Below are 46,108 nucleotides of genomic sequence, written 5' to 3'. Positions count from 1 at the left end.
GTCCGACAACCGCTCACCCGCAGGCGACTTGACCTGCCCCACCCTCGCCACACCACAACCAACGAGGATCGAAGGACAAAGTCACTGGCATTGGGGCTAGACGCGGACCGGAACGCACGGCGGCGCCCCCGGCCGGGAAGGGCCGGGGGCGCCGCCGTGCTCGCCGGCCGGACTCAGTCGACCGTCCAGGTGTCGCCGCCCGCGAGCAGCGCGGCCAGCTCGCCCGGGCCGCGGTCGGCGGTGGCGGTGGCCAGCTGGTCGGCCATCAGCTCGTCGTACACCGGGCGCCGGACGTCGCGCAGCACACCGATCGGGGTGTGGTGCAGGGTGTCCGCGTCGGCGATCCGGGAGAGCGCGAACGCCGTGGCCGGACCGGCCGCGTGGGCGTCGTGGACCAACAGCGCCGACTCGTTCTCCGCCGTGACGGCGTCGACGAACAGCTCGCCGTCGGCGCCGCGGAAGACGCCCCGGGCGCCGTCCGTGCCGAAGCGGACCGGCCGCCCGTGCTCCAGCCGGATCAGCGCCTCGTCCCGGGTGCCGGCCTCCTTCAGCACCTCGAACGCGCCGTCGTTGAAGATGTTGCAGTTCTGGTAGATCTCGACCAGCGCGGTGCCCTCGTGCTCGGCCGCCGCCCGCAGCACCGACTGGAGGTGCTGACGGTCGGAGTCGATGGTCCGGGCGACGAAGGTGGCCTCCGCGCCGATGGCCAGCGAGAGCGGGTTGAACGGCGCGTCCAGTGAGCCCATCGGGGTGGACTTGGTGATCTTCCCGAGCTCACTGGTCGGCGAGTACTGGCCCTTGGTCAGGCCGTAGATACGGTTGTTGAACAGCAGGATCTTCAGATTCACATTGCGGCGCAGCGCGTGGATCAGATGGTTGCCGCCGATCGACAGCGCGTCGCCGTCACCGGTCACCACCCAGACGCTGAGGTCCCGCCGGGAGGTCGCCAGCCCGGTGGCGATCGCCGGGGCGCGACCGTGGATCGAGTGCACCCCGTAGGTGTTCATGTAGTAGGGGAACCGGGACGAGCAGCCGATGCCGGAGACGAAGACGGTGTTCTCCCGCCTGATCCCCAGCTCCGGCATGAACGCCTGCACCGCGGCCAGGATCGCGTAGTCACCGCAGCCGGGACACCAGCGCACCTCCTGGTCGGTCTTGAACTCCTTGGCGCTCTGCGGCGCCTCGGCCTTCGGGACCAGCTTCAACGAGGGGAACTTCTCGCTCATCGGTTGTCCTCCTCATCCAGGGTGCCGATCGCCGCCCACAACACGTCCGCCAACTGCGCCGCCTTGAACGGCAGTCCGCGCACCTGGTTGTAGGACTCGGCGTCCACCAGGTACTTGGCACGCAGCAGCAGCGCCAGCTGGCCGAGGTTCATCTCGGGCACGATGACCTTGTCGTAACTCCGCAGCACCGTGCCGAGATCGGCCGGGAACGGGTTGAGGTTGCGCAGGTGCGCCTGCGCGATCCGGCCACCGTCCGCCCGGACCCGGCGGACCGCCGCGGTGATCGGGCCGTACGTCGAGCCCCAGCCGAGCACCAGCACCCGGGCCTCGCCGTCGGGGTCGTCGACCGCCGTGTCGGGCACCGTGATGCCGTCCACCTTGGCCTGCCGGGTGCGGACCATGAAGTCGTGGTTGGCCGGGTCGTAGGAGATGTTGCCGGTGCCGTCCTGCTTCTCGATGCCGCCGATCCGGTGCTCCAGGCCCGGGGTGCCGGGCAGCGCCCACGGCCGGGCCAGCGTCTGGGGATCGCGCAGGTACGGCCAGAACGCGCCGTCCTCGCGGTTCGGCGCGGTCGCGAAGTCCGGGTCGATCGCGGGCAGTTCGTCGACCTCCGGGATCCGCCAGGGCTCCGAGCCGTTGGCCAGGTAGCCGTCCGAGAGCAGGAAGACCGGGGTGCGGTAGGTGACCGCGATGCGGGCCGCCTCCAGGGCCGCGTCGAAGCACTCGGCCGGGGTGGCCGGGGCCACGATCGGCACCGGGGCCTCGCCGTTGCGGCCGAACATCGCCTGCAGCAGGTCGGCCTGCTCGGTCTTGGTCGGCAGGCCGGTGGACGGGCCGCCGCGCTGGATGTCCACCACCAGCAGCGGGAGTTCGAGCGAGACGGCCAGGCCGATGGTCTCGCTCTTGAGCGCCACGCCGGGTCCGGAGGTGGTGGTCACGCCGAGCGCGCCGCCGAAGGCCGCGCCGAGCGCCGCGCCGATGCCGGCGATCTCGTCCTCGGCCTGGAAGGTGCGCACGCCGAAGTTCTTGTGCCGGCTCAGCTCGTGCAGGATGTCCGAGGCCGGGGTGATCGGGTAGGAGCCCAGGTAGAGCGGCAGCCCGGCGCGCCGGGAGGCGGCGATCAGGCCGTAGGACAGCGCCAGGTTGCCGGAGATGTTGCGGTAGCGGCCCGGCGGCAGCTTGGCCGGCGGTACCTCGTAGGACACCGCGAAGGACTCGGTGGTCTCGCCGAAGTTCCAGCCGGCCCGGAAGGCGGTGATGTTGGCCTCGGCGATCTGCGGCTTCTTGGCGAACTTGGTGCGCAGGAAGGACTCGGTGCCGCGGGTCGGGCGGTGGTACATCCAGGACAGCAGGCCCAGCGCGAACATGTTCTTGGCGCGCTCGGCGTCCTTGCGGGCGAGCCCGCTCTCCTTGAGCGCCTCCAGGGTCAGCGTGGTGAGCGGCACCTTGTGCAGGTGGTAGCCCTGCAGCGAGCCGTCCGCCAGCGGGTCCGCGCCGTACCCGACCTTGGCCAGCGCGCGCTTGGTGAACTCGTCGGTGTTGACGATGATCTCCGCGCCGCGCGGGAGGTCGGGGAGGTTGGCCTTGAGGGCGGCCGGGTTCATCGCCACCAGGACGTTGGGCGCGTCACCCGGGGTCAGGATGTCGTGGTCGGCGAAGTGGAGTTGGAAGGACGAGACACCCGGCAGCGTTCCGGCGGGAGCGCGGATCTCGGCCGGGAAGTTGGGCAGGGTGGAGAGGTCGTTGCCGAAGGACGCCGTCTCCGAGGTGAAGCGGTCGCCGGTGAGCTGCATGCCGTCGCCGGAGTCCCCGGCGAATCTGATGATCACCCGGTCCAGCCTGCGGATCGGCTTGGTGCCCCGGGGCTGTGGACCGACCGGCGCGGCAGGGCCGGAGCGGCCCCCGTCGGGCCCGGTGCGGCCCTCGTCGCCGTCCGAGCCGTCCACTGCTTCTGACTGATCGACCTGACTGGTCACTGCCGCGGACCTCCTCGTGGGCACCAGCCGCGGGCGTGAGCCGTGTGCCCCCGTCCGCCTGGTGCACCTCTCGCATCCTATGCGGGTAAGGATTGCCTTGGACGGAACTCCCCGATGCGGCGGAAAATCACCGCCGAGCTCGCGAAAAACGCCGTGGACGACCAATTTCGGACCGTGGAGCGACAATTCGGTTCGAACACGAACGCACCGCTGGAACGGCCCGTCGGCGAGCCGGTCAGGAATTCAGATAAGTCAGCACCGCAAGGACCCGACGGTGGTCCCCGGGGCTCTGCGCGAACCCCAGCTTCAGGAAGATGTTGCTGACGTGCTTCTCCACCGCGCCCTCGGAGACCACCAGCTGCTTGGCCACCGCGGTGTTGGTCCGGCCCTCCGCCATCAGCCCCAGCACCTCCCGCTCGCGCGGGGTCAGCCCGGCCAGCACATCACCCTTGCGGCTGCGGCTCAGCAGCTGCTGGACGACCTCCGGGTCCAGCGCGGTGCCGCCCTCGGCCACCCGGACCACCGCGTCCACGAACTCGCGGACCTCGGCGACCCGGTCCTTCAGCAGGTAGCCCACGCCACGGGTGGAACCGGCCAGCAGTTCGGAGGCGTAGCGCTCCTCGACGAACTGCGACAGCACCAGCACGCCGAGCTCCGGGAACAGGCCGCGCAGGGTGACGCAGGCGCGCAGGCCCTCATCGGTGTGGGTGGGGGGCATCCGCACGTCGGAGACCACCACATCGGGCAGCGCGCCGTCGGCGGCCAGATCGTGGATCGTCTTGACCAGCGCCTCGCCGTCCCCGACGCCGGCCACGACCTCCAGGCCGCGGTCGGTGAGCAGCCTGGTCAGGCCCTCCCGCAGCAGTACGGAGTCCTCGGCGATGACGACGCGAAGCATGGCGGCCTTCCGGATGGGCGGAGGTGCGGACACGGTGCTGACGGGTGTCAGTCTCCCCCATCCGCGCGCCCCTCGGGACCGTCGAGGCCAATTCGCCCGGCCCGCCCCGGCCCGGGCCGCCGCACCGTCACATGGTGCGGATGGCCACCGAGTCGCAGAGCGCCTGGAGCGCTTCCTTGGCCGGGCCGTCCGGCAGCGGGTCCAGCAGGGTGCGGGCCTCCTCGGCGTGCCGCAGGGTCTCCCGGCGGGCGTGCTCCAGCGCCGGGTGGCGGCGCAGCAGCCGCAGCGCCTCGGCGTGCAGCTCGTCGTCGGCGAGGTCCTTGCGGAGCAGCTCGCGCAGCCGGGTGTCCTCCGGATCGGCCGGGTCGGCGGGCATCTGGCGCAGCAGCAGGGTCGGCAGGGTCTCCACGCCCTCGCGCAGGTCGGTGCCGGGGGTCTTGCCGGACTCGTGGCCGTCGCTGGCGATGTCCAGTACGTCGTCGGCCAGCTGGAAGGCGATGCCGATCCGCTCCCCGAACGCGCTGAGGATGTCGATCACCCACGGCTCGGCGCCGGCCGCCAGCGCTCCTATCCGGCAGGAGACGGCGATCAGCGAGCCGGTCTTGCCGGCCAGCACGTTCAGGTAGTGGTCGAGCGGGTCGTCCTCCGGGCCGGGGCCGGCGGTCTCCAGGATCTGTCCGGTGACCAGCCGCTCGAACGCGTCGGCCTGCAGCCGGACGGCCTCCGGGCCGAGGTCGGCGAGCACCTGGGAGGCGCGGGAGAAGAGGAAGTCGCCGGTCAGGATGGCGACCGAGTTGTCCCAGCGCGAGTTGGCGCTGGGCGCGCCGCGTCTCACCGGGGCCTCGTCCATGACGTCGTCGTGGTACAGCGTGGCCAGGTGGGTGAGCTCGACGACGACGGCCGCCGGGACCACCCCGGGCGCGCCGGCGTCGCCGAACTGGGCGGCGAGCAGTACCAGCAGCGGGCGGAAGCGCTTGCCGCCGGCCTCGATCAGGTGGCTGGCGGTCACGGTGATGAACGGGACGTCACTCTTCACGGCGTCGGTGAGCGCGGTCTCCACCGCGTCCATCCCGGCCTGGACGTCGCGGGTCAGATCGCGGTCCTGCACGCTGAGCCCAAAGGGTCCCACGACGGTCACGAAGACCACTCCTCTGTCCCTGGTCGATCTAGCGGCCCGGTCCCTGAGTGCCGCCGCTGGCCATACAGGCAGGGTATCCGGTCGCGAGTGGATCACTGCACGGGCGTGCGGCTCTGTCGCGCCCGGGGCGTCCCCGCTGGCCAGCACGGATACCCGAACGGGGCGTCCCGGCCGCGCGGCGGGCGCGACCCGGACGGACGTCGGAGCGGTCGGCCCGGCCGCCGCCGGGGCGGTCGGCCGGGCCGTCGGAGCGCGTTCCGCGAGAGGTCCGCGGACGGTCTGCGCGCGGTCCGTGGGCGGTCCGGGCGCGGTCCGTGGGTGCTCAGCCGACGAAGAACACGGCCTTCGAGGCGAGGTCCAGGAAGTACTGCGGCAGCAGTCCGAGGCCCAGCGTCACCAGGACGCCGACGCCGATCGCGGTCGCCGTGAAGGCGCTCGGGATGGCGACGGTCGGGCCGCCCGGCTGCGGGTCGGAGAAGAACATCAGCACGATGACCCGGATGTAGAAGAACGCCGCCACCGCCGAGCTGAGCACGCCGACGATCACCAGCGGGGTCGCCCCACCGGCCGCCGCAGCCTGGAACACCGCGAACTTCCCGGTGAACCCGGAGGTCAGCGGGATGCCCGCGAAGGCCAGCAGGAAGAGCGCGAACACCGCCGCGACCAGCGGGGAGCGCCGGCCCAGGCCGGCCCAGCTGGACAGGTGGGTGGCCTCGCCCTTGGAGTCGCGCACCAGGGTGACCACGGCGAACGCGCCGAGCGTCACGAAGGAGTACGCCAGCAGGTAGAACAGCACCGAGCCGACGCCCTGCCGGTTGCTGGCGATCACACCGGTGAGGATGAAGCCGGCGTGCGCGATCGAGGAGTAGGCGAGCAGCCGCTTGACGTCCTGCTGGGTGACGGCCAGGACCGCGCCGACCACCATGGTGAGGATCGCCACGCCCCAGAGCACCGGCCGCCAGTCCAGCCGCAGCGCCGGGAAGGCCACGTAGAACAGCCGCAGCACGGCGCCGAACGCGGCCACCTTGGTCGCCGCCGCCATGAAACCGGTGACCGGGGTCGGCGCGCCCTGGTAGACGTCCGGGGTCCAGGCGTGGAACGGCACCGCGCCGACCTTGAAGAGCAGGCCGACCGACAGCATCGCCAGGCCCACCAGCAGCAGGGCGTCGTTCTGGGTCGAGGAGACCAGCGCCGGGGTGAGCAGCGCGTTGCCGGAGATGACGTCGGCGATCTCGCCGAGGCGCACGGTGCCCGCGAAGCCGTACAGCAGCGCGGTGCCGAACAGGAAGAACGCCGAGGCGAAGGCGCCGAGCAGGAAGTACTTGACCGCTGCCTCCTGGGAGAGCAGCCGACGGCGCCGGGCCAGCGCGCAGAGCAGGTAGAGCGGGAGGGAGAAGACCTCCAGCGCGACGAACATGGTCAGCAGGTCGTTGGCCGCCGGGAAGAGCAGCATGCCGCCGACCGCGAACATGGTGAGCGGGAAGACCTCGCTGGTGGTGAAGCCGGCCCGGATCGCGCCGCGCTCCTGCTCGCCCCCGGGCGTGGCGGAGGCCTGGGCGGCGAACGCGTCGGCCGGCGCTCCCCCGGCCCTGGGCTCCAGCCGGCGCTCGGCGTAGGTCAGCACCGCGACCACCGAGACCAGCAGGATCACGCCCTGGAGGAACAGCGTCGGACCGTCCAGGGCCACCGAGCCCATCGCCACCGCGTCGACCTTGGTGGTGCCGTAGCCCTGGGCGGCGAGCACCAGGACGGCCACGAAGGCGCCGGCCAGACCGGTCAGCGCGGTCACCACCTGGGCCCAGTGCCGCAGCCGCCGGGGCAGGAAGGCCTCCAGCAGGATGCCGGTCACGGCGGCGCCGAACACCACCAGCATCGGCGAGAGCTGCCCGTACTCGATGTGCGGTACGGGAATGCTCTGGGTGCCGCCGGCGGCGGCGAGCCATCCGGTGCTGCTCACTTGTGCTCACCTCCTGAGCGGGCGGCCCCGTCCTGGCCGGACCCGTGGTCGGCGGCGACCGGGTGGGCCGGTGCCGGATCGGTCTGGTGGACCTGCGAGAGGGTCGCGTTCACCACGGGGTTGACCAGGTCGGTGAGCGGCTTCGGGTAGACCCCGAGCAGCACGGTCAGCGCCACCAGCGGTGCCACCACCGCGAGTTCGCGGACCTTGAGGTCGGTGATGGCGCCGACGCCCTCCTTGACCGGACCGGTCATGGTGCGCTGGTAGAGCAGCAGGGCGTACAGCGCGGCCAGCACGATGCCGAAGGTGGCGACGATGCCGACCGCCGGGTAGCGGGTGAAGGTGCCGACCAGGACCAGGAACTCGCTGACGAAGGGAGCGAGGCCGGGCAGCGAGAGGGTGGCCAGGCCGCCGATGAGGAAGGTGCCGGCGAGCACCGGGGCGACCTTCTGCACGCCGCCGTAGTCGGCGATCAGCCGGGAGCCGCGGCGGGAGATCAGGAATCCGGCCACCAGCATCCATGCGGCGGTGGAGATGCCGTGGTTGACCATGTAGAGGGTGGCTCCGCTCTGGCCCTGGCTGGTCAGCGCGAAGATGCCCATGATGATGAAGCCGAAGTGCGAGATCGAGGCGTAGGCGACCAGCCGCTTGATGTCCTTCTGACCGATGGCCAGCAACGCGCCGTAGATGATCCCGATCACCGAGAGGACCAGGATCGCCGGGGCGAAGGTCTTCGAGGCGTCCGGGAAGAGCCCGAGGCAGAAGCGGAGCATCGCGAAGGTGCCGACCTTGTCGACCACGGCGGTGATCAGTACGGCGGTGCCGGCGGTGGCCTCGCCCATCGCGTTCGGCAGCCAGGTGTGCAGCGGCCAGAGCGGGGCCTTGACCGCGAAGGCGAAGAAGAAGCCGAGGAACAGCGCCTTCTCGGCGGTGCCGCTGAACCGCAGCCGGCCGTCGGCGACCGCGCCGGTGAGGGTCTGCAGGTCGAAGGTGGCCAGGCCCTGGTCCTGCGCGATCACGTACAGACCGATCACGGCGGCCAGCATGACCAGGCCGCCGAGCAGGTTGTACAGCAGGAACTTGACCGCCGCGTAGGAGCGCTGACGGGCCGCATCGGGGCCGCCCGCCCGGTCGCCGAAGCCGCCGATGAGGAAGTACATCGGGATCAGCATGGCTTCGAAGAAGACGTAGAAGACGAAGACGTCGGTGGCGTAGAAGGAGACGATCACCATCGCCTCCACTGCCAGGACCAGCGCGAAGAACCCCTGGGTGCGCCGCCTGTTCTCGAAGGTCCCCTCGGGCGCGGGGGCGGCCGGGTCGGCGTCGTGCCAGGAGGCGAGCAGCACGACCGGCACCAGGACGGCGGTGAGCAGGGCGAGCACGGCGCCGATGCCGTCCACGCCGAGCGCGAAGGTGATGCCGAAGGAGCGGATCCAGCTGTAGGACTCGGTCAGCTGGTAGCGCGCGCCGTCCGGGTCGAACCGCACGGCGACCGCGCCGGCCAGGGCCAGGGTGGCGGCGGAGAAGACCAGTGCCGCAGCCTTGGCGGTGCGCCGCCGGCCCTCGGTGGTCCCGGCCGGCAGGGCGGCGGTGACCACCGCACCGGCGGCCGGGACCGCGCAGGTGGCGGTGAGGAGGACGCTCATGCCTCGGCCTCCTGACGACGTGTGTAATCCGAGTGCATCAGACGGACCTCATCAGGAGAGTCGTGGCGACCAGCACCAGCGTGCCGCCGAACATGGAGAGCGCGTACGTGCGGACGTAGCCGTTCTGGATCCGCCGCAGCCGGCTGGAGACGCCGCCGATGGTGGCGGCCAGGCCGTTGACGAAACCGTCCAGGCCGCGGCTGTCGAAGTAGACCAGGGCGGCGGTGAGCGCCGAGCCGGGTCGGACCAGGACGGCGTGGTTGAAGTCGTCCTGGAGGAGGTCGCGGCGGGCGGCCCGGGTGAGCGGGGAGCCGTAGGGCGGCACCACCGGGACGGCGGAACGGCCGTACATCAGGTAGGAGAGCGCGACGCCGAGCACCATGCAGGCACTGGTGAGCAGGGTGACCACCAGCGGGGCGAGCGGGGAGTTCCCCTCCTCGTGGCCGGTGACCGGCTCCAGCCAGGTGAGGAAGGAGCTGTTGAACGCGAACAGCCCGCCGGCGAACACCGAGCCGAACGCCAGCAGGATCATCGGGATCGTCATGGTCCGCGGCGACTCGTGCGGGTGCGGGTCGTTGCCCTGGGCGTCCGGCTGCCAGCGCTTCTCGCCGAAGAAGGTCAGGAGCATCACCCGGGTCATGTAGAACGCGGTGACCGCGGCGCCGGTCAGCGCGCACAGGCCGAGGATCCAGCCCTCGGTGCCGCCCTTGGCGAACGCCGCCTCGATGATCTTGTCCTTGGAGAAGAAGCCGGACAGGCCCGGGAAGCCGATGATGGCCAGGTAGCCGAGGCCGAAGGTCACGAAGGTGACCGGCATGTACCTGCGCAGGCCGCCGTAGTGACGCATGTTCACCTCGTCGTTCATGCCGTGCATGACCGACCCGGCGCCGAGGAACAGCCCGGCCTTGAAGAAGCCGTGGGTCACCAGGTGCATGATCGCGAAGGCGTAGCCGATCGGGCCGAGGCCGGCCGCGAGGATCATGTAGCCGATCTGCGACATGGTCGAGCCGGCCAGGGCCTTCTTGATGTCGTCCTTGGCGCAACCGACGATCGCCCCGAAGAGCAGGGTGACCGTGCCGACCACCACGACGGCGGTCTGGGCGTCCGGCGCCAGGTTGAAGATCGCCCCGGAGCGGGTGATCAGATAGACGCCGGCGGTGACCATGGTGGCCGCGTGGATCAGCGCGGAGACCGGGGTCGGGCCCTCCATCGCGTCCCCGAGCCAGGACTGCAGCGGCACCTGCGCGGACTTGCCGCAGGCGGCGAGCAGCAGCATCAGCCCGATCGCGGTCAGCTTGCCCTCGCTCGCGCTGCCGGCGGTGGCGAAGACCGGCTCGAAGGCGAAGGAGCCGAACTCGACGAACATCAGCATGATCGCGATGGACAGGCCCAGGTCACCGACGCGGTTGACGATGAACGCCTTCTTGGCGGCCGTCGCGGCGCTCGGCTTGTGCTGCCAGAAACCGATCAGCAGGTACGAGGCGAGGCCCACGCCCTCCCAGCCGAAGTACAGCAGCAGGTAGTTGTCGGCGACCACCAGCAGCAGCATGGCCGCCAGGAAGAGGTTGAGGTAGGCGAAGAAGCGGCGCCGGCGCTCGTCGTGCTGCATGTAGCCCACCGAGTAGAGGTGGATGAGCGTGCCGACGCCGGTGATCAGCAGGACGAAGGTCATCGAGAGCTGGTCGAGCTGGAAGGCGACGTCGGCCTGGAAGCCGTTCACCGGGATCCAGCTGAACAGGTGCTCGGTCACGGCGCGTTCCTCGGCGTCCCGGCCCAGCATGGACGAGAACAGCGCGAGGCCGAAGCCGAAGGACAGTGCGGCGAGCGCGGTGGCCAGCCAGTGGCCGAACCGGTCGAAGGCCCGGCCACCGAGCAGCAGCAGGGCGGCGCCGGCCAGCGGGGCCGCGACCAGCAGCGGAATGAGAGAGTTCACCGAGGCCCTCCGCCTACAGCTTCATCAGGTTGCTGTCGTCGACCGAAGCGGAGTGCCTGGTCCGGAAGATCGAGACGATGATCGCGAGGCCGACCACGACCTCGGCGGCCGCGACCACCATGGTGAAGAACGCGATGATCTGGCCGTCCAGGTTGCCGTGCATCCGGGAGAAGGTGACCAGCGCCAGGTTGGAGGCGTTGAGCATCAGTTCGACACACATGAACAGGACGATCGCGTTCCGCCGGATCAGGACGCCGGAGGCGCCGATGGTGAACAACAGGGCGGAGAGATAGAGGTAGTTGACCGGATTCACTCCGCCCCCTCCTCGTCGTGGTCGGACGCCGGGCGGTTCGCCGGCGCCTTGTGGTTGGCGGCCACCGGCTCCAGCGCCTGGCGCGGGCCGGTCACCGGCGGGCGCTCGGACGGCGGGCGGCCCAGCCAGTCGGCGGTGCTGGACTCCAGCTCGGCCATCCGCGCCAGCATCTGCTGGCTGACGTCGCGGATCTGGCCGCGCTCGCGCAGGGTCGCCATCACCGAGTCCTCGGCGATCGAGCCGTCCGGCAGCAGGCCCGGGATGTCCACCGCGTTGTGCCGGGCGTAGACGCCGGGCGCGGGCAGCGGCGGGACCTGCAGGTTGTCGGCGACCCGCTGGGCGGCCAGCTCGCGCTGGGTCTTCGGGGCCTTCACGTGCTCACGGTGGGTCAGCACCATGGCGCCGATCGCGGCCGTGATCAGCAGCGCGCCGGTGACCTCGAAGGCCCACACGTACTTGGTGAAGATCAGCCGGGCCAGGCCCTGGACGTTGCCCTCGGCGTTGGCCTCGCCGAGGCCGGCGAAGGTGTGCAGCCTGGCGTTGGCGATCCCGGCGACCAGCAGCACGCCGAAGCCGAGGCCGCAGACCACGGCGGCGAACCGCTGGCCCTTCAGCTGTTCCTTCAGCGAGTCCGCGCTGGTCACGCCGACCAGCATCACCACGAACAGGAAGAGCATCATGATCGCGCCGGTGTAGACGACGATCTGCACCACGCCCAGGAACACCGCGCCCTGGGCCATGTAACAGACCGCCAGGGCGAGCATGGTGGCGGCCAGGCAGAGCGCGCTGTGCACCGCCTTCCTCATCAGCAGCATCCCGAGGGCTCCGCCGACGGCGATCACCGCGAGCACCCAGAACTGGACGGCCTCGCCGGTGGAGGTCGCGCCGGTGACGGCGGCGAGGGTGGCGGGGGCGGCGGTCACGACTGCGCCTCCTTCTCCCGATCGGTGCGTTCCTGCTGCTCGGTGCCCGGCGCCGCCGCGGTGATCTCGCCGCGGTAGTACGCGCCCTCGTCGGCGCCCGGGAAGATCGCGTGCGGGGTGTCGACCATGCCCTCGGAGAGGCCGACCAGCAGCTGCTCCTTGGTGAAGATGAGGTCCTTGCGGGAGGAGTCCGCGAGCTCGTACTCGTTGGTCATGGTGAGCGCCCGGGTCGGGCAGGCCTCGATGCACAGGCCGCACAGGATGCAGCGGGCGTAGTTGATCTGGTACACCGCGCCGTACCGCTCACCGGGCGAGTAGCGCTCCTCCTCCCGGTTGTCCGCGCCCTCGACGTAGATGGCGTCGGCCGGGCAGGCCCAGGCGCACAGCTCGCAGCCGATGCACTTCTCCAGGCCGTCCGGGTGCCGGTTGAGCTGGTGGCGGCCGTGGAAGCGCGGGGCGGTGGGCTTCTTCTGCTCCGGGTACTGCTCGGTGAGCCGCTTCTTGAACATGGCCTTGAAGGTCACGCCGAAGCCGGCGGCCGGTCCGAGGATGGACGGCTTCTCGGCCCGTTCGGGCCGGTCGGTCCGGCGGTTCTGGTCGGACGACATCTCGGTTCAGCTCCCTTCGGAATGGTCGGCCCCGTTGAGGGCGTCCTGGAGTTGCTTCGGGGCGCGGCTGGGCCGGCGCGGGACCTGCGGGAGCTGCTGGCCGGGCAGTGGCGGCACCGGGTAGCCGCCGGCCATCGGGTCGAACTCCCCGCTCGGCGCGCCGTCCACGGGTTCCGGCCGGCGCTTCACGACGTCCCGCAGCAGGCCGAGCAGCAGCAGCGCGCCGACCGGGGCACCGACGTAGAGCACCACCTCGCCGAACCCGTAGCCCTCGTTGCGCAGCGCCCGGACGGCGGCCACCATCACCAGCCAGACCAGCGAGACCGGGATCAGCACCTTCCAGCCGAGCTTCATGAACTGGTCGTAGCGGAACCGGGGCAGGGTGCCGCGCAGCCAGATGAAGAAGAACAGCAGCAGCTGGATCTTGAGGGTGATCCAGAGCATCGGCCACCAGCCGTGGTTGGCGCCCTCCCAGAAGGTGGAGACCGGCCAGGGGGCCCGCCAGCCGCCCAGGAACAGGGTGGAGGCGACGGCCGAGACGGTGACCATGTTGACGTACTCGGCCAGCATGAACATCGCGAACTTCAGCGAGGAGTACTCGGTGTTGAAGCCGCCGACCAGCTCGCCCTCGGCCTCCGGGAGGTCGAACGGCGCGCGGTTGGTCTCGCCGACCATCGCCACGATGTAGACGATGAACGACACCGGCAGCAGCACCGCGAACCAGGTCGGCTGCTGCGAGGAGACGATCTCCGAGGTGGACATCGAGCCGGAGTAGATGAACACCGCCGCGAAGGACAGGCCCATCGCGATCTCGTAGCTGATCATCTGGGCCGAGGAGCGCAGGCCGCCGAGCAGCGGGTAGGTCGAACCGGAGGACCAGCCGGCCAGCACGATGCCGTAGATGCCGACCGAGGCGGTGGCCAGGATGTACAGCAGCGCCACCGGGAAGTCGGTCAGCTGCATCGGCGTCCGGGTGCCGAACACCGACACCTCGTTGCCGGCCGGGCCGAAGGGGATCACCGCGAAGGCCATGAACGCCGGGATGGCGCAGACGATCGGGGCCAGGATGTAGACCGCCTTGTCGGCGCCCTTGACCACCAGGTCTTCCTTGAGCGCCAGCTTCACGCCGTCGGCGAGCGACTGCAGCATGCCCCACGGGCCGTGCCGGTTGGGCCCGATGCGCAGCTGCATCCAGGCCACCACCTTGCGCTCCCAGACGATCGCCACGAGGACCGTGCCGACCAGGAAGGCGAAGCAGAACACCGCCTTGAGCAGGACCAGCCACCAGGGGTCGCGGCCGAAGAACCCGAGCGTCTCGTACGCGGCGAGGTCGTACCCGGCGAGCGGGTGCGCGGTGGGGTTCACTTCTCCTCCTCGTCGGACTCGACGCCCTGCGCCGGGGCGATGGTGACCAGGTGGCCGGTGGTGGTGCCGAGCGTGCGGTGGGCGCCGCCCGGGGTGGAGTTGAGCGGGATCCAGACCGTGCGGTCCGGCATCTCCTTGCCGATCTCCAGCGGCAGGGTGACCGAGCCGGACGGGCCGGTCAGCCGCAGCGCGGGGGCTCCCACCGCGTCGATCTCCTCGGCGGTGGTCGGCGAGATCCGGGCGACGGCGCGGTGCCGGGTGCCGGCCAGGTGCGGATCGCCCTGCTGGAGCGAGCCGCGATCGAGCAGCAGGCGCCAACCGGCCAGCACCGCCTGGCCGGTGGCCGGGCGGGGCAGCACACCGGGGTGGGCGGCCGGGGCGGCCGGGCGCGCGCCGGTCCAGGGCGTGAACCGGTCCAGCTCCAGCCGGGCGGCGCGGACGTCGGGCAGGCCGAGCCGGTGGCCCAGCGCGTCGGCGAGCATGTTCAGCACCCGCAGGTCCGGGTGCAGATGACGGCCCATCTGCTGGTCCGGCTTGAGCGCGGCCTCGAACATCCGCACCCGGCCCTCCCAGTCCAGGAAGGTGCCGGCCTTCTCGGCGACCGCGGCCACCGGCAGCACCACGTCGGCGCGGGCGGTGACGGCGGACGGGCGCAGCTCCAGCGAGACCACGAACGGGACGGCCGCCAGCGCCTCCTCGGCCGCCGCCGGGTCGGGCAGGTCCTCCGGGTCGAGGCCGCCGACCAGCAGCGCGTCGAGTTCGCCGCGGGCGGCGGCGGCCAGGATCCCCGCGGTGTCCCGGCCGGTCCCCTCGGGCAGTCCGGGCACGCCCCAGGCTGCGGCGGCCTCGGCCCGGGCGGCCGGAGCGGTGACCGGGCGGCCGCCCGGCAGCAGGCCGGGCAGCGCGCCCGCCTCGACCGCGCCGCGCTCGCCGGCCCGCCGCGGGATCCAGGCGAGCCGGGCGCCCGTGGCGTGCGCGAGGCGCAGCGCGGCGGTGAGCGCGCCGGGAGCGGCGGACGCCCGCTCCCCGACCAGGATCACCGCGCCGGGGGTGCGCAGCAGTTCGGCGGCGCGGCCGGCCTCGTCGTTGAGCGGCTCGTCGGCGGCGAGCGCGGCCAGCCACTCGGCCTCGGTGCCGGGGGCGGCGGGCAGCAGCGATCCGTGCAGCTTGGCCAGGCCGCGGGAGGCGTGCGCGGCGACCGAGAAGACCGGCAGCCCGCGGTTGCGGTTGGCCTTGCGCAGCCGCAGGAAGACGATCGGCGACTCCTCCTCCGGCTCCAGGGCCACCAGCAGCGCCAGCGGCGCGGCCTCCAGGTCCTGGTAGGTCACGCCCTCGCCGCTGACGTCCACGCCCTGCCCGGCGACCGCGGCGGCCAGGAAGTCCGCCTCCTCGACGCTGTGCGGGCGGGCCCGGAAGTCCACGTCGTTGGTGCCGAGCACCACCCGGGCGAACTTGGCGTAGGCGTAGGCGTCCTCGACGGTGACCCGGCCGCCGGTGAGCACGCCGGTGCGGGCCTCGCGCAGTCCCTCGGCGGCCCGGGCCAGCGCCTCCGGCCAGGAGGCGGCGACGAGTTCGCCGTCCCGGCGGACCAGCGGGGCGGTGATCCGGTCGCGCTGCTGGGCGTAGCGGAACGCGAACCGGCCCTTGTCGCAGTTCCACTCCTCGTTGACCGCCGGGTCCTCGCCGGCCAGCCGGCGCAGCACCTTGCCGCGCCGGTGGTCGGTGCGCTGGGCGCAGCCGGAGGAGCAGTGCTCGCAGACGCTCGGCGAGGAGACCAGGTCGAACGGGCGGGAGCGGAAGCGGTAGGCCGCCGAGGTGAGGGCGCCGACCGGGCAGATCTGGATGGTGTTGCCGGAGAAGTACGACTCGAAGTCGTCGCCCTCGCCGGTGCCGACCTGCTGCAGGGCGCCGCGCTCGACCAGGTCGATGAACGGGTCCCCGGCGATCTGCTGGGAGAACCGGGTGCAGCGGGCGCAGAGCACGCAGCGCTCCCGGTCCAGCAGCACCTGGCTGCTGATCGGCACCGGCTTCTCGTAGGTGCGCTTCATCCCCTCGAAACGGGAGTCCGCGTCGCCGGTGGACATCGCCTGGTTCTGCAGCGGGCACTCGCCGCCCTTGTCGCAGACCGGGCAGTCCAGCGGGTGGTTGATCAGCAGCAGCTCCATCACACCGCGCTGGGCCTTCTCGGCGACCGGCGAGCTGAGCTGGGTGCGGACCACCATGCCCTCGGCGACCGGGATGGTGCAGGAGGCGACCGGCTTGCGCTGGCCCTCGATCTCGACGATGCACTGCCGGCAGGCGCCGGCCGGGTCGAGCAACGGGTGGTCGCAGAAGCGCGGGACCTGGGTGCCGATCTGCTCGGCGGCCCGGATCACCAGGGTCCCCTTGGGGACCCGCACTTCGACGCCGTCGATGGTGAGCGTGACCAGCTCGACCGCGGCCTGGCCGCCCTGGGAGGTGGACGGTTCTGTGATCGTCACGCGTGCACCTCCCTTTCGGTGGCGGACTGGTGGCCGGGGCGGGGGCCGTCGGCCCAGACGGTGGAGGCGGCCGGGTCGAACGGGCAGCGGCGCTCCGCGAGGTGCTGCTCGTACTCGGCCCGGAAGTGCTGGAGCGAGGAGACGATCGGGCTGGCCGCGCCGTCGCCCAGGGCGCAGAAGGACTTGCCGTTGATGTTGTCGGCGATGTCGAGGAGCTTCTCCAGGTCGCCCTCGGCGCCCTGGCCGGCCTCGATCCGCTTGAGCAGCTGGACCAGCCAGTAGGTGCCCTCGCGGCAGGGGGTGCACTTGCCGCAGGACTCGTGGGCGTAGAACTCCGTCCAGCGGGTGACCGCGCGCACCACGCAGGTCGTCTCGTCGAAGACCTGCAGGGCCTTGGTGCCGAGCATCGAGCCGGCCGCGCCGACGCCCTCGTAGTCGAGCGGGACGTCGAGGTGCTGGTCGGTGAACATCGGGGTGGAGGAGCCGCCCGGGGTCCAGAACTTGAGCCGGTGGCCGGGGCGGATGCCGCCGCTGATGTCGAGCAGCTGGCGCAGCGTGATGCCGAGCGGGGCCTCGTACTGGCCGGGGTTGGTGACGTGGCCGGAGAGCGAGTAGAGCGTGAAGCCGGGGGACTTCTCGGTGCCCAGGCCCTTGAACCAGGCCTTGCCGCGGGCCAGGATCGGCGGCACCGAGGCGATCGACTCGACGTTGTTGACCACGGTCGGGCAGGCGTAGAGGCCGGCGATGGCCGGGAACGGCGGGCGCAGCCTCGGCTGGCCGCGGCGCCCCTCCAGCGAGTCGAGCAGGGCCGTCTCCTCGCCGCAGATGTACGCGCCGGCGCCGGCGTGCACGGTGATGTCCAGGTCGAGGCCGGAGCCGAGGACGTCCCGGCCGAGCAGCCCGGCCTCGTAGGCCTCGGCCACGGCCGCCTGGAGCCGGCGCAGCACCGGGACGACCTCGCCGCGCAGGTAGATGAAGGCGTGGTCGCAGCGGATCGCGTAGGACGCGATGATCATGCCCTCGATCAGCGAGTGCGGGTTGGCGAACAGCAACGGGATGTCCTTGCAGGTGCCCGGCTCGGACTCGTCCGCGTTGACCACCAGGTAGTGCGGCTTGCCGTCGTTCTGCGGGATGAACTGCCACTTCATGCCGGTGGGAAAGCCCGCGCCGCCGCGGCCGCGCAGTCCGGCGTCCTTGACCAGGGCGATCACGTCGTCCGGGGGCATGGCGAGGGCGGTCCGCAGGCCCTCGTACCCGGCGTGGCGGCGGTAGGTGGCCAGGCTCCAGGGCCGGGTGTCGTCCCAGGAGGCGGACAGCACGGGGGTGAGCAGCTTCTCGGCCGGCTCGGCGGAGGTCATCACGCTTCACTCCCTTCCTGGCCGGTGCCCTCGTGGCGGGGGGAGACGACGCGGGTGCCGCCGGTGCCGGGCAGGGCCTCGCCGCGGGCCAGCCGCAGGCCGGCCAGCGAGGGGGCGCCGCCGGCGCCGGACTCGTCGACGGCACCGGGGCGCTCGTCGGGGAAGCCAGCCAGGATCCGGGCGGTCTCCTTGAAGGAGCAGAGCCGGGCGCCGCGGGTGGGGACGGCCTCCCGGCCCGCGCGCAGGTCGTCGACCAGCCGCTTGGCGCTCTCCGGCGTCTGGTTGTCGAAGAACTCCCAGTTGACCATCACCACGGGTGCGTAGTCGCAGGCCGCGTTGCACTCGATGTGCTCGATCGAGATCCGGCCGTCCTCGGTGGTCTCGTTGTTCGCGATCCCGAGGTGCTCCTGGAGCTCGGCGAAGATCTGGTCGCCGCCGAGCACCGCGCACAAGGTGTTGGTGCAGACCCCGACGTGGTACTCGCCGGCGGGCCGGCGCCGGTACATGGTGTAGAAGGTGGCGACGGCCGTGACCTCGGCGGTGGTCAGGTCGAGCTGCTCCGCGCAGAACCGGATGCCGGTCGGGCTGACGAAGCCCTCCTCGGCCTGCACCAGGTGCAGCAGCGGCAGCAGGGCGGACCGGGCCACCGGGTAGCGGCCGATCAGCTCCGCGGCGTCGGCGGCCAGCCGGGCGTGCACCTCCTCGGGGTACGGCCTGGCCGGCAGTGCCGGCATCCCCAGTTGGACGTCTGTCACCGGTCCACGCCTCCCATCACCGGGTCGATCCCGGCCACCGCGACGATGACGTCGGCCACCTGGCCGCCCTCGCACATCGCCGCCATCGACTGCAGATTGGTGAACGACGGGTCCCGGAAGTGGACCCGGTACGGGCGGGTCCCGCCGTCGCTGACCACGTGCACGCCCAGCTCGCCCTTGGGCGACTCGACCGCCGCGTAGGCCTGGCCGACCGGGACCCGGAAGCCCTCGGTGACCAGCTTGAAGTGGTGGATCAGGGCCTCCATCGAGGTGCCCATGATCTTCCGGATGTGGTCGAGGGAGTTGCCCATCCCGTCCGGACCGACGGCGAGTTGGGCCGGCCAGGCGATCTTCTTGTCGGCCACCATGACCGGGCCGGGGCGCAGCCGGTCCAGGCACTGCTCGACGATCCGCAGCGACTGCTTCATCTCCTCCAGGCGGATCAGGAAGCGGCCGTAGGAGTCGGCGCTGTCGGCGATCGCGACCTCGAAGTCGTAGTTCTCGTAGCCGCAGTACGGGTCGGTCTTGCGCAGGTCGTGCGGCAGGCCGGTGGCGCGCAGGATCGGGCCGGTGGCGCCGAGGGCGAGGCAGCCGGGCAGGTCGAGGAAGCCGACGTCGACCAGGCGGGCCTTGAACACCGGGTTGCCGGTGGCGAGCTTGTCGTACTCGTGCATCCGGGAGCGGATGGTCTTCACGGCCTCGCGGATCTGGTCGACCGCGCCGGGCGGGAGGTCCTGGGCGAGGCCGCCGGGGCGGACGTACGCGTGGTTCATCCGCAGGCCGGTGACCAGTTCGAAGACGTCCAGGATCAGCTCGCGGTCGCGGAAGCCGTAGATCATCAGGGTGGTGGAGCCGATCTCCATGCCGCCGGTGGCCAGGCAGACCAGGTGGGAGGCGATCCGGTTGAGCTCCATCATCAGTACCCGGATGACGTTGGCCCGCTCGGGGACGTCGTCGGTGATGCCGAGCAGCTTCTCGACCGCCAGGCAGTAGGCGGTCTCGTTGAACAGCGGGGTCAGGTAGTCCATGCGGGTCACGAAGGTGGTGCCCTGGACCCAGCTGCGGAACTCCATGTTCTTCTCGATGCCGGTGTGCAGGTAGCCGATGCCGCAGCGGGCTTCCGTCACCGTCTCGCCGTCGATCTCCAGGATCAGCCGCAACACCCCGTGGGTGGAGGGGTGCTGGGGGCCCATGTTGACGATGATGCGCTCGTCGTCGGCCCGGCCGACGGCCTCGACCACCTCGCCCCAGTCGCCGCCGGTGACCGTGAAGACCCGGCCCTCGGTGGTGTCCCGGGCACCCGCCTCGGCGGTGCCGTCCCGGTGCGTCTCCTCGTAGTGCTGGGTGTTCATCAGCTGTACGACCTCCGCTGGTCGGGCGCCGGGATCTGGGCGCCCTTGTACTCGACGGGGATGCCGCCGAGCGGGTAGTCCTTGCGCTGCGGGTGACCCAGCCAGTCGTCCGGCATCATGATCCGGGTGAGCGCCGGGTGGCCCTCGAAGACCAGGCCGAAGAAGTCGTAGGCCTCGCGCTCGTGCCAGTCGTTGGTCGGGTAGACGCTGACCACCGACGGGACGCGCGGGTCGGCGTCCGGCGCGGTGACCTCCAGCCGGATCAGCCGGCCGTGGGTGATCGAGCGCAGGTGGTAGACCGCGTGCAGTTCGCGGCCCTGGTCGCCCGGGTAGTGCACTCCGCTCACCCCGAGGCAGAGCTCGAAGCGGAGCGCCGGGTCGTCGCGCAGGGTGCGGGCGGTGCGCAGCAGGTGCTCGCGGGCGATGTGGAAGGTGAGTTCGGCGTGGTCGACGACGGTCTTCTCGATCACCTCCGCGGGGTCGAGGCCCTGTTCCTCCAGGGCGCCCTCCAGCTCGTCGGCGACCTCGTCGAACCAGCCGCCGTAGGGGCGCTCGCTGGCCGGGGGCAGGGCGATCGGGGCGACCAGCCCGCCGAAGCCGGAGGTGTCGCCGGTGCCCTGGGCGCCGAACATGCCCTGCCGGCGGCCGACCACCTCGACCGGGATCTCGCGGTGCGGCTGCTCGCGGCGGGTCTCGGGTACCTGGTCGTTCATCGCAGCAGCCCCCGCATCTCGCTCACCGGGGTCGCCTGCAGCGCGAGCGCCTCGCCCAACTCCTCGGCGCGGCGCTTGTTCGCGCCGAGCGGCTCGTGCTGGATCTTGTCGTGCAGCTTCAGGATCGCGTCCATCAGCATCTCCGGGCGGGGCGGACAGCCGGGCAGGTAGATGTCCACCGGGACGATGTGGTCGACGCCCTGCACGATCGCGTAGTTGTTGAACATCCCGCCCGAGGAGGCGCAGACGCCCATGGAGATGACCCACTTCGGATTGGCCATCTGGTCGTAGACCTGGCGCAGCACGGGCGCCATCTTCTGGCTCACCCGACCGGCCACGATCATCAGGTCGGCCTGCCGGGGGGAGCCCCGGAACACCTCCATGCCGAACCTGGCCAGGTCGTAGCGGCCCGCGCCGGTGGTCATCATCTCGATCGCGCAGCAGGCCAGCCCGAAGGTGGCCGGGAAGAGCGACGCCTTGCGCACCCAGCCGGCGGCCGTCTCCACGGTCGTGAGCAGAAAGCCGCTCGGCAGCTTCTCCTCGATTCCCATCAGATCCCTCTCAATGCCCTCAAGTCCGTTGGCTTGTCCGCACGTTCACAAAGTCAGCGGTCAGTCCCACTCCAGACCGCCGCGGCGCCAGACGTAGGCGTAGGCGACGAAGACGGTGGCGATGAACAGGAGCATCTCGACCAGCCCGAAAATCCCCAGGGCGTCGAAGCTCACGGCCCACGGGTAGAGGAAGACGATCTCGATGTCGAAGACGATGAAGAGCATCGCCGTCAGGTAGTACTTGATCGGGAACCGACCGCCGCCCACGGGCTGCGGGGTCGGCTCGATGCCGCACTCGTACGCCTCCAGCTTGGCCCGGTTGTAGCGCTTGGGGCCGGTCAGTGAGGCCATCACGACGGAGCCGACCGCGAACGCCGCCGCGATGGCACCGAGTACGAGGATCGGCGCGTAGGCATTCATAGCCCCCGCTCCCTCCGTCCAGTCGTCCTTGACTGCAGATCGGAACCGACGGGTCACACTGGGGTGAACCCGGCGCTCCAGTTCCCGGATCCACCCCATGTGAGGCAGTTCACAAAGCCTGGAACGAGCGCATCCTATGCCCGTGGGCTTGTGATCTGCGACACGCAGTTCAGGACGATCTTTGTGATCTACGACACCTCGCGAATGATGGCGAAGGTGAGCATGGCGATATTTGTCAACGCAAAGAAGTCAAATGGTCACAAGCTGTCGCTTTTATCTGCGAAGCGGCTGGTCAGAGCCGCACGCCTATATCAACTATGCATCGCTGAGAGCAAATTTCCGGGCGTCATGTTGACGTGTTATAGCGTCTCACCCGCAGGGGTGGCGGCTCCGCGAACGCCCGCTTGACCCTTCGTTCACAAGCGCGCGAGCCGTGCTCAGGCCCCGCTCTCCCACGCCCAGGCGGCGATGCCCACCCGGTTCCGGGCACCGAGCTTCCGCTGGACCGAGGCCAGGTGGTTCTTCACCGTTCCGGCGCTGATGAACAGCTCCGCCGCGATCTCCGCATTCGTCGCGCCGTCCGCGACCAGACGCGCGATCTCCTTCTCCCGTGCGGTGAGTTCCTCGACCGGGCCGACCTGCGGACGCTCCGCTCTCCCGCCGGCCGCCGGCCGCTGCGGTGTGCCGCTCGACAAGCGACGGAGCAGCCGGACGGTGATCTGCGGACTGATCAACGCGTCCCCCGCGACGGCGGACCGCACCGCCTCCGCCAGCAGCGCCGGTCCCGAGCGCTTGAGCAGGAAACCCGCCGCACCCGCGCGGATCGCCTCGTGCACATACTCGTCCAGGTCGAAGGTGGTCACCACGACCACCCGGAACTCCCCACCCAGGCGCCTGGTCAGCTCCAGCCCGTCCAGCCGGGGCATCCGGATGTCGGCGAGGATGACGTCCGGCCGGAGCCGCTGGGCCAGGGCGACCGCCGCCTCGCCGTCCGCGGCCTCGTTCACCACCTCGATGTCCGGCTGGGCGTCGAGGATGATCCGGTACGCGCTGCGGATCGCCTCGTCGTCGTCGGCGAGAAGCACCCTGATCGTCATCGGCCCACGCCTCCGTCCTTCTGCCGGTACGGTCCCGGCGCCGTTCTTGCCGTTCCCGTCATTCGTTCCGTTCGCGTTGGTCGTTCTCTTCGCGTTGGTCGTTCCGTTCGTGCCGCTCCCCCGGCACAGACCGCCGGGCCCGTCACCACGCCTTCAGCGGCATGGTCACCGCCACCTGCCAACCGCCACCCTCCCGGCCGGCGGCGAGCGTGCCGCCGAGCGCCTCCACCCGGGCGGCCAGCCCCGCCAGCCCACTGCCTCCCCGGCGCGGCCCGGACGGCTGCGCCGCCACACCGCCGTCGTCCCGTACCCGCACCGACAGCCGCCGCCCCTCCCGGCGCACCCGGACCTCGACCACACGGGCGGCGGGCGCGTGCCGCCGCACATTGGTCAGGGCCTCCACCACGACCCGGTAGGCGGTGGCCGCCACCTCCCGGGGCACCCCCGGCTCCTCCGCGGGGGCGTCCAGCCGCACCGTCACTCCGCCCGAGTCCGCGAACCGCTCGGTGAGTTCGGTGAGTTCGGCCAGGCCGGGCTGCGGACCGCGCTCCGGACCGTCGGTGTCCTCGCTGCGCAGCAGCCGGACCGTCCGGTCGAGCGAGGCCAGGGCCTGCAGCCCGGCCTGCTCTATCCGCTCGAACAGGGCGGCCGCCCGCACCGGGTCGGAGGCCGCCAGCACCATGCCCGCCTGCGCCTGGGCGACCATCCCGCTGACGTCATGGGCGACGAAGTCGTGCAGGTCGTGGGCGAGTTCGAGCCGCTGGGAGCGGCGCGCGGCGGACACCGAGCGGCGCCGGGCGTCGTCCAGCCCGCGCAGGTAGAGCCCGACCAGGACCGCCGGCAGCGCGAAGGCCGAGCCGAACCCGAAGAGCGTCAGCGCGTCCTGCGGGCCCTCGATCGCCTGGAACCGGGAGGGCCAGAGCGCGACCGCGCCACCGACCGTCCAGACCGCCACCGCCCCGCGCCGACCGCCCTCGGCCCGCAACGCCACGACCACCAGGAGCAGCAGCAGGGCGAGTTCGAGCAGACCGACCAGGGCCGGCCAGCGATCGGCCTCGGTCCACCGTCCGGCGGCCCAGACGCCGGCCGATGCCCCGGCCGACACCGCACCGGCCGCACCGGCCACCGCCGCCACTCCGAACCGGGAGCGCAGCAACCACCCGCAGAGGACCGCCACCGGGGCGGCAAGCGAAAGCATCTGACCCATCGTCGCCTCCTTCCTGCCGGGAAGCCTACGGATCGCCCGAGCGCTCCGCCTGTGCCGATCGGCACATTTCCGCACCCGTTCCGAGCAGCCAGGACAGCCCGATCGGCACTGATGGAAGGCCCCCTCCGGCGGCCACTCTTGATCCCGTCGGACCGGCCGCCGCGGCCGGTCCCGGAGGGGAGTCCGCCATCATGTCCGCCACCGCACCCGCCGCACCCACCGCACCGGCCACCGCCGCCGGCCTCGCCGCCCGCACTGCCCGCGCTGCCCGCACAACCCGCGCCGTCCGCCCCGCCGGCACCCCGCGCTGGGCCGAGCGGGCCGCCCTCGCCACCGCCTGGACGACCGTCCCGTCCGGACTCTGGCGGCTCGCCCTCGGGGTGGGGATCCCGGTCGGCTTCAGCGGGGAGCTGGCCGCGGCCTTCGACCCCTACGTCCCGGGCTGGGGCACCGTGTACGTCCTCGCGCTCAGCGGGCTGGCCGAGCTGCTGGCCTTCCTCACCCTGGGGCTGGTCCGTCCCTGGGGCGAGGTGCTCCCGCGCCGGATCCCGCTGATCGGCGGCCGGGCCGTCCGGCCGTGGGCCGCGATCGTCCCGGCGGCCCTCGGCTCCACCGCCCTGACCGCGATGGGCATGTCGGCGCTGTTCGGCGGCTGGGCCTCGGCGATGAACGGTCCCGGCGCTCCGCGGGGCCTCGCCGGGGTGATCATGACCCTCTGCTACCTGCCGCTGGTCGCCTGGGGTCCGCTGCTCGCCGCGGTCACCTTCGCCTACGCCCGCCGCACCCTGGGGCGGCGGGCGTGAGCACCGCGCCCGACCGTCACACCGCCGTCGGCTCCCGCTCCGCCGGTACCGCCTCCGACCGCGGCGCCAAGGCGGTCCGCCGCCCCCACTCGGTGCCGACCAGGACGAGGGCGCCACCCAGCAGGGCCGACGGCCCGAGGTGGTTGCCCGCCAGGGTGATGCCGAACACCGCGGCCCAGAGCGGTTCGGTGCCCAGCAGCAGGCTGACCCGTGAGGGCGAGGTGGTGCGGACGGCCCGCATCTGCACGAAGAACGCGAACAGCGTGCAGAGCAGGGCCAGATGCAAAAGCCAACCCCACTGGGCTGGCCCATAGGCGGCCGCGACCGTCCAGGGCAACGGGCCGGCGAACGGCGCGACGGCGGCGAACACCAACGTCGCGGCCGCGAGCTGGACCCAGGTGACGGCCAGCGTGTCGCTCTCCCGGATCGCCCGGACCCGGGCGGTGGCCAGCACGTTGATCGTCCGCACGACGGCGGCGCCGAGCATCAGCAGGTCCCCCGAGGCCGGGGCCCGCAGGCCGCCGTCCCCGGTGAGCAGCGCGATGCCCACCACCGCCAGACCGGCCGCCGCGAGGAAGGAGCGCGGCAGCGGCGTCCGGGCCAACGCACTCTCCGCGAGCGGGGTGAACACGATCGTGAGGCTGATGATCAGGCCCGCGTTGGTCGCCGAGGTGTGCACCGCGCCGAACGTCTCAAGGAGGAAGATCCCACCGAGCACCAGTCCCAGCCCGGCCCCGCCCAGCCACTCGGCGCGCCGCAGCCGTCGCAGCGAGCGCCAGGCCGCCGGCCCCAGGACGGGCAGCACCAGACCGAACCGCAGCGCCAGCATCGCCACCACCGTGCCCGGTTCGGCCACCCGCTGCACCGCCAGGAAGCTCGATCCCCACACCACCGCCACCAGCAGCACCGGCAGATCACGCAACAGAGCGGAGGACGGAGCACGCACGGCGAAGCCTCTCGAAGCGTTCGAGGCCCGAGGCCTCGAAGGGGCCGGACCGGCACACGAGAGTCGCGCACGTCGTCGGACGGATCACGGAGCGGGGCGGAGCGGGGCCCGCCATCCTCGCGCACCCGACCGCTCACGATCAACGGCTTTCCGCCCCCTACCGGATCCCCACCCCGCCGTGAATGATGTCGCCATGCCAAAGCAGCCGTCCCCCACCCACCGGAAGGCCCGTCACATGAGGCGCAAGCACTGGGCGTTGTTCGCCGCCGCCACCGTCCTCCCGCTCGTCGCGAGCACCGGCACCGCCGTCGCGGACACCCCGTCGACCGGCACCGGCGCGGCCGGCACCACCTGCACCTACACGCCGGCCGTCCCGGCCGACAACTTCAAGGGCATCCCGGTCTTCGACGCCCGGAAGGCCGCCAAGCCGTACAAGGCGACCCTGAAGACCTCCCAGGGCTCGATCACATTCCAGGCGCTCACCGACAAGGCCCCCTGCACGACCTTCTCGTTCCGCTTCCTCGCCGAGCGCGACTACTTCGACCGCAGCCACTGCCACCGGCTGACCACCCAGCGGCTCTACGTCCTACAGTGCGGGGACCCGACCGGAACCGGCAGCGGCGGCCCGGGCTACTCCTTCCCCGACGAGAACCTGGAGGGCGCCACCTACCCGGCCGGCACGGTCGCCATGGCCAACGCGGGGCCCAACACCAATGGCAGCCAGTTCTTCTTCGTCTGGAAGGACACCAAGCTCTCCCCCGCCTACACCCCGTTCGGCCGGGTCACCGACGGCCTGGACGTGCTGCAGAAGATCGCGGCCGGAGGTGAGGACGACCAGAACAACCCCGGTGACGGCTTCCCCACCCTGCCCGTGAACATCCGCAACGTGAAGATCTCCGCCCGCTGAGCCATCCGGTGAACTCCCGTACGGTGGAGCAGAACGTCGGCGGCCACCGAACGGCCGCACGAATCCGGCCACCCGACCGGCCACCCCGGCAGGCCGCGGACACCGCACGGGAGCAGCACCGCATGGACAGCAGGATCTGGGAAAGCGTCGACCACCTGGTCGCCTGGCTCGACGAGGAGAGCCCGCTCCCCCCGCAGGAGGAGCGGCTCGCCCGCATCCTCAAGCTCTCCGAGGAGGTCGGCGAGGTCAGTGCCGCCGTGATCGGCGCCACCGGCCAGAACCCGCGCAAGGGGGTCACCCACAGCTGGGAGGACGTCCAGCACGAGCTGTGCGACGTCGTCTTCTCCGCGCTGGTCGCGCTGCGCACGCTCACCCCGGACGCCGCCCAGGTGTTCGCCGACCGCCTCGCCTACGTCGAGCAGCGCTCCGCGGCCAGCCGCAACCCGGACCGCTGACCCGGCCGCCGGTGAACCGACCGGGGCCGCCGGACCGCTGACCCGGCCGCCGGCGGGAGCGAGCGCCCGACCGCCGGCGGCCCCGTTGGTCAGGCGTTCGGCGCCACCTTGGCCAGGCCGTTGATGATGCGGTCCATGGCGTCGCCGCCCTGCGGGTCGGTGAGGTTGGCGAGGAGCTTGAGCACGAACCTCATCAGCATCGGGTGGGTCAGCCCGCGCTGGGTGGCGAGCTGCATGACCTTCGGGTTGCCGATGAGCTTCACGAAGGCCCGGCCGAGCGTGTAGTAGCCGCCGTAGACGTCCTTGAGGATGCGCGGGTAGGCCTGCAGCGCGCGCTCCCGGCCTCCGTCGGTCACCCGCGCGAGGGCCTGGACGATGACCCCGGCGGCGATCTGGCCGGATTCCATCGCGTAGGCGATGCCCTCGCCGTTGAACGGGTTGACCATGCCGCCCGCGTCGCCGACCAGCAGCAGGCCGCGGGTGTAGTGCGGCTGCCGGTTGAAGGCCATCGGCAGCGCGGCCCCCCGGATCGGGTCGGTCATGTTCTCGGGGGTGTAGCCCCACTCCTCCGGCATGCTGGCGCACCAGGCCTTCAGGACCTCGCGCCAGTCCAGCTCGCCGAAGGCCGGCGAGGAGTTGAGGATGCCGAGGCCGACGTTGGAGGTGCCGTCGCCCATGCCGAAGACCCAGCCGTAGCCGGGCAGCAGCTTGCGCTCCCCGCCGCGGGTGTCCCACAGCTCCAGCCAGGACTCCAGGTAGTCGTCGTCGTGGCGCGGGGAGGTGAAGTAGGTGCGGTAGGCGACGCCCATCGGGCGGTCCTCCCGGCGGTGCAGACCCATCGCGAGCGACAGCCGGGTGGAGTTGCCGTCGGCGGCCACGACCAGCGGGGCGCGGAAGGTCACCGGGCGCTTCTCGTCGCCGAGCCTGGCGGTGACCCCGACGATCCGGCCGGTCCGCTCGTCCAGCACCGGGCCGCTGACGTTGCAGCGCTCGTAGAGCCGGGCCCCGGCCTTCTCGGCCTGACGGGCGAGCAGCTCGTCGAAGTCGGCCCGCTTGCGGACCAGGCCGTAGTCCGGGAAGGCCGACAGCTCGGGCCAGTCCAGCTCCAGCCGGACCCCGCCGCCGATGATCCGCAGGCCCTTGTTGTGCAGCCAGCCGTTCTCGGTGGACACGTCGATGCCCATGTCCACCAACTGCTTGGTGGCCCGCGGGGTGAGGCCGTCTCCGCAGACCTTCTCCCGGGGGAAGCTGGTCTTCTCCAGCAGCAGCACGTCCAGGCCCGCCTGCGCGAGGTGGTAGGCGGTGGTGGACCCGGCCGGGCCGGCGCCGACCACGATGACGTCCGCGGTGCTCTCCACCACGCCTGCGCTCAGGTCAACAGCGGTCTCGGACACGGTGGGCACACTCCTGCTGGGGGGTCGGCCGGCCGGTGGGGGCCGGCGCGGCTGGGCTTGGACGAGTCTATGAGCTGCGGACGGCGCCGCGGCCGGCCGCGCGACTCGCCCGCGCGACCGGCCACACAGGCAGGTCAGACCTTGTAGGCCCGGTGCAGGGCGACGATCCCGCCGGTCAGGTTGCGCCAGGCCACCTTGGACCAGCCGGCCTCCTGCAGCCGGGCGGCCAGCGCCGGCTGGTCGGGCCACTCGCGGATCGACTCGGCGAGGTAGACGTAGGCGTCCGGGTTGCTGCTGACCGCGGTGGCGACCGGCGGCAGCGCGCGCATCAGGTACTCCGTGTAGACGGTCCGGAACGGCGTCCAGGTCGGCGTGGAGAACTCGCAGATGACCAGCTTGCCGCCGGGCCTGGTGACCCGCAGCAGCTCGCTCAGCGCCGCGTCGGTGTCCTGGACGTTGCGCAGCGCGAAGGAGATCGTCACCGAGTCGAAGGTGTCGTCGGCGAACGGCAGCCTGGTGGCGTCACCCGCGGTCAGCGCCAGCTCGGGGTGACGGCGCTTGCCCTCGGCGAGCATGCCGACCGAGAAGTCACACGGGACGACCCGCGCCCCGGCCTCAGCGAAGGGCAGCGAGGAGGTGCCGGTGCCGGCCCCGAGGTCGAGCACGACGTCCCCCGGCCCGGCGGCCACCGCCTCGGCCACCGCACGGCGCCAGGCACGGGCCTGGCCGAGCGAGAGAACGTCGTTGGTGCGGTCGTACTTGGCCGCGACGTCGTCGAACATGGCGGCGACTTCGTGCGGCTGCTTGTCCAGAGAGGCTCGGGTCACGCCCCCATTGTTCACCCTGGCTCCGACGATCCGGGCAAGGGGGCGTCTTCCGGGTACCCCGGGCACCCCGGTCGGGTGCCTCGGGAACACCCGGGCGCGGTCGCGGGCCCGCCGGAGCAGCCGCCCGCCGCCTCAGTGCTGGGCGCGCCGCCCGCCCGCGCGGCGCCGCCGGCGCGAGCGCTTGCCCTGCGTTATCGCCGGCATCCCGTCGGCCAGCGCCTCGGTCGCCATGGCGACGGTGGTGGCGAACCGGTTCTGCCCGCTACGGACGGCCACCGCCCGCCGGTGCCGCCGGATCCGCAGGACGCAGACGGCGAACAGCAGCACCGCGACCGGAACGCTGAACCGCGCCAGCCCGACGCCCACCGGCTGCGGGTAGGTGTCGCCGCAGATCCGCACCGCCTTCGGCTCGTCGGCCGCGTGCTCCAGGCAGACGGCCTCCCCCACCTTGGTGCCGTCGGCCAGCGGGAGTGCGGTGGCGGTGTGGTGCTGGCCGGCCGCCTGGTAGCTGACGGTGCTGTAGGAGCCGCCGCCGGTCGGCAGCTGCGTCACCACGCCCTCGACCCGCACCGGGTGGGCCCCGATCCGGTCGGCCTGCTCGGCCTGGCGCCACCCCAGCAGGCACATCCCGACGGCCAGCACGGCGCTGAGCACGGCGGTGAGGTACCAGCCACGGCCCAACCGCGGGGATCGCTGCGGGGGGACGGTCGCGGATCGCATGGTTCCTGTCCTGGCTTGCTTCCGGGGCCTGGGACGGGGCCCCGTCGCCCGCGGGCACGGGCGGAGGTGAGGTGGGACGGTACGGACTGAGCTGAGCCGGATGCTATCCGCTGGCGGGCCCTCAGGTCACGGTGAAGGGACAATCAGGCCAGGCCGACGAAGCCGCAGTTCAGTGGCACACGAAGCAAGTCCCGGTCGTCGCAAGGGAGTACGAGGAACCGGGAGCGACCCCGGGGCGAACCGCACGACTACCGGCGAGTAGGGTGCGACCGGGGCACGGGCGGCGCCGCCTTCAGCGCCGCCGGAACACCAGCCGGCCGGCCAGCACCGTGGCCCGGCAACCCCCGACCCACGGACCGCCCGTACCCACCGGACCGCCCGTACCCACCGGACCGCCCCCGTGCCCCTCGACGCCCTCCGCCCCGGGCGCGAACACCGCGAAGTCCGCCCGGCCACCGACGGCCACCCGCCCGTGCAGGGCCCCGGCGAGCGGCAGCACCGCCAGCGGGTCCAACGGCCCGGCCGCCCCTGCGCCGACCCCGTCAACGGCCGCGCCGACCCCGGCCCCGGCCCCCGGCAGCACGGTCAGGCCCGACCGGGCCACCGCCGTCCGCACCGCGGCACGCTCGAACGGCCCGGCCACCGCCGTCACGCCGAAGCCGAGCATCCGCTGCAGCCCGCGCCGGGCACTCGCCCCGCAGCGCGCCTCGTCCCGCTCCCCCGCCAGCCCGTCCGGCACCGGCTCGTCCCCGACCCCTTCGCGCGGGTCCGGGTGGTACGTCCGCTCCAGCAGCCAGTGCCCGTACGGGTTGCGCAGCCCCGGCGTGAGCAGCGCGTCGCCCCAGTCCCGGACCCGGGCCTCCGGGTGCGCCGCCGCCAGCCCGGCGTACGCGCCGACCGCCTCGACCAGTTCGCCACGCACCAGCACCGCCCCGTCCGGGTGGGACGGGGCGGTGGGATCGGCCGGGTCGGGCAGCACGAGGGCGGCCCGGTGCAGGGTCAGCACGGTGGGACGGGACCTCAGGCGTTGTCGAGGATCTTCAGCTCGGGGTGCGCGGTGCCGCCCTCGATCGCGGTGGAGGCGATGTGCGAGGCGACCCGCGGGTCGACCGGGTCGTTGGCCGGGTCGTCCAGCACCCGCAGGTGCTCGTACGTGGTCGAGCGCTGCGCGGGGACGCGGCCGGCGGCCCGGATCAGGTGGATCAGCTCGGTGAGGTTGGAGCGGTGCTTGGCACCGGCCGCCGAGACCACGTTCTCCTCCAGCATGACCGAGCCGAGGTCGTCCGCGCCGTAGTGCAGCGACAGCTGGCCGGCCTCCTTGCCGGTGGTCAGCCAGGAGCCCTGGATGTGGGCGACGTTGTCGAGGAACAGGCGGGCGATGGCGATCATCCGCAGGTACTCGAAGACGGTCGCCTGGGTCGAGCCCTTCAGGTGGTTGTTCTGCGGCTGGTAGGTGTAGGGGATGAAGGCGCGGAAGCCGCCGGTGCGGTCCTGCACGTCGCGGATCATCCGCAGGTGCTCGATCCGCTCGGCGTTGGTCTCGCCGGTGCCCATCAGCATGGTGGAGGTGGACTCCACGCCCAGGCCGTGGGCGGCCTCCATGATCTCCAGCCAGCGCTCGCCGGACTCCTTGAGCGGCGCGATCGCCTTGCGCGGGCGCTCCGGCAGCAGTTCGGCACCGGCCCCGGCGAAGGAGTCCAGGCCCGCCCGGTGGATCCGGGTGATCGCCTCCTCGATCGGGACGCCGGAGATCCGCGCCATGTGGTCGACCTCGGACGCGCCCAGCGAGTGGATCACCAGCTGCGGGAACTCCGCCTTGATCGCCGAGAAGGCGCGCTCGTAGTACTCGACGCCGTAGTCCGGGTGGTGGCCGCCCTGGAACATGATCTGGGTGCCGCCCAGCTCGACGGTCTCGGCGCAGCGGCGCAGGATCTCGTCCAGCTCGCGGGACCAGCCCTTGTCGCTCTTCGGCGGCACGTAGAAGGCGCAGAACTTGCACGCCGTCACGCAGACGTTGGTGTAGTTGATGTTGCGCTCGATGATGTACGTCGCGATGTGCTCGGTCCCCGCGTAGCGGCGGCGGCGCACCGCGTCGGCGGCCGAGCCGAGCGCGTGCAGCGGGGCGGAGCGGTAGAGCTCCAGCGCCTCCTGCGGGCTGATCCGGCCACCGCCGGCCGCCCGGTCGAGGACGGCCTGCAGGTCGGTGCTGGGCGCATCGAAGGTGGTCGCTGCGAGCTCGGACACCTGGCGGCCTTCTCTCTCTCGGGACTTCACGTGCGACTTGTGCGGCGGGTGCGACGGGTGCGACGACGCCTTGCCGGGGCACCGCTTCCGCATCCGGTTCAGCCTACGCCAGGGCTTCGCGGCCCCCGCGTCAGCCCGCTCGCCGGAACGTCCCGGACGGGTTCCCGGCGCTGGGATCGGCGGAGGTGAAGCGGATGGTGCCGTCCTTCTGCAACGCGAGGGTCTCCGCGTAGGAACCGCCGGTGCAGGCCCCGGGCAGCGAGGAGCGGACCAGCCGGGAGGTGAAGACCAGCTTCTCCGGCTCGGCCGAGGTGAGCGTCCAGGCGCCCTCGCAGGTGAGCGAGAGCAGCCCGGTCAGCTCGTTGCGGCTGCTGACCGCGTCCTGCCCGATCCCCGCGCGGCCGATGACCAGCGTGGTCGTCCCGGCGGGCACGCCCTTCTGCGTCGTCATCTCCCCGCGCCAGGTGCCGAGGAAGGACTCCGGTACGGCGTTCGGACCGGGCGCCGCGGTGCCGGAGGGCGCGGTCGTACCGGGCGCCGACGACGACGGCTGCGACGACGGCTGCGACGGCGAAGGCGACGGAGGCGACGGAGGCGACACCGTGCTCGGCCCCGACGGCACCGGCGGCGCCTGCGAGGGCCCCTCCGCCGTGGCGGTGGGCTCCGGCCCCGGCTGGTCCTTCCCCCACACCTGGTACGCCCCGTACCCGCCGCCCGCGAGCGCCAGCAGCACCGCCCCGACCACCAGCCCCACCACACCCCGCCGCCGGGAGGCGCCCGCGTCCACCGCCGCACCCCCGCCGGCCTCGCCCCCGCCCCCGCCGCCCGGTACGAACGTCGGCGTCCACTCCCCCTCCACCGGCCCCGCCCCGGCCTCCGCCTCGAGGTCCAGCAACTGCACCGCACTGCGCCCGACCGCCGCGGACAGCACCGGCGGCAGCCAGCCGCCCTGCCCCAGCCGCCCGACGGCCGCGCCGTCCGGGTCCAGCCACTCCCGCAGCTGTCGCGGCGTCGGCCGGTCCGCCGGGTCCTTCGCCAGGCATGCGAGCACGATCGAACGCAGCGGCCCGCCGCCGAGCCCGGCCAGGTCCGGTTCCTCGTGCACCACCCGGTACAGCAGGACCGCGGCGCTCACCCCCTCCCCGAACGGGTGCACCCCGGTGGCCGCGTACGCGAGCACCGCGCCGAGCGAGAAGACGTCACCGGGCGGCCCGGCCGGCTGACCGTTCGCCTGTTCGGGCGACATGAAGCCGGGCGACCCCACCACGAACCCGGACTGGGTGAGCCCGGTGGCCGCGTCGAGGGCGCGGGCGATGCCGAAGTCGATCAGCCGCGGCCCGTCCAGGGTGAGCAGCACGTTGGACGGCTTGACGTCGCGGTGCACCAGCCCGAGCCCGTGCACGTGCTCCAGCGCCTGCGCCAGGCCCGCGCCGAGGGTGCGCACGGCGGGCTCGGGCAGCGGCCCGTACTGCCGGACGGCGGCGGCCAGCGCGGGGCCGGCGACGTAGCCGGTGGCCACCCAGGGGTGTGCGCCCTCGGTGTCGGCGTCCAGGACGGGGGCCGTCCAGGCCCCGCCGACCCGGCGGGCGGCGGCCACCTCCTGCCGGAACCGGGCGCGGAACTCGGTGTCCTCGGCGAGTTCGCCGCGCACCACCTTGACCGCCACCGTGCGGCCGCCCGCCGTCCGGCCGAGGTAGACCCGGCCCATGCCGCCCGCCCCGAGCCGCCGCAGCAGCCGGTACGCGCCCACCTGACGCGGGTCGTCCGATCCCAGTGGCTGCATCCCGCGCACGCTCCCGTCGCCCCGCCCGCTCGCCCCGCCGCCGGGGGCCGTCTCGCGTGCAGACGCTATCGGGCGGCGGCGGCGCGAACCATGACGGTCGCGACCGCCACCCGTTCAGGACGCGCTCAGGCCACCGGCTCCGGCGCCGGCTCCAGCAGCCGGACGGCCACGTCGGGGGCGAAGCCGCTGTCGTGCGCGACCCGCCGCGCGAACTCGGCGACGCCGGCCAGCTGCCGCTCGCCGAGCGAGAAGTCCAGTGCCTCGCTGAAGTACCGCTCCAGCACCGCCGCGTCGAAGGACTCCCAGCGGGCCGCCTGCTCGGCCACCTCACGGGCCTCGACCAGCGACAGGTCCCGGGACTCCAGGAAGGCCCGGTGGACGGCCGCGGTCAGTCCGGGGCGCCGCTCGGCGAAGTCGCGACGGGCGGCCCAGACGGCGAAGACGAACGGCAGCCCGGTCCACTCCTTCCACATCTCGCCCAGGTCGTGCACGGCCAGGCCCTGCTCGGCCGCCTGCCCGAGGTAGGCGCGCAGCGCCGGGTCGCCGATCAGCACGGCCGCGTCGGCCTCGGCGAGCATCGCGTCCAGGTCGGGCAGGCAGCTGAAGTACTCCGGCCGCACCCCTTCCCGCTCCTCGAGCAGCAGCCGGGCGAGCCGGACCGAGGTGCGGCTGGTGGAGCCGAGCGCGACCCGCCGGCCGTCCAGCTCGGACAGCGGCAGCTTGCTGACGATCACGCAGGACATCACCGGGCCGTCGCTGCCCACCGCGATGTCCGGCAGCACCAGCAGTTCGTCCGCGTGCCGCAGGTACTCCACACAGGTGATCGGACCGATGTCCAGGGAGCCGCCGACCAGCTGATCGCTCAGCTTCTCCGGGGTGTCCTTGGTGAGATCCAGATCGAGCAGATTGCCGGTCCTGGCCAGCCCCCAGTAGAGGGGTACGCAGTTCAGGAACTGAATATGCCCGACCCGGGGCCGGACCGGGGTGTTGTCCTGGGGCTCCCGCGTTTCCGCATCCGGTACTGCCACTGCGCCGCTCCCTTGCTGTTCGTGCGCCTCCCCGCAGCGTATGCCTGCCGCTCCGGGAGCCCCGCACCGCCCTTCCGGGAGGCACCGCGGCGGCGCCGCGGCGTGCCGCACCGAGGGTCACAACAGCCTTACGACACGCGCTGTCCAGCCCGCAAGTCACCCCTGGTCGTCACAGCAGCCGCATGCTAGCGTTGCCCTCAGTTGCAGTTTGATTCCCCTTGCAGTACTTGAAGCCTGCGGAGCATGTAACCGCAGGCTTTTTGTAGTTTTTCAGCAATATCGAAAAACTCCGGCCCCGTCCGGAGGCAGGGCGATCAGCGCAGCGGACCGGGTGCCACACGGTGTGGCCCCGACACGTCCCTCGCAAGGAGAACGGCATGGCTCAGGGAACCGTCAAGTGGTTCAACGCTGAGAAGGGCTTCGGCTTCATCGCCCAGGATGGCGGCGGCCCCGACGTCTTCGTCCACTACTCCGCCATCAACGCGAGCGGCTTCCGCTCGCTGGAGGAGAACCAGGCGGTCAGCTTCGACGTCACCCAGGGTCCGAAGGGCCCGCAGGCGGAGAACGTCACCCTTATCTGATCATCCTCAAATGATGGTCTGATCGCTCGGGACCCCGTCGGGTCCGCCGACGGCCTCCGGTCGTCACGGTGAGCACAAGAGCTGCAGTACCCAAGGGGGCCCGCCGTCCGGTGGGCCCCCTGCCTTGTGCCCCGCTCCTGCTCGGCGGCATGCCGGACGCAGGCGCGCGCACATGGAAGGGCCCTCCTCCCCGTTCCGGGAAGGAGGGCCCTTCGTCTTGCCCGCCCGAAGGGGCGTCAGGCCGTCGCGACGGCACCGGCCGGGGCCGGGGCCGGGCCCTCGTCGTAGAGGTCACCGGTGGGGTTGTTGTAGGCGGCCAGGTCGAGGGTCTTCTCCCGGGCTGCGACCACGATCGGCACCAGGGCCTGACCGGCGACGTTGGTCGCGGTGCGCATCATGTCGAGGATCGGGTCGATGGCCAGCAGCAGGCCGACGCCCTCCAGCGGCAGACCAAGGGTGGAGAGGGTCAGCGTCAGCATGACGATCGCACCGGTGAGGCCGGCGGTGGCCGCCGAGCCGATCACCGAGACGAAGGCGATCAGCAGGTAGTCCTTGATGCCGAGGTCGATGCCGTACACCTGGGCCACGAAGATCGCGGCCAGCGACGGGTAGATCGCGGCGCAGCCGTCCATCTTGGTGGTGGCGCCGAACGGGACGGCGAACGAGGCGTACTCGCCCGGGACGCCGAGGCGCTCGGTGACCCGCCGGGTGACCGGCAGGGTGCCGACCGAGGAGCGCGAGACGAAGGCCAGCTGGATGGCGGGCCAGGCGCCCTTGAAGAAGTTGACCGGGTTGAGGCCGGCGGCGAACTTCAGCAGCAGCGAGTAGACGACGAACAGCACCAGCGCGCAACCGATGTAGACGTCGAGGGTCAGCGTCGCGAACGGCTCCAGCAGGTCCCAGCCGTACTTGGCCACGGACTTGCCGATGAGGCCGAGGGTGCCCAGCGGGGAGAGCCGGATGACCCACCAGAGGGCGGTCTGGACCAGTTCCAGCACCGACTCGCTGAGCTTGAGGACCGGCTCGGCCTTGGCGCCGAGCTTGATCACGGCGGCGCCGGCCACGATCGCCAGGAAGACGATCTGCAGGACCTCGACCTCGGTGAACGCGGAGACGATGTTGGTCGGGAAGATCCCGGTCAGGAAGTCGATCCAGCTGCCGGTGGACTTCGGCGCCTTGAGGCCCTCGGTCTTGAGGTCGGTGCCCGAGCCCGGGTTGGTCAGCAGGCCGAGGCCGAGGCCGATGGCCACCGCGATCAGCGAGGTGATCGCGAACCAGAGCAGGGTGCGGACGGCCAGCCGGGCCGCGTTGGTGACGTTCCGCAGGTTCGCCACGCTCACCAGGATCGCGGTGAACACCAGCGGCGGGACGGCGAGCTTCAGCAGCTGGACGAAGATCCGGCCGATCGTCTCCAGGGTGGTGGCCAGCCAGGATATGTCGGCCGCGCGGGCCAGGTAGCCGAGGGCCACGCCGAGCACGAGGCCGGCGACGATCTGGGCCCAGAAGGGGGTCTTACGGATTCTGCCGAGCACGGACGGCGACGAAGTCGCCTCGGGCGCTGTGGACATGACGGTGCGGCTCCGGGGGAGGTGTTGCTGGTGATGAGGAGAAGAGGGGGGACGGCGGCACGGCGCGCGGGCCGGACGGGGAGGAATCGGCCCCGGTCAGGGGCGTGCCGCCTGAATACAGCTCATGGCGCGACAACGGCGCGGGCTGTCCACAGCACCGGTCGGACGACACGCGCGGGCGGCACCGGGCAGCGGGCCCGGGCCGAGCGGCGAACGTGCGTCTGAGGTGGTCACGGCCGACACATTAGCAGTAAAGCTTTGAGATGTTCAAAGTAGTTGTTTGAGTTCTGGATACGGTCCGATTGACCGGTTGACAGTTATACGTATAACTTGAGGGCATCCCCCCGCCCGCTCTGCCCTCCCCGACCGGAGAATCCCGCCCATGGGCTACCTCGCCCTGCTCCGCGCCCCGCACGTCGGCCGCCTCCTCTTCGGCACCCTGCTCGGCCGCCTCCCGGCCGGCATGACCGCCCTGGTGATCGCCCTCGCGCTGCGCGAGGTCCACGCGCCGTACAGCCGGATCGGCCTGGCCACCGCCGCGTACGCGATCGCGGCGGCCGTCGGCGGACCGGTGCTCGGCCGGATCGTGGACCGCACCGGGCAGCCCCGCGTCCTGCTGGTCTCCGCGGTGGTCGCCGGCGGCGGGTACGCCCTGCTGGCCCTGGCCCCCGGGTCGGCGGTCGCCGCCCCGCTCGGCGCCGCCATCGCCGGGCTGGCCATGCCCCCGCTCGAACCCTGCCTGCGCTCGCTCTGGCCGGACGTCGTCGAGGAGGACCAGCTCGACACCGCCTACGCCTTCGACTCCGCCTCCCAGCAGACCCTCTACGTCGCCGGCCCGCTCGCGGTCGCCGGCATCGCGGGCACGGTCGGCGCGGTCGCCGCACTCTGGGTGGCCGCGGCCCTCGGCCTGGTCGGGGCGGCCGTCGTCGCCACCACCGCACCGGCCCGGGCCTGGCAGGCCCCGCCGCGCGCGCACTCCTCCGGCCTGCTCGGACCGCTGCACTCCCCCGGCCTGGTCCTGCTGCTGCTCGGCCTGGCCGGCGCCGGATGGGCGGTCGGTGCGCAGAACGTGCTGTTCATCGCCTACGCCGAGGCCCACGCGGCGGACGGCCTGCCCGGCGGCGCCGGCACCCTGCTGGCCCTCGCGGCGCTCGGCGGACTGCTCGGCGCACTCGCCTACGGCGCGGTGCCGTGGCGCAGCTCGACGGCCACCCGCACCTGGCTGATGGCGCTCGGCATGGCCGTCAGCTACCTGCCGCTGATCCTGCTCCCCGGACCGGTCGCGATGGCCTGGCTCGCCTTCGTCTCCGGGATCGCACTGGCCCCGCTGCTGGCGGCGGCGTTCGTCCTGGTCGCCGAGCTGGCCCCGACCGGCACCGTCACCGAGGCCTTCGCCTGGCTGGTCACCCTCTTCGCGACCGGCAACTCGCTCGGCTACGCCGTCTCGGGCCACCTCGCGGAGGGCTCACTGCGCCCGGTGGCGCTGTGCGCGGCGGGCGGGATCGGCCTGGGCGCGCTGCTGCTGTTCGGCGCCCGCCGCTGGTTCCGGCCGGCCGCCGAACCGGCCGCGGCGCCGTCGCTGCCCTCCGAACCGGTGCCGGCGGGCTGACGCCCGCCGCATCCCTGGACGTGGCTGCGCCCGTCGGACCGGGTGGTCTGGACGACGGGCGCAGCCACTTTTTCGGCTCGGACGACCGCGCGGACCACGGCGCGGTCCGAACGGACGGTCAGCCGGCTTCCGGCGCCGCGGCGGTGGAGGAGCGCCGCACCAGCGAGGTGGCGAGCGGCGGCACCGGCGCGACCGGCTCGCCGCGGAGCAACCCGGCGAGCGCCGCGACCCCGGCCCGGCCCAGCTCCTCGCCGGGCAGGTCGACGGTGGTCAGCGGCGGGGCGAGCAGCGCGGCCACCGGGACGTTGTCGATGCCGATCACCGAGAGGTCGCCGGGCACCCGCAGCCCGCGCTCGGCGGCGGCCTGGTAGACGCCGGAGGCGACCACGTCGTCGTCGCAGATCACCGCGTGCGGCCGGTCCGGGCGGGCGAGCAGCCGGTGGGCGGCCTCGCGCGCCGCCGGGTGGCCCTCGTTCAGGCTGACGCCGAGTTCGACCACGTCCAGGCCGAGCGCCCGGACCGTCTCCTCGAAAGCGGCCTGGCGGACCCGGAAGGTGTACGCGGAGTGGGTGGAGCGCAGCCGGCCGAGCCGGCGGTGGCCGAGCGCGGCCAGGTGCTCGACCGCGGCCCGCATGCCGCCGGCCACGTCCAGCTCGATGGTCGGCCGGGCCCGGTCGGTGCCCGGGTCGGCGTCCAGGAAGACGGCGGGGGTGTCGGCGGGCAGCTCGCCGAGCTGGCTGTCGTCCGGGGAGCAGATCAGCAGGCCGTCGAAACGGCTGGTGGTGGCGGCCTCGGCGAGCGTGGCGCTGCCCCAGCCGGAGCTGACCACCACGGCCAGGCCGTACTTTCCGGCCTCCTCGTGGACGCCCTCCAGGACCCGGCCGAAGAACGGGCCGAGGATGTTCGGCACGGCCAGCAGGATCATGCCGCTGCGGCCCAGCCGCAGTTGCCGGCCGGCCGCCTGCGGGCGGTAGCCGAGGCTGCGGGCGGCCTCGCGGACCCGCTCGCGGGTGGCGTCGGAGACCCGGCGGCCGGCCTCGGAGCCGGAGAACACCAGCGAGACGGTGGCCTGCGAGACCCCGGCGAGCCGGGCGACGTCCCGGCCGGTGGGGCGGCGGACCGGGGCCGGCCAGGTTCCCGCCACGGGCCCGCCGGCGTCCCCGGCCCCGGCGCTGCCCGGTGCGGCGCTGTCCGGTGCGGCGTTCTCCGGCACGGCGTTCTCCGGCACGGCGGCGCGGGTCAGTTCTGCGGGGCCGAGGCGGCGGGGCCGGAGGCGGCCTTCTTGGCGGCCGCGGCACGGGCGGCCTCGTCGGCGGCGTCCTCCTCCGCGTTCTGCGCGGCGATCTTGGAGGCGGTCCGGGTCCGGATGCCGTCCACCTTGCCGGAGATCTCCGCCGACATCTCGTCCCGCTGGCGGCTCAGCAGGACGTAGCTGAGCGGGGCCGAGGCGACCGCGGCCAGCAGGAAGAGGAAGACCACACCGGCCTCGCCGGAGACCGGGATGACCCGGAAGTGCCCGAGGAGCAGCGCGATCAGCAGGCAGCCGAGGAAGATCGAGACCCGCATCGAGGTGTAGCGGAGCGTGGCGTGCGACTTCTTGCTGACATTGCTGCCCACCGGGGACACATCCTTACTGCGCTGGGGACCGGGCCGGTCTCCCAGTGAAGCATGCCCGACACCCCCGGCGGGGAACGGGTCCCACCGGGCAGCGCCCGGGCGACCGCGCGATCAGCGCAGGTCGAGCCACATGATGACGTCGTCGCGGTCGTCGCCGGGCGCGACCCGGATGGTGGCCGGCACCCGGCCGACCTCGACGTAACCGCTGCGGGCGTAGAACGACTCCAGGCCGAGCCCGCCCCGTACCTGGAGCTTCAGCCCCGCGAGGCCCCAGCCGCGGGCGATCCGCTCGGCCTCGGCCAGCAGCGCGGCGCCGTACCCGCGCCCCTGGAGCTCGGGGTGGACCATGACCTTCACCACCAGCCGCCAGTGGTCCATCGGCCCGAACCGCATCGACTCGAAGACCAGCATCGCGGCGAGCCGGCCGGTCCCGGCCTCCCGGGCGATCAGCAGCCGGTCCGGTCCGGCCGGTGCCGTTCCGGCGAACTGCCGCTCCCCGGCGGCCCGGACCTCCTCCTCGGTCACCCGGTGGACGAAGCCGACGGCCCCGCCGGCGTTGCTGGCGGCCGTCCACAGGCTGGTGATCTCGGCGTGCAGCGCGGGGTCGAGTGCCGGGTCGAGGGTGAAGCTCAGCGTCATGACTCCGGAGCCTAGTCGCCCCTTACGACAGGACGGAGGCGGTCCGTTCCCGCCCACGTTCCGGTCCACGCCCGCGCAGCGCCAGGCAGAGCAGCACCGCGACCGCGCAGAGTCCGCCGGCCGCGTACCAGGCGAGGTCGTAGTCGCCGAGCGCGTCCCGGGCGAATCCGGCCAGGCCGGCCACCACGGCGGCGCCGATCTGGTGGCAGGCCAGCGCCCAGCCGAAGACGATCGGCGCGTCCTCCCCGAAGTGGCGGCGGCAGAGCGCGACGGTCGGCGGCACGGTGGCCACCCAGTCCAGCCCGTAGAAGATGACGAACGCCAGGATCGGCGGTTCCAGCGCGCCCGCGAACAGCTGCGGCAGCACCAGCAGCGAGAGCCCGCGCAGCGCGTAGTAGACGATCAGCAGCAGCCCGGCGTCGAAGCGGTCGGTGAACCAGCCGCTGGCGACGGTGCCGATCACGTCGAACACGCCGATCAGCGCGAGCAGGCTCGCCGCGGTGGTGACCGGCAGGCCGTGGTCGTGGGCGGCCGGGATGAAGTGGGTGCCGACCAGTCCGGCGGTGGTCGCGCCGCAGATCGCGAAGGAGCCGGCCAGCAGCCAGAACGCCCGGGTGCGGGCGGCCTCCCGGAGCACCCGCAGCGAGCGGGCCAGTGCCCGGTCGCCGCCGACGGGCGCGGGCGGCGGCTCGGTCGCGCCGTACGGGAGCAGGCCGAGGTCGGCGGGCCGTTCGCGCATCAGCAGCAGCACCGGGACGGCCACCGCGGTGGCCGCCAGCGAGACCACCACGACCGCCGTGCGCCAGCCGTGCTGTTCGACCAGCCAGGCGCCGAGCGGGAGGAAGACCAGGTTTCCCGCCGCGCCGGCGGCCGTCAGCACGCCGGTGACCAGCCCCTGCCGGGCCCGGAACCAGCGCCCGGTGATCGTGGTGGCGAACGCGCCGGCCATCGAGCCGCTGCCGAGGCCGACCAGCACGCCCCAGCAGAGCATCAGTTGCCAGGGCTGGCGCATCAGCATGGTGAGGCCGGCGCCGACCGAGATCGTCAGCAGTGCGCACACCACCACCAGTCGCACGCCGAACCGGTCCATCAGCGCGGCGGCGAACGGCGCGGTGAGGCCGTAGAGGGTGAGGTTGACCGAGCTGGCGGCGGATATCGTGCCCATCGACCAGCCGAACTCGGTGTGCAGCGCGTCCATCATCAGACTGGGCGTGGACCGGAATCCGGCCGAGCCGAGCAGCACCAGCAGGGCGACACCGGCCACCACCCAGGCGTAGTGCACCCGGGGCGCGCGGACGGGCGCGGGGAGCGCGTCGGCGGTGGTCCGGGGTCCGGTGGGGGCCTGGGGTCCGGCGGGAGTCGGGGGTCCGGCGGGCGTCGGGGGTCCGGTGGGGGCGTCGGTCTCGTTCACCCGGCAGAGTCTCCCGACGGCGCGGGCCGACGACGAGGGGCGGGACTGCCGACTTCCGCCGGAATCGGGCCAACCGGGGATGAGAGGCGGCCTGACCGGGATCCGGGGTTCGGCGCGCGGGCCGGGTGGCCGGAAAAGATCGCCCACGGCGGGCGGATCGGATGGCGGCGGGCCGCACGCACCCCGAGCACGGCACGGCCGGCCGCCATCCAACCTCGGCACACGGTCCCTGAACCCGTGCCACGCCCTCCGCACTCGCCAAGGAGCCAGCGTACGACCGACCCACGGCCCCCCTTGCTGACGTGGTCCCCCTGGACAGCAGCACCGCGGTGGCGTTCGGGTGTTCCCTCGGCGTCCCCTCGCGACGGAGAGCTGCACCCAAGCGTGATCAGTCGGATACGTCACGTCAATGGTTTGTCCGAAATTCGGAATGGTTGCGTCAGCTTTCGGCCCCGGGGCCAAGGGGACGTCAGGGACGCGGGGGCCGGGGCCCGTCAGGGCTGCGCCAGCGCCGCCCAGTCGACGGCGGTGAGCGGGTCCGCGGGCCGGGCGTCCGGGCTGATCTCGCACCAGACCCGCTTGCCCGTGCCGTCGGGGTACCAGCCCCAGCGGTCGCAGAGCAGCTCGACCAGCTCCAGGCCGCGCCCGTTGGTGGCGTCGACGTCCGCCCCGGCGTGCCGGGGGGCGGGGGCGACCTGGCTGGCGTCGGCGACCTCGACCCGCAGCGGACCGACCGTCGCCGACTCGCGCACCCCGTCGTGTCCCGCCGTGCCCGGGGCGGCGTCCGGTAGGGCACCCGGGAGGTCGCCCAGCGGGAAGCAGAGCCGCAGCACGGCCGGACAGCCGGTGTGCACCACGGCGTTGGTGACCAGTTCGGAGACCACCAGGACCACCGTCTCGGCGATCGGCGCGTCCGGGTCCACCCCGTGGTTGAGCAGCCGCGAGCGGACCCACCGACGGGCCCGGCCGACCTCGGCGGGGTCCGCCTGCACCGCAAGCTGTACCTGAAGAACCTGCACCGCTCCACCACCCGCACTCGCAGTTCGGCCACCGTCTCGGCCGGGTCCTGGTCGCCCGCCCGGCCCGGGCGCGCACCGGGCCGGCCGTCCGTCGGGCCGGCCGTCCGTCGGGCCGCCGCCCGGCGGGGTGACCGCACGCCGCACCCGCCGCGGCGCGCCCGCGCCACCTCGTCCGCCGCCGCACCGGCCGCGACACGAATACGCCTCAGGATGAGTCGGCGGGCGGACCGCAGCAAGCGCTTCGGGCATATTCCAGCGATCGGGGGACGGGGCAGGGCATACTGTCCCGTTCACTCTGGCGAGCCCCGGACCGGCGATCGCCCGGCCCGGACCGACCGGCCCACGACGCAGAGGCGAACCTACCGCCGTCCGCCGCTCCCGCCGCACCCGCCACTCGCGAACCACCCGTGCGACATATGTCCACCCCCCTTCGAACAGCTCAACCGCGGGATCGACGGCAGATCCCACGATCTGACGATCCGAAGCCCCGGCCTCCGTTCTCCGCCGAATCCGCGCGCCGCCCGAACCGCGCGGGTTACCGTGGGACCGTCAGCGGTCGGTCCGGCAGGAGGGGTGGTGACCGGTGGCCACCACCGACGGCGCCCCGCGCCGGGACGAGCAGCTGCAGCGGCGCCTGGCCCGCGGCGAAGAGACCGCCCTCGGCGAGCTGTACGACCAACTCGCGCCGATGGTCCACGGGTTGGCCGGGCGGATACTGGCCGACCAGACCGCGGCGGCGCAACTCACCCGGGAGATATTCGCCCACGTCTGGGAGCACCCCGAGGCCTTCGACCCGGCCCGCGGCTCGCTCCGCGCCTGGCTCGGCGCGCTGACCCACCGTCGCGCGGTGGACCGCCTGCGGGCGCGCCGCGCCGCGGAGGCGGGTTTCGCGGGCGACGACGCGCAGGACGGGGTCCACGACGAGATCCGCGCGGTGGCCACCGCCGCCCGGGTCCAGTACGCGGTCGCCGCTCTGCCGCAACCGCTGCGTGAGACCATCGCGGAGTCCTACTACGACGGCCGCACCTACCAGGAGACGGCCCGCCGGCTGGGGATCAGCGAGCAGGCCGCCAAGCAGCGGATGCGGCAGGGACTGGAACTGCTCGCCACCGAGTTGGAGCAGGAGCGCGCCCGGCACCGGGGCCCCACCCCGGCCGACCCGGGACGAGCCGACGCGGACGACGCGGACTCGTCGGACACGGAACGAGCGGACGGGAGCGCGCGGTGGAAGGAGGGCGGGGGGACGTGACGATCACCGACGAGCAGCACGAGGCCCTGCGCTCGCTGCTCGGCGCCTGGGCGCTGGGCGCCGTCCAGCCCCGCGAGGGCGCCGAGGTCGAAGCCCACCTGACCGGTTGCCCGGAGTGCGCCGAGCACGCCGAGCGACTGCGCGAGGCGGCCGGCTGGCTCTCCGTCGAGGAGCCGCTGGACCAGCCCGCCGCCCTGCGCAAGCAGGTGCTCGACTGGTGCCTGGCCCGCCGCCCGGCCGATCTGCCGGTCCCCGCCTGGGGCATGCCGTACGCCGCCGAGACCGCCAAGTTCGACGCGCTGCTGCGCGACCTCGGCCCGGAGGAGTGGCAGGAGGTCGCCGAACTGCCTTGGCACGGCGGCACCGAGTACCTGCGCCCGGCCGAGGTGCTCTGCCACCTCGCCGCCGTGGACGGCTACCTGGCCGTCGCCCTCGGACTGCCCGACCCCGTCCCGTCCGGCACCGGTCCCACCGGCACGGCCGCGTCCGGCACCGGGCCGGCGGCCGAGCGCCGGGTCCCGCCGCAGGAGGCCGTCCTCCCGTCGGTGCCCCGGGTGCCGCAGCAGGCCGGCCGGCCCTGGGCCCGGATCGCCGAGCGCACCGCCCGGCTCACCGCCGAGCAGGCCGGCCAGCCGCCGCAGCGGGTCCGCGCCCGGTGGCGCCGGCACTGCCACCGGCTGGTCCGCTCGGCCGCGCTCGCCCCGCAGGGCAACACCCCGGTGGACTTCGGCTTCGTGACGGTCCCGCTCCGGGACGCCTTCGTCGACCGGGCCTTCGAGTGCTACGTGCACGGAGAGGACGTCGCCCGCGCGGTCGCCTACCCGTACGACCCGCCGGCCCCGCAGCACCTGCGGCAGATGATCGACCTGGCCGTGCGGATGCTGCCGCTGGCGCTCGCCGGGCAGCGGGCGGCGCACCCCGAGCTCACCGGAGCGGCGGTCGGCGCACCCGACGGCGGCCCCGGGCGAGCGGTTGGGGCCCGGACCGGCCGCCGGGTCCGGCTGGTGATCGACGGCCCGGCCGCCGGTGAGTGGCTGATACCGCTGGACGGCCCGGAGGCGGGCCCGCTGGTCGGCGAACCGGTGGCCGTGATGGTGCTGGACGGGCTGGAGTTCTGCCAGCTGGCCGCCGCGCACCGCGACCCGGACCGGCTGCCGGTCGGCGAGCACGGCGACCGGGCCGCGATCCGCGAGGTGCTGCGCGCGACGCCGCTGCTCTCCCGCCCCTAGACCGGTTCTCCCGGCGCCAGGCTCCCGCCCCGCACGGCTCCCGGCTCCTGCCCCGAAGCCCTGCTCGGCTCAGAAAGTGTTGGGTAATCGGGTGATCACTCGTTCTTGAGGTCGTCGGCGAGGCGGCGGGCTGCTTCGGTCTCGATGGGGCCGCGTGGTTCGA

General features: G+C 72.8%; 40 protein-coding genes and 1 pseudogene. 7 read left to right on the top strand and 34 right to left on the bottom strand.

Annotated elements, in window-relative coordinates:
- Positions 1-173: 173 nt before the first annotated feature.
- The 20 genes and pseudogenes from ABZW10_RS34805 to ABZW10_RS34710 all read right to left on the bottom strand — a co-directional run bounded on the left by ABZW10_RS34805 (position 174) and on the right by ABZW10_RS34710 (position 23,916).
- Positions 174-1,226 carry a 2-oxoacid:ferredoxin oxidoreductase subunit beta gene (locus tag ABZW10_RS34805; protein ID WP_355374382.1) on the bottom strand — a complete coding sequence of 351 codons (1,053 nt, stop codon included), beginning with the start codon at positions 1,224-1,226 and terminating at the stop codon, positions 174-176.
- A complete protein-coding gene (locus tag ABZW10_RS34800) occupies positions 1,223-3,202 on the bottom strand; it encodes a 2-oxoacid:acceptor oxidoreductase subunit alpha (RefSeq protein ID WP_355374379.1) in 1,980 nt (659 codons plus the stop codon). Before ABZW10_RS34800 ends, ABZW10_RS34805 begins: the two co-directional genes overlap by 4 nt.
- Before the next feature lie 235 nt (positions 3,203-3,437).
- Entirely contained in the window at positions 3,438-4,100 is a 663-nt protein-coding gene (locus ABZW10_RS34795) for a response regulator transcription factor (protein ID WP_355374376.1), read from the bottom strand.
- Positions 4,101-4,227: 127 nt separating this feature from the next.
- On the bottom strand, positions 4,228-5,238 hold the full coding sequence (locus ABZW10_RS34790) for a polyprenyl synthetase family protein (RefSeq protein WP_355374374.1): 1,011 nt from the start codon (positions 5,236-5,238) through the stop codon (positions 4,228-4,230).
- 322 nt (positions 5,239-5,560) lie between these two features.
- Positions 5,561-7,195 carry an NADH-quinone oxidoreductase subunit NuoN gene (gene nuoN / locus ABZW10_RS34785; protein ID WP_355374371.1) on the bottom strand — a complete coding sequence of 545 codons (1,635 nt, stop codon included), beginning with the start codon at positions 7,193-7,195 and terminating at the stop codon, positions 5,561-5,563.
- Positions 7,192-8,841, bottom strand: a complete 1,650-nt coding sequence (locus tag ABZW10_RS34780; protein ID WP_355374368.1) for an NADH-quinone oxidoreductase subunit M — start codon at positions 8,839-8,841, stop codon at positions 7,192-7,194. Before ABZW10_RS34780 ends, nuoN begins: the two co-directional genes overlap by 4 nt.
- A 37-nt stretch (positions 8,842-8,878) precedes the next feature.
- Positions 8,879-10,774 carry an NADH-quinone oxidoreductase subunit L gene (nuoL, locus tag ABZW10_RS34775; RefSeq protein WP_355374365.1) on the bottom strand — a complete coding sequence of 632 codons (1,896 nt, stop codon included), beginning with the start codon at positions 10,772-10,774 and terminating at the stop codon, positions 8,879-8,881.
- 13 nt (positions 10,775-10,787) lie between these two features.
- Positions 10,788-11,087, bottom strand: a complete 300-nt coding sequence (nuoK, locus tag ABZW10_RS34770; RefSeq protein WP_030300898.1) for an NADH-quinone oxidoreductase subunit NuoK — start codon at positions 11,085-11,087, stop codon at positions 10,788-10,790.
- Positions 11,084-12,010 carry an NADH-quinone oxidoreductase subunit J gene (locus ABZW10_RS34765; RefSeq protein ID WP_355374363.1) on the bottom strand — a complete coding sequence of 309 codons (927 nt, stop codon included), beginning with the start codon at positions 12,008-12,010 and terminating at the stop codon, positions 11,084-11,086. The genes nuoK and ABZW10_RS34765 overlap by 4 nt, the downstream gene beginning before the upstream one ends.
- Positions 12,007-12,618 (bottom strand): NADH-quinone oxidoreductase subunit NuoI, encoded by a 612-nt coding sequence (gene nuoI / locus ABZW10_RS34760; RefSeq protein ID WP_355374361.1) that lies wholly within the window; start codon positions 12,616-12,618, stop codon positions 12,007-12,009. The genes ABZW10_RS34765 and nuoI overlap by 4 nt, the downstream gene beginning before the upstream one ends.
- A gap of 6 nt (positions 12,619-12,624) precedes the next feature.
- Positions 12,625-13,983, bottom strand: coding sequence for an NADH-quinone oxidoreductase subunit NuoH (nuoH, locus tag ABZW10_RS34755; protein ID WP_355374358.1), 1,359 nt, complete (start codon positions 13,981-13,983; stop codon positions 12,625-12,627).
- On the bottom strand, positions 13,980-16,463 hold the full coding sequence (locus tag ABZW10_RS34750; protein ID WP_355374355.1) for an NADH-quinone oxidoreductase subunit G: 2,484 nt from the start codon (positions 16,461-16,463) through the stop codon (positions 13,980-13,982). The genes nuoH and ABZW10_RS34750 overlap by 4 nt, the downstream gene beginning before the upstream one ends.
- Entirely contained in the window at positions 16,460-17,821 is a 1,362-nt protein-coding gene (nuoF, locus tag ABZW10_RS34745; RefSeq protein WP_355374353.1) for an NADH-quinone oxidoreductase subunit NuoF, read from the bottom strand. Before nuoF ends, ABZW10_RS34750 begins: the two co-directional genes overlap by 4 nt.
- Positions 17,821-18,555, bottom strand: a complete 735-nt coding sequence (gene nuoE, locus ABZW10_RS34740) for an NADH-quinone oxidoreductase subunit NuoE (RefSeq protein WP_355374388.1) — start codon at positions 18,553-18,555, stop codon at positions 17,821-17,823. Before nuoE ends, nuoF begins: the two co-directional genes overlap by 1 nt.
- Before the next feature lie 17 nt (positions 18,556-18,572).
- The gene (locus tag ABZW10_RS34735; RefSeq protein ID WP_355374350.1) at positions 18,573-19,928 is read right to left on the bottom strand and encodes an NADH-quinone oxidoreductase subunit D; all 1,356 of its coding nucleotides are present in this window, start codon (positions 19,926-19,928) and stop codon (positions 18,573-18,575) included.
- Positions 19,928-20,704: pseudogene (locus ABZW10_RS34730) on the bottom strand (NADH-quinone oxidoreductase subunit C); the annotation flags it as partial. The pseudogene ABZW10_RS34730 and the gene ABZW10_RS34735, both read right to left, overlap by 1 nt.
- Positions 20,638-21,192, bottom strand: coding sequence for an NADH-quinone oxidoreductase subunit B family protein (locus ABZW10_RS34725; RefSeq protein WP_355374348.1), 555 nt, complete (start codon positions 21,190-21,192; stop codon positions 20,638-20,640). The pseudogene ABZW10_RS34730 and the gene ABZW10_RS34725, both read right to left, overlap by 67 nt.
- 60 nt (positions 21,193-21,252) lie before the next feature.
- Positions 21,253-21,612 carry an NADH-quinone oxidoreductase subunit A gene (locus ABZW10_RS34720; protein ID WP_014137597.1) on the bottom strand — a complete coding sequence of 120 codons (360 nt, stop codon included), beginning with the start codon at positions 21,610-21,612 and terminating at the stop codon, positions 21,253-21,255.
- A 437-nt stretch (positions 21,613-22,049) separates the two neighbouring features.
- Positions 22,050-22,709, bottom strand: a complete 660-nt coding sequence (locus tag ABZW10_RS34715; RefSeq protein WP_355374342.1) for a response regulator transcription factor — start codon at positions 22,707-22,709, stop codon at positions 22,050-22,052.
- Positions 22,710-22,851: 142 nt separating this feature from the next.
- On the bottom strand, positions 22,852-23,916 hold the full coding sequence (locus ABZW10_RS34710; protein ID WP_355374340.1) for an ATP-binding protein: 1,065 nt from the start codon (positions 23,914-23,916) through the stop codon (positions 22,852-22,854).
- Positions 23,917-24,107: 191 nt separating this feature from the next.
- Here ABZW10_RS34710 and ABZW10_RS34705 point away from each other — a divergent pair, with 191 nt between their 5' ends.
- Positions 24,108-24,719 carry a hypothetical protein gene (locus ABZW10_RS34705; RefSeq protein ID WP_355374338.1) on the top strand — a complete coding sequence of 204 codons (612 nt, stop codon included), beginning with the start codon at positions 24,108-24,110 and terminating at the stop codon, positions 24,717-24,719.
- A gap of 16 nt (positions 24,720-24,735) precedes the next feature.
- Here ABZW10_RS34705 and ABZW10_RS34700 read toward each other — a convergent pair whose 3' ends face one another.
- Positions 24,736-25,641 carry a DMT family transporter gene (locus tag ABZW10_RS34700; RefSeq protein WP_355374335.1) on the bottom strand — a complete coding sequence of 302 codons (906 nt, stop codon included), beginning with the start codon at positions 25,639-25,641 and terminating at the stop codon, positions 24,736-24,738.
- Between the two features lie 217 nt (positions 25,642-25,858).
- On the opposite strand from ABZW10_RS34700, the gene ABZW10_RS34695 reads away from it, so the two are divergent.
- Together ABZW10_RS34695 and ABZW10_RS34690 are read left to right on the top strand one after the other, a co-directional pair.
- On the top strand, positions 25,859-26,572 hold the full coding sequence (locus ABZW10_RS34695; protein WP_355374332.1) for a peptidylprolyl isomerase: 714 nt from the start codon (positions 25,859-25,861) through the stop codon (positions 26,570-26,572).
- A 122-nt stretch (positions 26,573-26,694) separates the two neighbouring features.
- The gene (locus tag ABZW10_RS34690; RefSeq protein WP_355374329.1) at positions 26,695-27,027 is read left to right on the top strand and encodes a MazG-like family protein; all 333 of its coding nucleotides are present in this window, start codon (positions 26,695-26,697) and stop codon (positions 27,025-27,027) included.
- Between the two features lie 89 nt (positions 27,028-27,116).
- On the opposite strand, the gene ABZW10_RS34685 is transcribed toward ABZW10_RS34690, so the two are convergent.
- The 7 genes from ABZW10_RS34685 to ABZW10_RS34655 form a co-directional block, all read right to left on the bottom strand.
- Positions 27,117-28,670 carry a geranylgeranyl reductase family protein gene (locus ABZW10_RS34685; protein ID WP_355374327.1) on the bottom strand — a complete coding sequence of 518 codons (1,554 nt, stop codon included), beginning with the start codon at positions 28,668-28,670 and terminating at the stop codon, positions 27,117-27,119.
- On the bottom strand, positions 28,556-29,248 hold the full coding sequence (locus ABZW10_RS34680; protein ID WP_355374325.1) for a demethylmenaquinone methyltransferase: 693 nt from the start codon (positions 29,246-29,248) through the stop codon (positions 28,556-28,558). The genes ABZW10_RS34685 and ABZW10_RS34680 overlap by 115 nt, the downstream gene beginning before the upstream one ends.
- Positions 29,249-29,380: 132 nt before the next feature.
- On the bottom strand, positions 29,381-29,968 hold the full coding sequence (locus ABZW10_RS34675) for a hypothetical protein (protein ID WP_355374323.1): 588 nt from the start codon (positions 29,966-29,968) through the stop codon (positions 29,381-29,383).
- A gap of 292 nt (positions 29,969-30,260) precedes the next feature.
- Entirely contained in the window at positions 30,261-30,974 is a 714-nt protein-coding gene (locus tag ABZW10_RS34670; RefSeq protein WP_355374320.1) for a hypothetical protein, read from the bottom strand.
- Positions 30,975-30,988: 14 nt separating this feature from the next.
- The gene (gene mqnC, locus ABZW10_RS34665) at positions 30,989-32,212 is read right to left on the bottom strand and encodes a cyclic dehypoxanthinyl futalosine synthase (protein WP_355374317.1); all 1,224 of its coding nucleotides are present in this window, start codon (positions 32,210-32,212) and stop codon (positions 30,989-30,991) included.
- Between the two features lie 130 nt (positions 32,213-32,342).
- Positions 32,343-33,995, bottom strand: a complete 1,653-nt coding sequence (locus ABZW10_RS34660; RefSeq protein WP_355374314.1) for a serine/threonine-protein kinase — start codon at positions 33,993-33,995, stop codon at positions 32,343-32,345.
- A 125-nt stretch (positions 33,996-34,120) separates the two neighbouring features.
- Positions 34,121-35,023, bottom strand: a complete 903-nt coding sequence (locus tag ABZW10_RS34655; protein ID WP_355374311.1) for a menaquinone biosynthesis protein — start codon at positions 35,021-35,023, stop codon at positions 34,121-34,123.
- Positions 35,024-35,400: 377 nt separating this feature from the next.
- On the opposite strand from ABZW10_RS34655, the gene ABZW10_RS34650 reads away from it, so the two are divergent.
- Positions 35,401-35,604 carry a cold-shock protein gene (locus tag ABZW10_RS34650; protein WP_344337792.1) on the top strand — a complete coding sequence of 68 codons (204 nt, stop codon included), beginning with the start codon at positions 35,401-35,403 and terminating at the stop codon, positions 35,602-35,604.
- A gap of 236 nt (positions 35,605-35,840) precedes the next feature.
- On the opposite strand, the gene ABZW10_RS34645 is transcribed toward ABZW10_RS34650, so the two are convergent.
- Positions 35,841-37,172, bottom strand: coding sequence for a dicarboxylate/amino acid:cation symporter (locus ABZW10_RS34645; RefSeq protein WP_355374308.1), 1,332 nt, complete (start codon positions 37,170-37,172; stop codon positions 35,841-35,843).
- A 382-nt stretch (positions 37,173-37,554) separates the two neighbouring features.
- On the opposite strand from ABZW10_RS34645, the gene ABZW10_RS34640 reads away from it, so the two are divergent.
- A complete protein-coding gene (locus ABZW10_RS34640; protein ID WP_355374306.1) occupies positions 37,555-38,781 on the top strand; it encodes an MFS transporter in 1,227 nt (408 codons plus the stop codon).
- Positions 38,782-38,899: 118 nt separating this feature from the next.
- On the opposite strand, the gene ABZW10_RS34635 is transcribed toward ABZW10_RS34640, so the two are convergent.
- The 5 genes from ABZW10_RS34635 to ABZW10_RS34615 all read right to left on the bottom strand — a co-directional run bounded on the left by ABZW10_RS34635 (position 38,900) and on the right by ABZW10_RS34615 (position 43,467).
- Complete coding sequence (locus tag ABZW10_RS34635) at positions 38,900-40,009, bottom strand: LacI family DNA-binding transcriptional regulator (RefSeq protein WP_355374303.1); 1,110 nt, start codon at positions 40,007-40,009, stop codon at positions 38,900-38,902.
- A gap of 11 nt (positions 40,010-40,020) precedes the next feature.
- A complete protein-coding gene (locus tag ABZW10_RS34630; protein WP_355374300.1) occupies positions 40,021-40,398 on the bottom strand; it encodes a DUF4229 domain-containing protein in 378 nt (125 codons plus the stop codon).
- Between the two features lie 111 nt (positions 40,399-40,509).
- Positions 40,510-41,037 (bottom strand): GNAT family N-acetyltransferase, encoded by a 528-nt coding sequence (locus tag ABZW10_RS34625; RefSeq protein WP_355374297.1) that lies wholly within the window; start codon positions 41,035-41,037, stop codon positions 40,510-40,512.
- Positions 41,038-41,059: 22 nt separating this feature from the next.
- The gene (locus tag ABZW10_RS34620; RefSeq protein WP_355374385.1) at positions 41,060-42,319 is read right to left on the bottom strand and encodes an MFS transporter; all 1,260 of its coding nucleotides are present in this window, start codon (positions 42,317-42,319) and stop codon (positions 41,060-41,062) included.
- Between the two features lie 623 nt (positions 42,320-42,942).
- The gene (locus tag ABZW10_RS34615) at positions 42,943-43,467 is read right to left on the bottom strand and encodes an ATP-binding protein (RefSeq protein ID WP_355374294.1); all 525 of its coding nucleotides are present in this window, start codon (positions 43,465-43,467) and stop codon (positions 42,943-42,945) included.
- A 583-nt stretch (positions 43,468-44,050) separates the two neighbouring features.
- On the opposite strand from ABZW10_RS34615, the gene ABZW10_RS34610 reads away from it, so the two are divergent.
- Positions 44,051-44,716: a sigma-70 family RNA polymerase sigma factor gene (locus ABZW10_RS34610; RefSeq protein WP_355374291.1), complete on the top strand. Its 666-nt coding sequence runs from the start codon at positions 44,051-44,053 to the stop codon at positions 44,714-44,716.
- Positions 44,713-45,945, top strand: a complete 1,233-nt coding sequence (locus ABZW10_RS34605; RefSeq protein WP_355374288.1) for a zf-HC2 domain-containing protein — start codon at positions 44,713-44,715, stop codon at positions 45,943-45,945. Before ABZW10_RS34610 ends, ABZW10_RS34605 begins: the two co-directional genes overlap by 4 nt.
- Positions 45,946-46,108: the final 163 nt, after the last annotated feature.

Source organism: Kitasatospora sp. NPDC004723 (genome assembly GCF_040609255.1).
Classification (GTDB): Bacteria; Actinomycetota; Actinomycetes; order Streptomycetales; family Streptomycetaceae; genus Kitasatospora.
Note: the sequence above shows the minus strand (reverse complement) of the source record. Positions and strands in the feature narration are given on the sequence as shown.

What these genes read in the sequence shown, in the direction of transcription:
- ABZW10_RS34805 (WP_355374382.1), bottom strand. Translation starts at nt 1,226, where the DNA reads ATGAGCGAGAAGTTCCCCTCGTTGAAGCTGGTCCCGAAGGCCGAGGCG.
- ABZW10_RS34795 (WP_355374376.1), bottom strand. Translation starts at nt 4,100, where the DNA reads ATGCTTCGCGTCGTCATCGCCGAGGACTCCGTACTGCTGCGGGAGGGC.
- ABZW10_RS34780 (WP_355374368.1), bottom strand. Translation starts at nt 8,841, where the DNA reads ATGAGCGTCCTCCTCACCGCCACCTGCGCGGTCCCGGCCGCCGGTGCG.
- nuoI (WP_355374361.1), bottom strand. Translation starts at nt 12,618, where the DNA reads ATGTCGTCCGACCAGAACCGCCGGACCGACCGGCCCGAACGGGCCGAG.
- nuoF (WP_355374353.1), bottom strand. Translation starts at nt 17,821, where the DNA reads ATGACCTCCGCCGAGCCGGCCGAGAAGCTGCTCACCCCCGTGCTGTCC.
- nuoE (WP_355374388.1), bottom strand. Translation starts at nt 18,555, where the DNA reads ATGCCGGCACTGCCGGCCAGGCCGTACCCCGAGGAGGTGCACGCCCGG.
- ABZW10_RS34735 (WP_355374350.1), bottom strand. Translation starts at nt 19,928, where the DNA reads ATGAACACCCAGCACTACGAGGAGACGCACCGGGACGGCACCGCCGAG.
- ABZW10_RS34725 (WP_355374348.1), bottom strand. Translation starts at nt 21,192, where the DNA reads ATGGGAATCGAGGAGAAGCTGCCGAGCGGCTTTCTGCTCACGACCGTG.
- ABZW10_RS34720 (WP_014137597.1), bottom strand. Translation starts at nt 21,612, where the DNA reads ATGAATGCCTACGCGCCGATCCTCGTACTCGGTGCCATCGCGGCGGCG.
- ABZW10_RS34715 (WP_355374342.1), bottom strand. Translation starts at nt 22,709, where the DNA reads ATGACGATCAGGGTGCTTCTCGCCGACGACGACGAGGCGATCCGCAGC.
- ABZW10_RS34710 (WP_355374340.1), bottom strand. Translation starts at nt 23,916, where the DNA reads ATGGGTCAGATGCTTTCGCTTGCCGCCCCGGTGGCGGTCCTCTGCGGG.
- ABZW10_RS34705 (WP_355374338.1), top strand. Translation starts at nt 24,108, where the DNA reads ATGTCCGCCACCGCACCCGCCGCACCCACCGCACCGGCCACCGCCGCC.
- ABZW10_RS34695 (WP_355374332.1), top strand. Translation starts at nt 25,859, where the DNA reads ATGCCAAAGCAGCCGTCCCCCACCCACCGGAAGGCCCGTCACATGAGG.
- ABZW10_RS34690 (WP_355374329.1), top strand. Translation starts at nt 26,695, where the DNA reads ATGGACAGCAGGATCTGGGAAAGCGTCGACCACCTGGTCGCCTGGCTC.
- ABZW10_RS34675 (WP_355374323.1), bottom strand. Translation starts at nt 29,968, where the DNA reads ATGCGATCCGCGACCGTCCCCCCGCAGCGATCCCCGCGGTTGGGCCGT.
- ABZW10_RS34660 (WP_355374314.1), bottom strand. Translation starts at nt 33,995, where the DNA reads ATGCAGCCACTGGGATCGGACGACCCGCGTCAGGTGGGCGCGTACCGG.
- ABZW10_RS34650 (WP_344337792.1), top strand. Translation starts at nt 35,401, where the DNA reads ATGGCTCAGGGAACCGTCAAGTGGTTCAACGCTGAGAAGGGCTTCGGC.
- ABZW10_RS34645 (WP_355374308.1), bottom strand. Translation starts at nt 37,172, where the DNA reads ATGTCCACAGCGCCCGAGGCGACTTCGTCGCCGTCCGTGCTCGGCAGA.
- ABZW10_RS34640 (WP_355374306.1), top strand. Translation starts at nt 37,555, where the DNA reads ATGGGCTACCTCGCCCTGCTCCGCGCCCCGCACGTCGGCCGCCTCCTC.
- ABZW10_RS34625 (WP_355374297.1), bottom strand. Translation starts at nt 41,037, where the DNA reads ATGACGCTGAGCTTCACCCTCGACCCGGCACTCGACCCCGCGCTGCAC.